The following is a 41,750-nucleotide window of genomic DNA, read 5'->3' as shown; positions in this document are numbered from 1 at the left end:
GGTGTCCGGACTGCGACCTCCACTTCGCTTCGCTCGTTCCGGGCGCCGCCACGTCCGGACACCCCCACCCCCGTTCCGGCCCCCTCCTCGCCGTTGCCGTGTGCGGGTCGTTCGTCGCTTCCGTGTCGAGGATGTCCGCCAGTACGTCCGCCTGGTCCAGGGCCGGGGTCGCCAGGCCGTAGACCTGGCCTCGGTGTTCCGCGCAGTCGCCTATGGCGTGGATGTACGGGTCCGAGGTGCGGAGTTCGTCGTCCACCACGATGCCCCGGTTCACCTCCAGGCCTGCCTCCCGGGCCAGGGTCACCCGCGGGCGGACTCCGCAGGCCAGGACGACGAGGTGGGTGTCCAGGATGTAGTTGTCGGCCAGCGCTACTGCCTTCACCGCGCCTTGGTGGCCGCGTAGGCCGGTCACCCTGCATTCGGTGTGCACTTCTATGCCGAGTGCGGAGAGGTGGTGAGTGAGCAATGGCGCCGATTCCCTGTCCAGGTGGCCTTCCATCAGGTACTCGCCCTGGTGGAGGAGGGTCACCTCCGCGCCCAGGGCTGCCAGGGCTCGGGATGCCGAGACGCCCAGGAGGCCGCCGCCTATCACTACGGCGCGGGTGCCCGGGCGGGCGTGGGTCTGGAGGGCCAGGCAGTCGTCCAGGGTGCGGAACGGGTGGACGCCCGCGAGGGGGGTGGTGTCGCGCAGGCCGCGGAGGGGTGGGAGGAGGGGGGCCGAGCCTGTTGCCAGGACCAGGCGGTCGTAGGGGGTGCGTGAGCCGTCGGCGCAGGTGACCGTGCGGGACTCGCGGTCGATGCGGAGGGCCTGGATGCCGAGGCGGGGTGGGGTCTGTGGGGTGGGGAGCGTGATCACTTCGGGGGCGTATCTGCCGGCCAGGACGTCTGCGAGGAGGACCCTGTTGTACGGGGCGTGCCGCTCCTCGGTCAGGAGTGTCACCGGCAGGCGCTGGGCCAGCCGGGTGCCCGCCGTTCCGGCGCCGATCACCACGATCCGTGTCCTCATGCCCGAAGCGTGCTCGGGGGGTGTTACCCGGTCGCATCCCCGCTGTTTCCCGTACGGAACGGTCGACTCACCGGTGAGTGCTGAGGGGTGGTGAGGCCGGGCTTGAGGGTGTGGTGAGCTGCGTAAGCTCTGGCTAAGCTCAACTCTTCTGGGATCGATGGATCACGCAGCCATCCCGGGCCTAGGCTCGCGGGCATGCCTGACATATCCCTGACCACCGTTGTCCTGCTCTGCCTCGCCGCGCTCGTGGCCGGGTGGATCGATGCCGTGGTCGGGGGCGGCGGGCTGCTCCTGCTGCCCGCGCTGCTGCTCGGGCTGCCGCATCTGCCCGCGGCCCAGATCCTCGGCACGAACAAGGCCGTCGCGATCGTCGGCACCTCGGGCGCTGCCGTCACCTATGTCCGCAAGACTCCTGTTCCGGTGGGCCGGGCGGTGCGGATCGGGCTCGCCGCGCTCGCCGGGTCGATGGGCGGGGCCTTCTTCGCTGCCGGGATCAGCAGCGAGGTGCTGCGCCCCGTGATCATGGTGGTCCTTGTCGGGGTGGCCGGCTTCGTGCTCTTCCGGCCCTCCTTCGGCACCCGCGCGGAGGGTGAGGAGCGGCCGCCGCTCACCCGGGCCCGGATCGTCACCGCGATCGTGGTGGTGGGGGGCGGGATCGGGTTCTACGACGGTCTCTTCGGGCCCGGTACGGGCACCTTCCTGGTGCTCGCCCTCACTGCCGTTCTCCATCTGGACCTGGTGACGGCCTCCGCCACCGCCAAGATCGTCAACGTCTGCACCAACGTGGGTGCGCTCGCGATGTTCGCCTACCACGGCAGCGTGCTGTGGCAGCTCGCGGCGGTCATGGCCGTCTTCAATCTGGCGGGTGGCATGGTGGGTGCGCGGATGGCGTTGAGCAAGGGGGCCGAGTTCGTTCGCGGGGTGCTGTTGGTGGTGGTGTTCTCGTTGGTCGCCAAGTTGGCCTTCGATCAGTGGGCGTGAGAGTCAGCGCACGCCGATGAGGTGGGCGAAGGCGACCACGTTGCCCTGGTAGCCGCCGGCTTTTTTCGAGAAGCCGCCGCCGCAGGTGATCACCCGGATCTCGGCCCGGTCCGCCTCCCCGTACACCTTGGCGTCGGGGAAGTGCTCCTTGTCGTAGACCTCGACCGCGTCGACCGTGAACACCGCCGTCCGGCCGTCCTGCCGGAGCACCTCGATCCGGTGGCCCTTCCGCAGGGCGCCCAGCGCGTAGAAGACCGCCGGGCCCCGCTCGTTGTCGACATGGCCCGCGACGATCGCGGTGCCCTTCGCGCCCGGCCGGGTGCCGTCCTCGTACCAGCCGGCCAGGTTGCGGTCGGCCGCCGGTGGCACCTCCAGGGCGCCCGAGGGGTCCAGGGACAGGGCGGTCAGGGGGGTGTCGACGTCGATCTCGGGGATGCGCAGCCGCAGCGGGGGCGAGGGCGGGAGCGGGTCGGCGGCGGCGTCCGTGTGGACGCTGGGGCCGGCCGCGAAGGCCTGGGCGGCGGAGGGGACGGGCGGGGTGATGTCGCCCGAGCCGTTCTGGATCATCCAGAGGCCGACGCACGCGGCGACCGCTATGCCCCAGCCCTTGCTGCTGTTGCTCACGGAGTCCTCCCGTGGCGGTGTGGCCCTGCCCCCGCCGGTCCGTCGGAGCGGCGGGGGCAGGACGGGTGGCGGTACGGTCAGTCGCCCTGCGCGCCGCTCGCCCGGCGGCGCAGGAGCCAGGTACCGCCTACGGCAGCCGCGGCCAGCACCGCCGCGCCTGCCGTGACCTGGGCCGTGTCGGGGCCCACGCTGCCGCCGACGCCGGTCTGCACATGGCCGCTGGGGCTCTTGTGCTTGACGATCAGGTCGCCCCGGGCGGTCCGCCCGTTGTCGCAGGCGACGCTGATGCCGTAGGTGCCCGACTGGGCGTGGTGCGGCACCGTGAACTGGCCGACCACGACCTCCTTGTGGGTGCTGGGGTTGAGCTGGAAGTCGCCCGCGCCGAGCGAGTTCGCGTCACCGACGCCGTGGCCGTGGGAGCCGCAGGCGAGGGTGTTCACGGTGACCGTGGTCCCCGGGTCGGCCGAGGAGGGGTAGATCTCCAGCGCCTCGGGGCGTCCGTCGTGGCCTTCGTGTCCGTCGTTGTTCGCGTACGCCAGGGGGGCGGCGAGGGCTCCGAGGGCGACGACGGCCAGCGCGGTACCGGTGAGCAGGGGGACAGGGGTGCGGCGCATGGGGGCCTCCGTGGCGCGCGGTCGTTCTTCCGGAAAGGGGCTTCCGTAGGACCGAGGTAAGTGCGTGGAGGCGTCGGGCGCCTGCTGATGTCCCATCAGAATTGCTCCGTCCGGTGCGGCGCGGCGGCTGGAGTCCGGGAGTCTTCGCAGGTCGGGGTGGGTTTCTTCGCGTCAGGTGACGGGGCGTGCCGAACGGGTGAGCGGGGTCCGGGGGCGTGCGCCCGGTCGGGTCACAGGGTCTCCCAGGGGGCCGCCGCGTACGCCGCGTACACCCGGTCCATCAGCTCCTCGTCCACCGTGAGCTCGATCCCGTCGATGCGGGAGACGGGGGCGATGCCCCGCGCGTTCGTCACGAAGGCCGAGCGGAAGGAGGGCAGGTCCGCCAGGGTCACCCGGCGGCTCGTGGACGGCAGCCGGGGGGCGAGCAGGGCCATGGTGATGCCGGTCAGGCAGGGCGCCGACGGCCAGATCACCGAAGTGCCGTCCCAGAAGGCGATGTTGGTGACCGCACCCTCCGCGATCTCGCCGTCGGGCGCGGTCAGCAGGGCCTCGTCGAAGCCCGCCCGGCGGGCCGCCTCGCCGTGGTACGTCTGGCCGAAGCCGCCCAGGTGCTTGATGTGCGCGGCCGGGCGCCAGTACGTGACCGAGCGCAGCGCCTGCGGGGTGCGGTCCGGCGGGAAGGGCGCCCGTACGGTCACGACGGTCCGGCCGCCGTCGTACCCGTAGACCCGCACGGACGCGTCCCGCCGCCCCGTCGCCTCCAGGGCGCCGCCGATCAGGGCGCGGACCCTGCCTCCGTCGACGCCCCGGTCGAAGAGCTCGCGGGTGGCCCGGTCCAGGCGGTCCAGGTGCAGTCCGAGGCCCTGCGCCCGGCCGTCGCGGACCTGCATGGCGGTGAAGTGGCCGTACCCGCTCATGAGGGTCGCGAGGAGTTCCGGGTCGGTGGCGGGGGAGCCGTCGACCTCGACGTGCAGGGCGGGTGCGGGGTGCGTGGTCATGGGGGTCACCGTATGCCCGGAGGGCCGGGCTTGACCTCAAGTTTGGTTGAGGTATCAGGATCCTCGGCATGGACATCACACCTCCGCTCCGCCTCGCCGTCATCGTCGCCAGCAACCGCGAGGGCCGCTTCGGTCCCGTCGTCGCCGACTGGTTCACCGCCCGCACCGCCGAACGCGACGACTTCGTCGTCGACGTCGTCGACCTCGCCGAGGTCGACCTGCCCACCGCCCTCTCCCACCGCCCCGGCCCCGCCGTCCGCGCCGAACTCGGCAAGGTCACCCCCGTCCTCGCCGCCGCCGACGCCTTCGTCGTCCTCACCCCCGAGTACAACCACTCCTTCCCCGCCTCCCTCAAGGCCCTGATCGACTGGCACTTCTCCGAGTGGCAGGCCAAGCCCGTCGGCTTCGTCTCCTACGGCGGCATGTCCGGCGGCCTGCGCGCCGTCGAGCAACTGCGCCAGGTCTACGCCGAGATGCACGCCGTCACCGTCCGCGACACCGTCTCCTTCCACGGCGCCCACGGCCGCTTCCACGAGGACGGCACCCCCAGGGACCCCGAAGGGGCCGAAGCCGCCGCCAAGTCCATGCTCGACCAGCTCGCCTGGTGGGCCCACGCCCTGCGGGACGCCAAGTCCGTCCGTCCGTACGCTGGTTGATCGGGGGATTCCGTCATGCTGCTCCGGCTCGTCGCCGCCCGGCTCGGCCCCCACCGGCCGCTGCTCGCCTTACTCGTCCTGCTCCAGCTCGTCCAGGTCCTGGCCTCCCTCGCCCTGCCCACCCTCAACGCCGGCGTCATCGACCAGGGCGTGCTGCGCGGCGACACCGCCCGCGTCCTGTCCGGCGGCGGCCTCATGCTCGCCGTCACCCTCCTCCAGGCCGCGGCGGCCGCGGCCGCCGGCTACGCCGGGGCCAGGATCGCCATGGGCATCGCCCGCGACCTGCGCTCCGATACCTTCCGCCGCGTCCAGAACTTCTCCGCCCGCGAGACCGGCCGCTTCGGCACCGCCTCGCTCATCACCCGCACCACCAACGACGTCCAGCAGATCCAGACCTTCGCCCTCCTCGTCCTCACCCTGCTGGTCCCCGCGCCCCTGCTGTGCGTCGGCGGCCTCGCCATGGCCCTCCGCCAGGACGTCCCGCTCGCCCTGGTCCTGCTGCTCTTCGTGCCCGTGATGGCCGGCGCGGTCGGCACGGTCGTGCTGCGCATGCGGCCCCTGTTCCGCGGCATGCAGCGGCGCGTCGACCACGTCAACCGGCTGCTGCGCGAGCAGATCACCGGCATCCGGGTCGTCCGCGCCTTCGTCCGCGACCGCCACGAACAGCGCCGCTTCGGCGCCGCCAACGACGAGCTGCGGGACGTCGGGCTGCGCGCCGGGCGCCTCCAGGCCGTCATGTTCCCGACCGTCCTGATCGTCTGGCAGCTCGCCACCGTCGGCATCGTCCTGGTCGGCGCCCACCGGATCGACTCCGGCGCCCTCCAGCCCGGCGGGCTCATCGCCTTCCTCGGCTATCTGCTCCAGATCTCCATGTCCGTGATGATGGTGCTCTTCCTGCTCATGCACATGCCCCGCGCCGAGGTCGGCGCCGAGCGCGTCCGCGAACTCCTCGACACCGTCCCCTCCGTCACCCCGCCCGCCGACCCCCGGACCCCGTCCGGCGACCCCGGCCGGCTCGACTTCGCGGGCGTCGGCTTCCGCTACCCCGGCGCCGAGGAAGCCGTTCTCCGCGATGTCGCCCTCAGCGCCCGGCCCGGCCGCACCACCGCGATCATCGGCTCCACCGGCAGCGGCAAGTCCACCCTCCTCGGTCTCGTCCCGCGCCTGTACGACACGACCGGCGGCCGGGTCACGCTCGGCGCCACCGACGTCCGCGACCTCGACCCCGCCCTGCTCGCCCGCACGGTCGGGCTCGTCCACCAGAAGCCGTACCTGTTCTCCGGGACCGTCGCGAGCAACCTGCGGTACGGGAAGCCGGACGCCACCGACGAGGAGCTGTGGCGCGCGTTGGAGGTCGCCCAGGCTGGGGGTTTCGTCGCGGCCCTGCCCGACGGGCTCGACGCGCCCGTCACCCAGGGCGGCGGCAACTTCTCCGGCGGGCAGCGGCAGCGTCTCGCCATCGCCCGGGTGCTGGTCGCCCGGCCCCGCATCTACCTCTTCGACGACTCCTTCTCCGCCCTCGACAACGCCACGGACGCCCGGCTGCGCGCCGCCCTCGCCGAGGAGACCGCCGACGCCACCGTCGTCATCGTCGCCCAGCGGGTCTCCACCATCCGCGACGCCGACCGGATCGTCGTCCTCGACCACGGCCGGGTCGTCGGCACCGGCGCCCACGCCGAACTGCTCGCGCACAACGCGACGTACCAGGAGATCGTCCGCTCCCAACTGGCGAACGGCGACGAGAGGGAGGCAGTGGCATGACCACTTCGGCACCTGTCCGCGAGCGGGCCGACCAGCACGAGCGGGTCCCCGCTTCTCCAGCCCCCGCCCGCGTCGGTCCGCCGGCCCAGGAGCGCGGGCCCGGCGGCGGGCCCGGGCTCGAACGGTCCCTGCGCTTCCGGGCGTCCGGGCTGCGTCTGCTGCGCACCCTCGCCCCCGACCGGCACCTGCTCCTCGGCGTCCTCGCCGCCGCGGCCCTCGCCGTCGGGCTCTCCGTCCTCTCGCCGAAGCTCCTCGGACACGCCACCGACCTCGTCATCGCCGGTGCGCGCACCCCCGCCGGGGTCGACTTCGGGGCCGTCGGCCGGGCGCTCGCCGCCTCCGCCGCGCTGGTCGCCGGGGCCTCTCTGCTCACCTGGCTCCAGCAGCGGCTCGCCGCGGCTGCCGTCCAGCGCGCCGGGCACCGGATGCGGGCCGAGGCGCAGGCCAAGCTGTCCCGGCTGCCCCTCGGCCACGTCGACCGGCAGTCGCGCGGCGAGCTCCTCTCCCGTACCACCAACGACATCGACAACGTCGTCCAGACCCTCCAGCAGGCCTTCAGCCAGATGGTCCGCGCCCTGCTCACCCTCGTCGGCGTGCTCGCGATGATGTTCTGGATCTCGCCGCTGCTCGCCCTGATCGTCCTCGGCACCGTGCCGGTGTCGGTCGGCGTCGCCGCCCTCGTCGGGCGCCGGGCCCAGCCCCAGTTCGTCCGCCAGTGGGCCGTCACCGGCCGCCTCAACGGACATGTCGAGGAGATGGTCACCGGCCATGCCGAGGTCGTCGCCTTCGGGCGGCGCGACGAGGCCGTCCGCCGCTTCGACGAGCTCGGCGACGAGCTGTACGGGGCCGCCTTCCGGGCCCAGTTCATCTCCGGCTTCATCCAGCCCGCCCTCACCCTGGTCGGCAACCTCACCTATGTCCTCATCGCCGTCGCCGGAGGCCTGCGGGTCGCGAGCGGCACCCTGACCGTCGGCGACGTCCAGGCCTTCGTCCAGTACTCGTACGAGTTCAACGGGCCCGTCACCCAGGTCGCCGCCATGGCCAACCTGCTCCAGTCCGGAGTGGCCTCCGCCGAGCGGGTCTTCGCCCTCCTCGACGCCGAGGAGGAGACCCCCGACCCCGCCGCGCCCGAGCGCCCGGAGCGGCTCACCGGCCGGGTCTCCTTCGAGCAGGTCTCCTTCCGCTACGAGCCGGACAAGCCGCTCATCGAGGACCTGTCGCTCGCGGTGGAGCCCGGCCGGACGGTCGCCATCGTCGGCCCGACCGGCGCCGGGAAGACGACCCTGGTCAACCTGCTGATGCGGTTCTACGAGGTGACCGGCGGGCGGATCACGCTCGACGGGGTCGACATCGCGAGGATGGCCCGCGAAGACCTGCGGGCCGGGATCGGCATGGTCCTCCAGGACACCTGGCTCTTCGGCGGCACCATCGCCGAGAACATCGCGTACGGGGTCCCCGGCGAGGTCTCCCGCGAGCGGATCGTCCGGGCCGCGCGGGCCGCGCACGCCGACCGCTTCATCCGCACCCTGCCCGACGGCTACGACACCGTCCTCGACGAGGAGGGCGGCGGGCTCAGCGCCGGTGAACGTCAACTCGTCACCCTCGCCCGCGCCTTCCTCGCCGAACCCGTCGTCCTCGTCCTCGACGAGGCCACCAGCTCCGTCGACACCCGCACCGAGGTCCTCGTCCAGCGGGCCATGGCCTCCCTGCGCGCCGGCCGGACCTCGTTCGTGATCGCGCACCGGCTCTCCACCATCCGCGACGCGGACGTCATCCTGGTGATGGAGAACGGCTCGATCGCCGAGCGGGGGACGCACGAGGAACTGCTGGCCGCGGGTGGCGCCTACGCCCGGCTGCACGCCGCCCAGTTCGCTCAAGGGGCGGTGGGGGAGGGGTAGTTGCCCTATCGTGGCCGGACCGGCGCGGAGCCGCCGCGACGAGGGGGGACCGCCGTGGCCGCCGTCCACGAGGAAGAGACCCTGGCCCGTTCGCTCGTCCGGGTCCGCACCCGCTCCGGCCAGGTGGCCGGGGCGGGCTTCCTCGTGGCCGAGGACACGGTGGCGACCTGCGCCCATGTCGTCGCCGGGGCGACGGGGGAGGAGTCCGGCGTCCCCGAGGAGCCGCCGGAGGGCCATGTCCCCGTCGACTTCCCCCTCATGGGCGGCCACCGGGCCCGGGCGACCGTCCTGACCTGGCGCGCGGACGCCGACATCGCCCTGCTCCGCCTCGACGCCCCCGTCCCCGGCAGCCGCCCGGTCCCGCCCGCCGACGGCGACGGCACGCGGCTGTGGCAGCACCCCTTCCGGGCCCTCGGCTTCCCCGCCCACTCCGACGGCGGCGTCTGGGCCACCGGCACCCTGCGCGGCCCGCAGGGCGAGGGCTGGGTCCAGATGGAGACCGACCCGTCCGGGCAGCGGATCGTCCCCGGCTTCAGCGGCACCCCCGTGTGGGACGAGACCCAGCGGGGCGTCGTCGGCATGACGGTCGCCGCCGACGGCGCCACCGGCTCGACCACCGCGTACCTCATCCCCCTCGGCGCCCTGCTCGACCCGGCCGTCCTCCCGCCGCGCAGCCCCTTCCGCGGCCTCGCCCCCTTCACCGAGGCGGACGCCGACGTCTTCCACGGGCGCGAGGACGAGACCCGGCACCTGCTGGCCGCCGTCGCCCGCCGCCCCCTGACCCTCGTCGTCGGCCCCTCCGGCTCCGGCAAGTCCTCCCTCGTCAGGGCCGGGCTGCTGCCCGCGCTCCGGGCCGCCGGGACCACCGTCCGCGAGCTCCGCGCCGTCCCCGGCACCCGCCCCGCCGCCGTCCTGGCCCGCGCCCTCGCGCCCGGCCTCGCACCGGGCCTCGGCGAGGTCGCCCGACTGCGCGAGACGGCCGAGCTCACCCGGCTCCTCGACACGGCGGACACCCTGCCGGCCGCGTTACGGGACCGGGTCCTCGCCCACGCGGGCGCGGCCGGACACGTCCTCTTCGTGGACCAGCTGGAGGAGTACGCGGCGGCCGACCCCGCCGCCGCCCGCGCGCTGACCCGGCTCCTCGTCGCCCTCGGCGCCGGACAGCCGGGCCGCCCCGCGTTACGGGTGGTGGCCACCGCCCGGGCCGAGACCCTGGGCGCCCTCGTCACCCCCGAGGCCGCCGACGTGCTCAGCGACGCCACCCGCCTGCTCGCCCCGCTCTCCGCCGAGGGCCTGCTGCGGGCCGTGACCGGACCGGTCGCCGCCCTGCCCGGACTGTGGTTCGAGCCGGGCCTGCCCGAACGGATCGTCGCCGACGCGGGCGAGGAGCCCGGCCGGATGCCGCTGGTCGAGTTCGCCCTCACCCGCCTGTGGGAGGCCCGCGAGGGCGGCCTGCTCACCCATGCCGCGTACGACGCCGTCGGCGGGGTCGCGGGCGCCCTCGTCGGCTACGCGGAGGAGGCCCTCGCGGAGCTGCTCGGGCCCGGCGAAGAGCCCCTGGCCCGCCGCCTGTTCGTCCAGCTCGCCCGCCCCGCGCCCGACGGCCACTTCGCCCGCCGCCCGGCCCGCACCGCCGAGCTCGACCCCGCTCTCGCGGCCCTCGCCCGGCGGCTCGCCCCGACGAAGCTGGTCGTCCTGGGGACGGCGGGCGACGAGGACGCGCCGGGCGGCGCCGCCGAGACCGTCGAGCTCGCCCACGAGTCCCTGACCACCCTCTGGCCCCGGCTCCGCGACTGGCTCACCGACACCCGCGACTTCCGCGCCTGGCAGGAGCAACTGCGCCGCGACCTCGCCCGCTGGCGGGCCCAGGACCACGAACCGGCCGCCCTCCTGCGCGGCTCCAGCCTCGCCACCGCCCTCGACCGGCTGGGCCGGCATCCGGAGGACGTCGGGGAGGCGGAGCGGGGGTACATCCTCCTCGGCGACCGGCAGGCCCGCCGTGGCACCCGCAGGCTGTACACGGCGATCGCCGTCTTCGCCGTGCTCGCCCTGATCGCCGGCGGCTTCGCGGGCTGGGCGCTGGACAACAACGCCCGGTACCAGGGCCAGTTGCGCGCGCAGGCCGCCCGTATCCTCGCCGACGTCTCCCTCCGGCAGGAGGCCACCGGGCAGGCGACGGCCCTCCAACTGGCCCTCGCCGCCCGCGCGACGGACCCCAGCCCCGAGACGTACGGCGCGCTGCTCCGCCAGTACGCGCGCGGCCAGTACCTGACCGGCAGCCGTCCGGGCCTGTGGCCCGGGGCCTTCCAGCGGCTGGACGTCACGCCGGACGGGCGGACCGCGGCGGTCCTCTCGCTCCTCGACGACGGCACCTACCGGGCGGTGTCCGTGCTCACCGGCCCGGCCGGGGACAGCCCCCGCTCCCGGCTCCTGGCGCACATCCCCGAGAAGGCCATGGAGGACATCGGCACGCACGGCTCCACCGAACTCGCCCCCGACGGACGGAGCTTCGCCGTCGCGCACGGGGACGGCACGGTGTGGCTGTGGGACCTGACCGGCGACGGACCCGGCCGCCCGCCCCGCGAACTGCGCTCCGCCGACGCGCGCGGCCGCAAGGTCGGCGGCGTCCAGATGGACTTCAGCTCCGACGGGCGCCGCCTGCTGCGGATGCTGTCCTTCTACGACGGGACCGGGGCCACCGGGCCGGGGGACCGCCACGCGGCACTCTCCGCCTGGGAGACCGCCTCGGGTCGGCCGCTGCCCGTCGCACCCGGACTGGTCCCGGGAGACCCGAGGTCCGTCGCCTTCACCTCGGATCCCGGACAGGTCGTGTTCCTGCCGGAGGCGGAGGGGGACACCACCACCGTGGTCCGCGAGCTCGCCACCGGCCGCGAGCTCCGGTCCTTCCCGGGCGCGGGCTTTCAGTCGGCCGCGCTCGCCTCGGACGGCGAACGGCTCGTCGTGGGCAGCCCCGCGCGGGTCCTGGCCACGAACGGCGCGCCGGGCCCGGCCCTGCGCCTCGACCCGGTGGTCGACGAGGTGAAGGAACTGGACCGCACGGGCGAGTACGTCGTGACCACGCCCGACGGAGGCAGCGCGGAAGGCCGCCAGGAGGCGCACCTGGTCCAGGTGGCCACGGGCCGCCGCTACCGGACCACGGTCCCGAGCACGGAGGACCTCGGGGGCCTGCTCGCGGTGGTCCCGGGCCCCGGGCGGAGCGTCACCGTGCTGCTCCCCGTCAAGGACGCGCTGCTCACCGCCCGCGCCGACCCGGTGGAGGCGCTGCCCGCACCCGGTGCCGCCCGCGAGCCGGTCGACGGCGCGCTCTCCCCGGACGGCACCCGGCTCGCCCGGGGCGGGGAGGACTTCCTGGAGATCGTGACCACCGCCACCGGCCGCGCCCGGCGCGTGCCGCAGCGGCGCAGCAGCGGCCACTCCATCCCGTTCTGGACCGCCGACTCCCGCTGGGTGGTGCTGGAACAGCGGGGCGGGCTCGCGGCCTTCGCGGCGGCGGACCCGCGCCGACGGGTCGACTTCCGCCTGGACGGCTGGGACCCGGACACCGACGTGGTGGAGGCCGTCGAACCGCTCGACGGCAGCGACGTGGCCGTCCTCACCTCCGCCGGGCGCCTCGCCCGCTACTCCGCCACCACCGGCCGCTCCTCGGGCGGGCGCGTCGATCTCGGGCCCAGGACGGCGGCCGAGGCGAGCGGGTTCCCCCGGGCGTACGGACAGCTCCGCGCCCGCCCGGGCCACCCCGGCCAGGTCGCCGTGGTGCGGGGCCCCGACACCGGGGACGGCCGCGTCCAGCTCTGGGACCTGAACACCGGCACCCGACTGCGGACCTTCTCCGTCGGCCCCCTCACGTACTCCTTCGACCTCACACTCCCGCCCTACCTGCTCTTCGGGCCCGACGGCCGCACTCTCGCCACCTCCCACCCGGACGGCTTCGTGCGCCAGTGGGACGCGGACACGGGCCACCCCGCCGCACGGCCCCTGGCGACCGGCGACACCTTCACCCGGCTCATCGGCACCGGCCCCGGCGGCCTGCTCGTCACATCGGGCACGACCGGCGACCCCCGCTTCTGGGACGCGGCGACCGGCCGCCTGCTCGCCGAACTCCCGCTGCCCGGACACCTTGGCCTCGACGTGCGCGGGACCCGGCTGCTCGCCGCCGGGGACGGCTGGTACCAGGCGCTCGACCTGCGCCCCGAGGAGATGGCGAAGGCCCTCTGCCGCAACGGCCTCGACCGGGACTTCACAGCCGACGAGCGCGCCCTCCTCCCGTCCGGGGCCCGCGCCACACCGCCCTGCCGTACGGTGGGCGGGTGATCCTCACCGTCCGCACCACCACCGACTCCCGCGCCGGGGCCGAGGCGCTGGCCCGTGGCGCCGTCGAGGCCCGGCTCGCCGCCTGCGCGCAGGTCTCCGGACCGGTCACCTCCGTGTACTGGTGGCAGGGCGCCGTGGAGAGCGCCGAGGAGTGGCAGGTGGAGTTCAAGACCACCGAGGGGCGGTACGCGGCCCTGGAGGAGCATCTGACCGCCGCGCACTCCTACGAGACACCCGAGATCCTCGCGGCCCCGGTGGCGCGGGCGAGCGCCGACTACGCGCGCTGGGTCGAGCGGGAGACCGCCGCGCCGTGACCCCCGGCGACCTGCCCTTCTTCGTCTACGGGACGCTGCGCCCGGGCGCGTACAACCACGACCGTTTCCTGCTCGGCCGCACCGGCGCCGAGGAGGACGCCGTGCTGCCCGGGGCGCTGCTGCACGACGGGCCCGGCTATCCGTTCGCGGTGCCGGGCGAGGGCCGGGTCGCGGGCGCGCTCCTGACGGCCGCGCCCGGGCGGTACGGCGAACTGCTCGGCGTACTCGACCGGTTGGAGGAGCCCGCCGGGTACGAGCGGGTCGTGCGGGAGGTGGTGCGGTCCGGGGACGGGGTGTGCGTGCCCGCCTGGGTGTACGTGGCGGCGCCCGGCGCGCCGCTGGGGCCGGTGATCGCGAGCGGGGACTGGTTCAGGCGCCCGTAGAGCCCGGGCCCGTAGCGCCCGTAGAGCCCGTGGCGTCGGTCGGCGCGCGCTCCAGGCGGACCGCGCAGACCTTGAACTCGGGCATCTTGGACACCGGGTCGAGCGCCGGGTTGGTCAGGGTGTTGGCGCGGCCCTCGCCCGCCCAGTGGAAGGGCATGAAGACGGTGTCGGGCCGGATCGCGGTGGTGATCCGGGCGGGGGCGACCGCCGTCCCGCGCCGTGAGCGCACCACGACCGGCTCGCCGTCCATGACGCCGACGCGGGCGGCGAGCCGGGGGTGCAGCTCCACGAAGGGGCCGGGCGCGGCGGCGTTCAGCTCGGGGACCCGCCGGGTCTGGGCGCCGGACTGGTACTGGGAGACGACCCGGCCGGTGGTGAGGACCACGGGGTAGTCGGCGTCGGTCTCCTCCGCCGCCGGGCGGTGCGTGACGGGGACGAAGCGGGCCCGTCCGTCGGGCGTCGCGAAGCGGTCGAGGAAGAGGCGGGGGGTGCCGGGGTGCGGCGGCTCGCCGGGGCCGGTGCCGGGGCAGGGCCAGAAGACGCCCCGCTCCTCCTCGACGCGGCGGTAGTCGATGCCCGCGTAGTCGGCGGTGCCGCCCGCCGAGGCGCGCCGCAGCTCGTCGAAGACCTCCTCCGGGTCGGTCGGGAAGCCCTTCTCCCGGCCGAGGAGCGCGGCGAGCCCGTGCAGCACCTCCAGGTCGGTGCGGACGCCCGGCGGCGGGGTGAGGGCGCGGCGGCGCAGCAGCACCCTGCCCTCCAGGCTGGTCGTGGTGCCGGTCTCCTCGGCCCACTGGGTCACCGGCAGGACGACGTCGGCGAGTTCGGCCGTCTCGGAGCGGACGACGTCGGCGACGGCCAGGAAGTCGAGGGACCGCAGCCGCTCCTCGACGTGCGCGGCGCGGGGCGCGGAGACGACCGGGTTGGAGCCCATCAGGAGCAGGGCCTTGATGTCGCCGCCGAGGGCGTCGAGGAGTTCGTACGCGCTGCGGCCGGGCCCCGGCAGGGACTCGGGCGCGACGCCCCAGACCCCGGCGACGTGGGCGCGGGCCGCCGGGTCGGTGATCGACCGGTAGCCGGGGAGCTGGTCGGCCTTCTGGCCGTGTTCGCGCCCGCCCTGGCCGTTGCCCTGGCCGGTGAGGCAGCCGTAGCCGCTGAGCGGGCGGCCGGCCCGGCCGGTGGCGAGGCAGAGGTTGATCCAGGCGCCGACGGTGTCGGTGCCCTTGGACTGCTGCTCGGGGCCGCGCGCGGTGAGCACCATGCCGCTGTCGGCTTCGCAGAACATCCGTACGGCTGCGCGGAGTTGGGGTACGGGGATGCCGGTGAGGCGTTCCACCCGCTCGGGCCAGTGGTCCATGGCCCCGGCGCGGGCGGCGGGCCAGCCGTCGGTGCGGGCGGCGACGAACTCCTCGTCGACCCGGCCCTCGGCGACGACGAGGTGGAGCAGGCCGAGGGCGAGCGCGAGGTCGGTGCCGGGGCGGGGCGCGAGGTGGAGGTCGGCCTGTTCGGCGGTGCGGGTGCGGCGCGGGTCGACGACGATCAGCCTGCCGCCGTTGGCCTTGAGTTCGGTGAGGTAGCGCAGGGCGGGGGGCATGGTCTCGGCGAGGTTGGAGCCGACGAGGATCACGCAGCCGGTCCTCGGGACGTCCTCCAGGGGGAAGGGCAGGCCCCGGTCGAGGCCGAAGGCGCGCTGGTGGGCGGCGGCCGCGGAGGACATGCAGAAGCGCCCGTTGTAGTCGATCTGCGAGGTGGCGAGGACGACCCGGGCGAACTTGCCGAGCGCGTACGCCTTCTCGTTGGTGAGCCCGCCGCCGCCGAAGACGCCCACGGCGTCGGGTCCGTGCCCGGCGCGGGCGCGGCGCAGCCCGTCGGCGACGGCGGCGAGCGCCTCTTCCCAGGTGGCGGGCGTCAGTAGCCCTGTGCGCGGGTCACGGACCAGTGGCTCGGTGAGCCTGACCCGGGAGGAGAGCACGGCGGGCGCGGTGCGGCCCTTGCCGCACAGCGCGCCCCGGTTGACAGGGAAGTCGGGGCGCTCGACCACCTCCACGGGGAGTTCCGCGCCCGGGGTGGGGCGCAGGTTCATGCCGCACTGGAGGGCGCAGTAGGGGCAGTGGGTGGGGACGGTGCCGGCTTCGGACATGGTCCGAGCGTGCGGGCGGGGTGTTACGGACGGACTCCCGCCGCATTACGGGCGGGGTGCCAGGCGCTCAGGTCAGGGGCGGGTGCGGGGTGAGGCGGCGAGGGCCTTGGTGACGCCGTCCTCGCGGGCGCCGAGGAAGTGCGGGTCGGGGCGCAGGGCCGCGTCGAGGGCGGCCTTCCCGGCGGCGGCGAGCTCGCGGGTGGTGCCGTAGTACCAGACGGAGTCGTGGGGTTCGGCGACCCCGACGCCGTACGACTCGACGCCGGCCGCGTCGCAGAGGGCGACGGCCCGCTTGATGTGGAAGTCCTGGGTGACGAGGACGGCCCGGTCCACGCCGAAGATCTTCTTGGCGCGGACGCAGGAGTCCCAGGTGTCGAAGCCGGCGTAGTCGCTGACGACCTTGTCGTCGGGGACGCCTCGGGCGGCGAGGTACGTGCGCATGGCGCTCGGTTCGTCGTACTCGGTGCGGCTGTTGTCGCCGGTGACGAGCAGCACCCGGACCTTGCCGGTGCGGTAGAGCTCGGCGGCGGCGTCGAGACGGTGCGCGAGGTACGGGGTGGGGCGCCCCTTCCACAGTCCGGCGCCGAAGACGACGCCGACGTCCTGCGCGGGCACGTCGGCGGTGGTCCGCAGCCGGTCCCCGGTGGTGGTGTGCATCCAGGTGGCGGGGGCGAGGGCGAGGACGGCGCCGAGCATGACGGCCTGGACGGTGCGGCGGCGGGCCCGGGTGGTCCGGGGGAGCGGCAGGCGTACGCCGCGCATGGGGGTCCTCCGTGGGTGGTGCGGGGTCGGTCACCTGTTCCGACGCGCGGGAACGGCGTTCGGTTCACCCGCCGCGCCGGTCCGGGCCTCGCGCGCCGTCCCGTAGAGCACGGCCGCGAGTCCCATCCCGAGCAGCATGCCGAGCAACTGGGCGGCGGCGAAGGCGGGGACGGAGCCGGGGGCGATGCCGGTGAGGGAGTCGGAGAAGGCGCGGCCGAGGGTGGCCGCCGGGTTGGCGAAGGAGCCGGAGGAGGTGAACCAGATCGCGGCGCCGATGTAGCCGGCGACGGCGACGGGGGCGAGGGAGGGGCGGCCGATGCGGCGCAGGCCCTGGACGACGAGGACGAGTCCGGCGGTGGCGACGGCCTCGCCGAGCAGGAGGTGGGGTTCGGCGCGCGGCTCGGTGGCGAGGGTGCCGGGGGCCCGCCCGAACATCGCCTCGGCGAGCAGGGCGCCCGCGACGGCGCCGGTGAGCTGGGCGCCGATGTATCCGAGGGCCTCGGCGCCGCCGTGCCCGCCGTCGTGGCGGCGCGACCACCATTCGGAGAGGGTGACGACGGGGTTGAAGTGGGCGCCGGAGAGCGGGCCGAGGAGGGCGATGAGCAGGCCGAGGCCGAGGGCGGAGGCGAGGGCGTTGGCGAGCAGTCGGACGCCGATGTCCTGACTGAGGGAGTCGGCGCGGATGCCGGAGCCGACGATGACGGCGACGAGGGCGGCGGTGCCGGTGAACTCGGCGGTGAGGCGCCGGGGGAGGGACGCGGGGGGCATTCTCATGCCGGAAAAGATATTCCGAGATCCGGAAGGAAAAAAGAGGAGAGGAGACGGACCCGACCTCCGTACGATCCGTCCGTGATCACCGACGCCACCACCCTCCTCGCGGCAGCCGTCCGCAACAACGCCGACTGGTGCGACACCCTGTGCCGCGCCCACGGCCTCCCCGGCTCCTTCGGCGCCCGCGCCTGGACCAACCCGCGCCGCACCCCGCCCTACTACCCGGACGCGGTCACCCTGAGCGAGGACGCGACGGCCGAGGACGTGCTCGACGGCGTCGACCTCGGCAGGCCCGGGGCGTCCGTGAAGGACAGCTACGGCCGCCTCGACCTCGGCCCGGGCTTCCGGCGGCTCTTCACCGCGCGCTGGATCCACCGCCCCGCCGACCGCCCCGGCCTCCCGATCACCGCGGGCCACCGCCGCGTCACCACCGAGGCCGAGCTGGCCGCCTGGGCACGCGCCTGGAGCGGCGACGACGCCGAGGACGCGGCCCTGATCCGGCCCGAACTCCTCGCCGACCCGTCGACCACGATCGTCGGCGCGTACGACGTCGGCGGCCGGGTCCTCGGCGGCGCCGTCCTCACCGAGTCGGCCGGCGTCACCGGCGTCTCCAACCTCTTCACGGCCGACGACATCCCCATCTCCCTGGCCTGGGCAGGCGCCCTCGCCGCCGCCACCCCCGGCCTCCCGGTCGTCGGCTACGAATCGGGCGACGACCTCGCGGCGGCGAAGGACGTGGGCTTCGAGGAACTCGGCCCGCTGACGGTGTGGATGGCGGTCCCGGCGGAGGCGCTCACGGCCTGCCCCCCCCGCGCACGCCCGTGACCCCGGTGAAACGGCCAGGCAATCTCCCCCCGGCAGGCTGGCCGCATGACGACGTACGAGCCGGATCTCGGCCTCGCCGGAAGTGTCGAGTTGCTCGGCCGGATCGGGAGTCGGCTCGGCGAGCGGCTGCGGCAGGTGCGGCCGGTGCCGCGCCCGCCCGCGCTGATAGCCGTCGGCCACGGCAGCCGGGACCCCCGTGCCGCCGCCACCCTGCGCCTCCTCGTCGACCGGGTCCGCGAACTGCGCCCGGGGCTCGACGTCCGGCTCGCGCACCTCGGGCTGAACGCCCCGCTGCTTGACGACGTGCTCGCCGAGGGGGCGGGAGAGGCCGTGCTCGTGCCGCTGCTCCTCGCCCGTGGCCACCACGTCGAGCACGACCTGCCCGCCGCCGCCGCGCTCGCGCCCGGCACCAGGGTCGCCGCCCCGCTCGGCCCGCACCCGCTGCTCGTCGAGGCGCTCGCGGAGCGGCTCGACGAGGCCGGGTGGACGTCGGGGGCCGACGGCGTGGTCCTGGCCGCGGCCGGGTCGCGGGCCCCGGCGTCCGGCGCCGACATCCGCGCGCTCGCCGTGCTGCTCGGCGAGCGCCTCGGCGGCGTGCCCGTCGTCCCCGCGTACGCCTCGGCCGCCACCCCCACCGTCCCCGAGGCCCTGCGCGCGCTGGCCGCCCGCGGCCGCCACCGGGTCGCCGTCGCCTCCTGCTTCACCGCCCCCGGCCTCTTCGCCACCCGCGCCGCCGCCCACGCCCCCTGGATCGCCTCGGCCCCACTGGGCCCCCACCCGGCCCTGGCCCGCCTGGTCCTGCACCGCTACGACCAGGCCCTGTCCCGCGCGCCCCAGCGGGAACTCGCCTCCGGTTAGAGCCGCACCGGACGCCCCGGCCCATCCGCCCCTGACCCGTCGGACAGGCCCTGACCCGCCCCCCCAACGGGAACTCACCGCCAGTTAGTCCCGGTTGTCCGTGCCGCCGGTTACCTTCGGTGCATGGAAGGCATCGGAGACATCAACGGCACCGACCACACCGACTACCCCGGCTCCACCGACCACCCCGGCTCCACCGACGGCACCCCGGGCTACGACACCGACGACACCGAGCGCTGGGCCGCCGAGCCCGACAAACGCCCCGGGCGGACCGCCTTCCAGCGTGACCGGGCCCGGGTCCTGCACTCCGCCGCGCTGCGCAGGCTCGCCGGCAAGACGCAGGTCGTCACGCCCGGGACGCTCAGCCACGCCTGGGACGCCAGCCCCCGGACCCGGCTCACCCACTCCCTGGAGTGCGCCCAGGTCGGGCGCGAGCTCGGCGCCGCGCTCGGCTGCGACCCCGACCTCGTCGAGGCCGCCTGCCTCGCCCACGACATGGGCCACCCGCCCTTCGGGCACAACGGCGAGCAGGCCCTCAACGACGTCGCCAAGGACTGCGGCGGCTTCGAGGGCAACGCCCAGTCGCTGCGCCTGCTCACCCGTATCGAGCCCAAGCGCTTCATCGCCGACCCCGACACCGGCCGGCCCCTCAGCGTCGGCCTCAACCTCACCCGCGCCACCCTCGACGCCGCCACCAAGTACCCCTGGGAGCGCGGCGGCCACCCCACCGACCCCGGCTCGCCCAAGTTCGGCGTGTACGAGGACGACCTGCCGGTCTTCGAGTGGATCCGGGCCGGCTCCCCGGCCCACCGCAAGTGCTTCGAGGCCCAGGTGATGGACTGGTCCGACGACGTGGCCTACTCGGTGCACGACTTCGAGGACGGCCTGCACGCCGGGCACATCGACCCCAACATGCTGCTCGCCGAGCCCGAGCGCGCCGACATCTGGGCCGTGGCCCTCGGCAGGTACGTACCCGAGGACACCGACCCGCAGGAGCTCGCCGACGCCCTCGACCGGCTCGTCGACCAGGACTGGTGGCCGCACGGCTACGACGGCTCGGCCGTCGCCCAGGCCCGCCTCAAGGACGCCACCAGCCAGCTCATCGGCCGCTTCTGCCTGGCCGCCGAGGGCGCCACCCGGCAGGCCTTCGGCTCCGGGCGCCTCACCCGGTACGGCGCCGAGCTCGTCGTCCCCCGCGAGACCCGCAACGAATGCGCCGTCCTCAAGGCCGTCGCCGACCGGTACGTGATGCAGCGCGCCGAACAGGAGGCGCTCCGCGCCGACCAGCGGATCGTCCTCGCCGAGCTCGCCGAGGCGCTCGCCGCCCGCGCCCCCGAGGGGCTCGACCCGCAGTTCCGCGCCCTGTTCGTCAGCGCGGCGGACGACCGTTCCCGCAAGCGGGTGATCGTCGACCAGATCGCCTCCCTCACCGACGCCTCCGCCCGCAGCCTCCACGCCCGCTTCAGGACCCCCCGCGCGTAGCGGCCCGCCCGGGGGACCAGGGGCCGTTCGCCCTCTTTCCCCGCCCCGGGCTCGTGCGGGACCCTCGCTTGCACGCCCCGAGGTGGCAGGGCCCGGGCCGGGCAGGGGGGCGTAGCGTAGTGAACCGGTCGCAACGAGGAGGAATGAACGTGGTCGACGCAGATCAGACCTTCGTCATCATCGGCGGAGGACTCGCCGGAGCCAAGGCGGCGGAGACACTCCGCACCGAGGGGTTCACCGGCCGGGTGATCCTCATCGGCGACGAACGCGACCACCCCTACGAGCGCCCACCCCTCTCCAAGGGCTACCTCCTCGGCAAGGAGGACCGCGACTCCGTCTTCGTGCACGAGCCCGCCTGGTACGCGCAGGCGGACGTCGAGCTCCACCTCGGCCAGACCGTCGTGAGCATCGACCGCGAGGCCCGCACCGTCCGCCTCGGCGACGGCACCGTGATCGGCTACGACAAGCTGCTCCTCGCCACCGGCGCCGAGCCCCGCCGCCTCGACGTCCCCGGCACCGGCCTCGCCGGCGTCCACCACCTGCGCCGCCTCGCCCACGCCGAGCGGCTGCGCCACGTCCTCAAGGCCCTCGGCCGCGACAACGGGCACCTGGTGATCGCGGGCGCCGGCTGGATCGGTCTGGAGGTCGCCGCGGCGGCCCGCGAGTACGGCGCCGAGGTCACCGTCATCGAGCCCGCGCCCACCCCGCTGCACCACGTCCTCGGCCCCGAGCTCGGCCAGCTCTTCGCCGACCTGCACGCCGAGCACGGCGTCCGCTTCCGCTTCGGCGTCAAGCTCACCGAGATCGTCGGCTCCGACGGCATGGTCCTCGCCGTCCGCACCGACGACGGCGAGGAGCACCCCGCCCACGACGTGCTCGCCGCCGTCGGCGCCGCCCCGCGCACCACCCTTGCCGAGAACGCCGGGCTCGCCCTCGTCGACCGCGCCGACGGCGGCGGCGTCGCCGTCGACGAGTCGCTGCGCACCTCCGACCCCGACATCTTCGCCGCGGGCGACGTCGCCGCCGCCCACCACCCGACGCTGCACACCCGGCTCCGCGTCGAGCACTGGGCCAACGCCCTCAACGGCGGCCCCGCCGCCGCCCGCGCCATGCTCGGACAGCACGTCTCCTACGACCGGGTCCCGTACTTCTTCTCCGACCAGTACGACGTCGGCCTGGAGTACTCGGGCTGGGCGCCCCCCGGCTCGTACGACCAGGTCGTGCTGCGCGGGGACGTCGGGAAGCGGGAGTTCATCGCCTTCTGGCTCAAGGACCGCCGGGTGCTCGCCGGCATGAACGTGAATGTGTGGGACGTCACAGATCAGATCCAGAGCCTGATCCGCTCCCGTGCCGCCGTGGACACCGACGCCCTCGCCGACCCCTCCGTACCCCTGGAGAGTCTGAGTTCCTGACGCGTCCCCGTAGAATTCATGCGTGGCAGGCAGGATCAACGATGACGACGTGAAGGCGGTACGGGACGCGGTCCCGATCGACGCCGTCGTGTCCGAGTACCTCCAGCTGCGCAGCGCGGGCGGCGGGAATCTGAAGGGGCTCTGCCCCTTCCACGACGAGAAGTCGCCCTCCTTCCAGGTCAGCCCGAGCAAGGGACTCTTCCACTGCTTCGGCTGCCAGGAGGGCGGCGACACCATCGCCTTCGTGATGAAGATCGACCACCTCTCCTTCTCGGAGACGGTCGAGCGCCTCGCCGCGAAGGCGGGCATCACCCTGCGCTACGAGGAGGGCGGCTACAACCCCGGCCACCAGCGCGGCGAACGCACCCGGCTGGTCGAGGCCCACCAGGCCGCCGCCAAGTACTACGCCGAGCAACTCGGCTCCGCCGAGGCCGAGATCGGCCGCGCGTTCCTCGCCGAGCGCGGCTTCGACCAGGCCGCCGCCGAGCACTTCGGCGTCGGCTACTCCCCGGCCGGCTGGGACCACCTCACCCGCTTCCTGCGCGGCAAGGGCTTCACCGACCGCGAGCTGATCGTCTCCGGCCTCTCCCAGGACGGCCGCCGCGGCCCCATCGACCGCTTCCGCGGCCGGCTCATGTGGCCGATCAAGGACGTCGGCGGCGACGTCGTCGGCTTCGGCGCCCGCAAGCTGCGCGAGGACGACAACGGGCCCAAGTACCTCAACACGCCCGAGACGCCGATCTACAAGAAGTCCCAGGTGCTCTACGGCATCGACCTGGCCAAGAAGGACATCGCCAAGGTCAGCCGCGCCGTCGTCGTCGAGGGCTACACCGACGTCATGGCCTGCCATCTGGCCGGCGTCACCACCGCCATCGCCACCTGCGGCACCGCCTTCGGCGGCGACCACATCAAGATCCTGCGCCGCCTCCTCATGGACAACGGCTCGGCCCGCGTCATCTTCACCTTCGACGGCGACGCCGCCGGCCAGAAGGCCGCCCTGCGCGCCTTCGAGGACGACCAGAAGTTCGCCGCCGAGACGTACATCGCCATCGCCCCCGACGGCATGGACCCCTGCGACCTGCGCCTCGCCAAGGGCGACGCGGCCGTCGCCGACCTCGCCGAGCCGCGCACCCCGCTCTTCGAGTTCGCCCTGCGCCAGATCGTGAACCGCTACGACCTGGAGATCCCGTCCGGGCGGGCCGCCGCGCTCGACGAGGCCGCCCCCATCGTCGCCCGGATCAAGAACGTCGCCTCGCAGCACGAGGTCGCCGTCCAGCTCGCCGGCATGCTCGGCATCCTCGACACCCAGTTCGTGGTCCGCCGGGTCGCCCAGATCGCCCGCTGGCAGCGCGGCGGCGGCAAGGACCAGGGCGCCGCGCGCGACGGCGCCCGCCAGCAGCGCACCTACGGCGAGGTCCAGGCCCCCGTCGCCCCCGCGGGCCCCGCGCTCAACCTGCGCAGCCCCGCCCACCGCACCGAGCGCGAGCTGCTCAAGCTGGCGCTCCAGCGCCCGGAGCTGGTCTCCCCGGCCTTCGACGCGTACGGGATCGACGAGTTCACCGCCCCGCCCTACGCGGCCGTCCGCCAGTGCGTCCAGGACGCGGGCGGCGCTACCGACGCCCCCTCCGACTACCTCGACGCGGTCCGCGAGGCGGCGCCCGACGACACCGTCCGCGCGCTCGTCACCGAGCTCGCCGTCGAGGTCGTCTTCGCCAGGAACGTCGACGAGGCGTACGCGGGCGACCAGCTCGTCACCGTCCGGCTGCGCGCCGTCGAGCGGCGCATCCGCGACGTCCAGGGCACCCTGGCCCGCCTCGGCAGCAACGGGGACCCGGGACAGCTGGCGGCCGTGCAGAACGAGCTGTGGGTCCTCACCCAGTACGGGCAGTCGCTGCGCAACCACGGCGCCGCGGCCCTCTGACGCACGTTCGGTCACGCACCGGACTCAAAAAGTCACCGCACGCCCCTCGTGGCGGCGATGTGTCGTACCCCACACTGGGTGACGGTGCAGTCCCGTTGCCGTCACGCCCCCGAATCGGCAGCGATCACCCACCCTGGAGGTCGCCCCCCGTGCAGACCCAGACCGTCACCGCGTCCCAGGACCCCTCTCCGGCCGAACTCGGCGCCGTCGAGCAGGAACCGGAAGTGCCGCCCCAGCGCCGCCGTGCCGACCCGGGCGGCAGCGGTCCCTCCTCCGACCTCTTCCGGCAGTATCTGCGCGAGATAGGCCGCGTCCCCCTGCTCACCGCCGTGGAGGAGGTCGAGCTCGCCCGCCGGGTCGAGGCCGGGCTCTTCGCCGAGGAGAAGCTGGCCACCACCCCCGACCTGGACACCCGGCTCGCGCTCGACCTGGACCGGCTCGTGGTGCTCGGCCGGATCGCCAAACGCCGCCTCATCGAGGCCAATCTGCGGCTCGTCGTCTCCGTCGCCAAGCGGTACGTGGGCCGCGGCCTGACCATGCTCGACCTGGTCCAGGAGGGCAACCTCGGCCTGATCAGGGCCGTCGAGAAGTTCGACTACGCGCGCGGCTACAAGTTCTCCACGTACGCGACCTGGTGGATCCGCCAGGCGATGTCCCGGGCCCTCGCCGACCAGGCCCGGACCATCCGCGTCCCCGTCCATGTCGTCGAGCTCATCAACCGGGTCGTCCGCGTCCAGCGCCGGATGCTCCAGGAACACGGCAGCGAACCCACCGCCGAGCAGGTCGCCGCCCAGCTCGACCTCGCCCCCGAACGGGTCGGCGAGGTGCTGCGGCTCGCCCAGGAGCCGGTCTCGCTGCACGCCCCCGTCGGCGAGGAGGAGGACGTCGCCCTCGGCGACCTCATCGAGGACGGCGACGCCGCCTCCCCCGTGGAGTCCGCCGCCTTCCTGCTGCTGCGCGAACACCTGGAGGCCGTGCTCTCCACCCTCGGCGAACGCGAACGCAAGGTCGTCCAGCTGCGCTACGGCCTGGACGACGGCAGGCCCCGCACCCTGGAGGAGATCGGACAGCTCTTCGGCGTGACACGCGAACGCATCCGCCAGATCGAGTCCAAGACCCTCAACAAGCTGCGGGACCACGCCTACGCGGACCAGCTGCGCGGCTATCTCGACTAGCCGGCCCGGGCCGCGGCTCAGTCCACCTCGGCGACCGCCTGCGCGAACTGCGCCGCGTACAGGCGCGCGTAGGCGCCGCCCGAGGACAACAGCTCCTCGTGCGTGCCCTGTTCGACGATCGAGCCGTTCTCCATCACCAGGATCACGTCCGCGTCCCGGATGGTGGAGAGGCGGTGCGCGATCACGAACGAGGTCCGGCCGTGCGCGAGCCGGGCCATCGCCTTCTGGATCAGCACCTCGGTACGGGTGTCGACCGAGCTGGTCGCCTCGTCGAGGACCAGGATCACCGGGTCGGACAGGAACGCCCGCGCGATGGTGATCAGCTGCTTCTCGCCGGCGCTGACGCCCGCGCCCTCGTCGTCGATGACCGTGTCGTAGCCCTCGGGCAGGGTGCGGATGAAGCGGTCGGCGTGCGCGGCCCGCGCCGCCGCCTCGATCTCCGCCCGGCTCACCTCGCGCGTCGTGCCGTACGCGATGTTCTCGGCGATGGTGCCGCCGAAGAGCCAGGTGTCCTGGAGGACCATGCCGATCCCGGCCCGCAGGTCCTCGCGGGCCATCCTCGCGATGTCGACCCCGTCGAGGGTGATGCGCCCGCCGGTCACTTCGTAGAACCGCATCAGCAGGTTGACGAGCGTCGTCTTGCCCGCGCCCGTCGGGCCGACGATGGCGACCGTCTGGCCCGGCTCCACCGCGAGCGACAGGTCCTCGATGAGCGGCTTGTCCGCCTCGTAGCGGAAGGACACGCCCTCCAGCGCGACCTTGCCCTTGAGGTCCGCCGGGCGCTCGCTCGTGGGCGAGTCCGGCGCCTGCTCCTCCGCGTCGAGCAGCTCGAAGATCCGCTCGGCGGAGGCGACGCCCGACTGCACCAGGTTCGCCATCGAGGCGACCTGCGTCAGCGGCATCGAGAACTGCCGGGAGTACTGGATGAAGGCCTGCACGTCACCGATGGACAGGCTGCCGCTCGCCACCCGCAGACCGCCGACCACGGCCACCAGGACGTAGTTCAGGTTCGACACGAACATCATCACCGGCTGCATCACGCCGCTGTTGAACTGCGCCTTGAACCCGGCCTCGTACAGCGCCTCGTTCTGCTCGTGGAAGTCCTGCCCGGACTCCTCCTGGCGCCCGAAGACCTTCACCAGCGTGTGGCCGGAGTACATCTCCTCCACATGGGCGTTCAGCTTGCCCGTGGACTTCCACTGCTGCACGAAGTGCGGCTGCGACCGCTTGCCGATCTTCGTGGCCACCACCACCGACACCGGCACCGTCACCAGCGCCACCAGGGCGAGCAGCGGCGAGATCCAGAACATCATCACGAGCACGCCGACGATGGTCAGCAGTGAGTTGATCAGCTGGCCCATCGACTGCTGGAGAGTCTGCGAGATGTTGTCGATGTCGTTGGTCGCCCGGGACAGCACCTCACCGCGCTTGGCCTTGTCGAAGTACGACAGCGGCAGCCGCGCCAGCTTCGTCTGGACGTCCTCGCGCATCCGGTACACGGTCCGGTTGATCACCTTGATCGACATACGCGTGGAGACCAGCATCAGCAGGCCCGCCAGCACGTACACGGCGAGCACCAGGACGAGGACCTCGCCGACCGCCGTGAAGTCGATGCCCTTGCCGGGGGTGAAGTCCACCCCGGAGAGCATGTCCGCCATCCCGGAGTCGCCCTTGGCGCGCAGCGCCGCCAGCGCCTGCTCCTTCGTGGCGCCCTCGGGCATCTGCCGCCCGACGACGCCCGCGAAGATCAGGTCGGTCGCCCGGCCGAGGATCTTCGGGCCGACCACCGAGGCCGCCACGGACAGCACACCGGCGACGAGCATCACCCACAGCGAGCTCCGCTCCGGCGCCAGCTGCTTGAGCAGCCGCTTGCCGGAGCCCTTGAAGTCCATGGACTTCGAGTCCGGGCCGCCCCCGGCCATGGGCATACGTGGACCGGCCATCAGGCTGCCTCCGCCTCGGTCAGCTGGGAGAGCACGATCTCCCGGTACGTCTCGTTCTCCGCCATCAGCTCGTGGTGCCGTCCGGTGCCCACGACCCGGCCCTCGTCGAGGACCACGATCCGGTCGGCGTCCCTGATGGTCGACACGCGCTGCGCGACGATGACCACCGTCGCGTCGGAGGTCTCCGCCGAGAGCGCCGCCCGCAGCAGGGCGTCGGTCTCGTAGTCGAGCGCCGAGAACGAGTCGTCGAAGAGGTAGATCTCGGGCCGCTGCACCAGCGTGCGGGCGATGGCGAGCCGCTGCCGCTGACCGCCCGACACGTTCGTGCCGCCCTGCGCGATCGGCGCGTTCAGCCCGGCCTCCAGCTTCTTCACGAAGTCGGCGGCCTGGGCCACCTCCAGGGCGTGCCACAGCTCCTCGTCGGTGGCGTCCGGCTTCCCGTACCGCAGGTTGGTCGCGACCGTCCCGGAGAACAGATACGGCTTCTGCGGGACGAGCCCGACCGTCCGGGCCATCAGCGCGGGATCCAGCTTCCGCACGTCCACGCCGTCGACGAGGACCTCGCCGCCGGTCACGTCGAAGAGCCGCGGCACCAGACCGAGGAGCGTCGACTTGCCGCTGCCGGTCGAGCCGATGATCGCGGTGGTCTCGCCGGGCCGGGCGACCAGCTCGATGTCCTTGAGGACCGACTCCTCCGCGCCCGGGTACCGGAAGTCCGCGCTCCTGACCTCCAGCTGCCCGCGCCGCGTCAGCTCGGTCACCGGCTCGGCCGGCGGGACCACGCTGGACTCGGTCGCCAGGACCTCCTCGATGCGCTCGGCGCACACCTCGGCCCGCGGCACCATCATGAACATGAAGGTGGCCATCATGACCGCCATCACGATCTGCATCAGATAGGCGAGGAAGGCGGTCAGCGCGCCGATCTCCATCCCGCCGCTGTCGATGCGGTGCGCGCCGAACCAGACGACGGCGATCGACGACACGTTCACGACCGTCATCACGGTCGGGAACATGAGCGCCATCAGCCGCCCGGTCGACATCGACACCTCGGTCAGCTCGGCGTTCGACCCCTCGAACCGCTCGCGCTCGTAGTCGTCCTTCACGAAGGCCCGGATGACCCGGTTGCCGGTGATCTGCTCGCGCAGCACCCGGTTCACGGTGTCGAGGCGGGTCTGCATGGTGCGGAACAGCGGCCGCATCTTCCGGACGATCAGCGAGACGGCGATACCGAGCACCGGCACCACGGCGAGCAGCACGGCCGACAGCGGCACGTCCTGGCCGAGCGCCATGACGATGCCGCCGACGCACATGATGGGCGCGGAGACCATCAGGGTGAACGCCATCAGGACCAGCATCTGGACCTGCTGCACGTCGTTGGTGGTCCGGGTGATCAGCGACGGCGCGCCGAAGTGCCCGACCTCGCGGGCCGAGAAGGACTGCACCCGGTCGAAGACCGCGGCCCGCACGTCCCGCCCGAGGGCGGAGGCGGTGCGCGCCCCGAAGAAGACGGCCCCGATGTTGCAGACGACCTGGACCACGGACACGCCGATCATCAGCGCGCCGAACTTCAGGATGTAGCCGGTGTCCCCGTTGACGACACCGTTGTCGATGATGTCGGCGTTCAGGGTCGGCAGGTAGAGCGTGGCGCTGGTCTGCAGCAGTTGGAGCACCACGAGCAGGGCGATCGGTTTTCGGTACGGCCGGAGGTGGGTTCGGAGAAGTCTTATGAGCACGGGTTCTACTATCGCCCGCACCCCCGTGGCGTTACGACTCGCTTTTGGAGCCGCGCCGCAGGCCTGGTGAAGTCTTTACGAAACGAACGCCCCGGGATGGATCTGCTCGCGGGTCGCCACGTACTGCTGGCGTACGGCCTGGCCCACGGCCAGCTCCTCGCCGGGCTCGAACACCTGGGCGGCGGCGCCCTGCCAGGCCGGGGGAGCGGAGGGGGCGAGGGTGCCCCGGGAGACCCCGAGCGCCCAGGCGGCCTGCCGGGCCGCGCCGAGCGCCGCGTAGTCGGCCGGCTGGGGGACGACGACCTGGGCGCCGAAGAGCGAGGGCGCGATGGCCTGGACGGCGGGCAGGCCCGCCGCCGCGCCGAGCAGGAAGACCCGGCGTACCTCGACGCCCCGGCCGCGGAGCACGTCCATGGCGTCGGCGAGGGAGCAGAGCATCCCCTCGAAGGCGGCCCGGGCCAGGTGCTCGGGCTTCATGGACTCGCGGCGCAGCCCGGAGAGGGTGCCGGCGGTGTGCGGCAGGCTCGGGGTGCGCTCGCCCTCCAGGTACGGGAGGAGTACGAGCCCGGACGAGCCGGGGGTGGAGGTGAGCGCGAGGGCGGAGAGCTCGTCGAGCGACTCGACGCCGATCATCTCGGCGGTCCCGCGCAGCGCCCGTACGGCGTTCGAGGTGTGCACGACGGGCAGGTGCATGCCGGTGGCGTCGGCGAAGGAGGTGATCGCGCCGTCCGGGTCGGCGAGGGCCTCGTGGTGGACGGCCATGACGGAGCCGGAGGCGCCGAGGGAGACCACGGCGTCGCCGGGGCCGAGCCCGAGCCCGAGGGCGGCGGCCATCGTCTCTCCGGTACCGGCGGAGATGAGGAGCCCCTCGGGGGTGGTCCCGGCGGCCTCGGCGGGGCCGAGCACCTCCGGCAGCACGGCCTGGTGCCCGAGGGCCAGCTCGACGAGGTCGGGGCGGTAGGTCGCGCCGCGGGCGGACCAGTAGCCGGTGGCGGAGGCGGCGCCGCGGTCGGTGGTGCGGCGCGCGGGGCGGCCGAGGAGCTGCCAGACCAGCCAGTCGTGCGGCTGGAGGATCATCGCGACGCGCTGGGCGTGCTCGGGCTCGGTGCGGGCCAGCCAGCGCAGCTTGGCGAGGGGGAGCCCGGAGTGCGGGACGAGCCCGACGGCCTCGGACCAGGCGGAACGGCCGCCCAGTCCCTCCACGAGGTCGGCGGCGGCGACCTGGGCCCGCTTGTCGTTGCCGACGAGCGCGGGCCGCACCAGGGCGCCCTGCGGGTCGAGCGGGACGAGGCCGTGCTGCTGGGCGGCGACCCCGATGGCCTCGACGCCTTCGAGGAGACCGCCGGTCGCGGCCTCGCCGAGGGAGAGCAGCCAGGCCTGCGGATCGACGTCGGCGGCCTTGGGTTCGAGAGGGTGCGCGGCATGGCCCTGCCGCAGCACGGCGCCCGTGTCCGCGTCGCACACGACGATGCGCGTGGAGTCCGAAGAGCTGTCGATTCCGGCGACTATCCCCATGGCACGTGATTCTAGGTGTTGCTGGTGCCCCACTCGTCCGCCTCGGTCTCGGCGAACAGCCCGTTGTGGTCGCGCCGCGACCGGATCCTCTGGGCCTGGTCGCCGACCGCGTGCATCGCCTTCCCGGCCACTTCGCGCCCGGTCTGGGCGGCGGACTCGGCCGCGTTGCGCACGGCCGGGCTCTGGGCGAAGGACTGCGCGGACTTCTTCATCCGCTCGTACTGCTCGCGCCCGGCGCGGGTCCCGAGCACGAACCCGACGGCCAGTCCCGCGACGAAGATCAGCTTGTACCGCACGCCTGTGACCCTTCCTGGAGCGCCCTGGGGATACCGATTGGCGGAGCACCCCCCTGCTTGCGCTAATCTATGTCTCGCAGCGAGCGACCGCCCCCCGGTTAGGCCGGAGGTGGATCCGTTCGTCGCAACGCAGCAATCCCCTGTAGCTCAATTGGCAGAGCAGCCGGCTGTTAACCGGCAGGTTACTGGTTCGAGTCCAGTCGGGGGAGCGCGATCCCCTGTAGCTCAATTGGCAGAGCATTCGGCTGTTAACCGGAGGGTTACTGGTTCGAGTCCAGTCGGGGGAGCAGAGCGGAAGAGGACCCTTCGGGGTCCTTTTTCGTTTCCCCGGGAACCGCCGCCGCGCCCCTGATGTCCTCTAGATCGAGCATGGCCGACCATCCGGAGCAGGAGATCGTATGAGCGGCTATGCTGCGGCAGACGGCGCGCACACTTGTACGCGCCGTGGTGTTCGGGGCGGTAGCTCAGCCGGTTAGAGCAGCGGACTCATAATCCGTCGGCCGTGGGTTCGAGTCCCACCCGCCCCACCGCTGCCGTGGACGCAGGAAGGTTTTGCCTTCGGCCCTGCGTCCACGGACTACGGTGCACCCCGGTGATACGCGTCACAAGAGCGACACGCCGAGGATCCCCCGAATGTACGTACGGATCCGAGCCTCAGCCGCTGACGGCGTCCAGGTGATAGGTCGTGTCGACCCAGAAGCCCTCCGTCGTCGACGCCTTGATCTCAAGCACGTACTGCCCCGGCACCAGCGGCGCGAGCCCCGTCCAGAGCCCCCAGGCGAGATGCATCCGCAGCCCCACCCGGAACGGCGGCGCGATGAACTCCTCCAGCGGGAGCGGGACGCCGTTGAGGTGCGCCGTCGCCTGGGACACGTCGAGGGTCAGGGGCTTCCGTGAGAACAGCTTGGTGTGCTGCACGTTGAGGACGGGGAAGAACACCCGCCGCCCGGCCGGCAGCTCGCACCGCCGCACGACCTTCCCCCCGTAGGTCCCCGCGAGGAACCAGACGTCCTCCGGCTGCCGCCACCCCGCGTGCTCCCCGGTCTCGTCGGCGACCGGGCTGACCTCGTCGGGCGCCGACAACGCCCACTGCCACCAGCGCGCGGCGAGCACGCCACCCGCCTCGTCGGATATCTGCCATTCGCTCACGGCGACACACCCTACGGGGTCGGGGTCGCGGCCGAGGGACGTCCCGGCTCCCGCCCATGGGGGGAGCCGGGACGAAGGGCTCAGTACGTCAGGATGCCCGGGTCCGAGACGCCCGTCGTGCCCGTTTCCACGTGGCCGGCCAGGCGGCGGAGGTAGTCCGTGGTGGACGTGGTTGTGATCGTCACGTCGTACCAGCGGGAGGATGACGTCAGGTCGACGGTGCGGGTGACCGTCGCGTTCTTCGGGACCGTCACCGTCTGCGGAGTGCCCGCGTAGGCGTTGGTGATTGTGAGGGTCGTGTCCGTCGGCGTCGGGTTCGTCAGGGTCAGGTCCAGGTTGCCCGTCGTGGGGTTGTGGCGGGCCGTGACCTCCGTGACTGCCGTCTTGCCGGGGGAGCGGAAGCGGCGGAGGAAGCCGTTCGGGCCGTGGACCGTGAGGTCGGTGAGGGTCTTGGAGTACTTCGTGTTCCACGTGTCCGAGAGGGACTTGGCCGCTTCCGTCGTGTACGTCCAGGGGGCGTCCGTGCGGTTCGCCGACGTCACGTAGAACTGGGCGCCCGCCGTCGGGCCGCCGCTGAAGGTCAGGCGGTACGTGCCGGCCGACACGTCCGCCGTGCCGTCCACGTACGGGGCGTACTTGAGGGGGCGGGTGGGCTTGCCGCCCGGTTCCTGGCGGGGCATCGTGCCGACGGCCGGGGCGGTGGCCAGGAAGTCGGAGTGGCGGTTCTTGTCCGGCGGGTAGTAGCCGGCGGTGGACGGGAGCGTGACCGGGGCGGTCTGGGTGCGGGTGAAGTCGAAGGCCGCCGTCAGGTCGCCGCAGACCGCGCGGCGCCACGGGGTGATGTGGGGTTCCTGGACGCCGAAGCGGGACTCCATGAAGCGGATGATCGACGTGTGGTCGAAGGTCTCCGAGCAGGTGTAGCCGCCCGTGGACCAGGGGGAGACGACCAGCATCGGGACGCGCGGGCCCAGGCCGTAGGGGCCGGCCACGTAGCCCGTCTTGCCGCCGAAGTAGTCCAGGGTGGTCGTGGTCGTCGAGAGGCCTTGCGACGCCGAGCCCGGGGCGTACGGCGGGACCACGTGGTCGAAGAAGCCGTCGTTCTCGTCGTACGTGATGAACAGGGCCGTCTTCGCCCACACGTCCGGGTTCGAGGTTAGCGCGTCCAGGACCTGCGAGATGTACCAGGCGCCGTAGTTCGAGGGCCAGTTGGCGTGCTCGGAGAAGGCCTCGGGGGCGGCGATCCAGGAGATCTGCGGGAGGCTGCCGGACTGGACGTCGGCGCGCAGTCTGTCGAAGTAGCCCTCGCCCGCCTTCGCGTCCGTGCCGGTGCGGGCCTTGTCGAAGAGCGGGTTGCCCGGCTGCGCGTTGCGGTAGGTGTTGAAGTAGAGGAGGGAGTTGTCGCCGTAGTTGCCGCGGAAGGCGTCGTTGATCCAGCCCCACGAGCCGGCCGCGTTCAGGCCGTCGCCGATGTCCTGGTAGATCTTCCACGAGATGCCCGCCGCCTCCAGGCGCTCGGGGTAGGTCGTCCAGCCGTAGCCCGCCTCGGCGTTGTTGAGGACGGGGCCGCCGCCCGTGCCGTCGTTGCCGACGTAGCCCGTCCACATGTAGTAGCGGTTGGGGTCCGTCGCGCCGATGAACGAACAGTGGTACGCGTCGCAGATCGTGAAGGCGTCCGCGAGCGCGTAGTGGAACGGGATGTCCTCGCGGGTGAGGTGGGCCATCGTGGCCTTGGTCTTGGCCGGGATCCAGTTGTCGTACTTGCCCTTGTTGAAGGCGCTCTGGCCGCCCTGCCAGTCGTGGTTGAGGCCCTGGAGGTACTCCATGCCCAGCTTGTCGCTGGTCGGCCGGAACGGGAGCGTCACCTTGCTGCCGTCCGACTGGTTCCAGACGGACTTCCCGCTGGGCAGTGTCACCGGGCGCGGGTCGCCGAAGCCCCGTACGCCCTTCATCGCACCGAAATAGTGGTCGAAGGAACGATTCTCCTGCATCAGGACGACGATGTGCTCGATGTCCTGGATGGTGCCGGTCGAGCCCTGCGCCGGTATGGAGGCGGCGCGGGCGATGCTGTCGGACAGCATGGTGAACGCGGCGGTGCCGCCCGCCAGTTGCAGGAAGCGGCGGCGATTCAGGTCGGTCATGGGGGAGTGGTCCTCCGAGGGCGAGGGTGGGTGGGGGTGGAGGTGCCGGCCGGCGGGCCGGTGGCGGAGCGCCCCAAGGAGAGCGCCTCCGGACCACCGCCCGGCGGCCGTCCCATGACTGCCCGCCGTACGGCAGGCGAATCCCCCGTGTCCCAACAGGAACCCTCACGCACGAACGCCCCCGGTGCGCGAAAAGCGCACAGGGGGCGTTCAGTTGCGAACAGGGCCGGGTGGGCCTCGGTGCTCCGTCCTACTCGACGACCAGCTCGACCGTGATGTTTCCGCGCGTCGCCTTCGAGTACGGGCAGAAGGCGTGGGTCTTCTCCAGGAGGGCCGCGCCCGCCTCTCCCTGCAGGTGGTCCGGGAACTCCGCGCGCATCACGACCGCCAGGCCGAAGCCGCCGTCGGACGCGTCCTTGCCGATGGAGACCTCCGCCGTGATGGAGGCGTCCGCGATGTCGATCTTCTCCTGGCGGGCCACCACGCCCATCGCGCTCGCGAAGCAGGCCGCGTAGCCGGCGGCGAAGAGTTGCTCCGGGTTGGTGCCCTGGCCGTTGCCGCCGAGCGCCGTCGGGTGGGCGAGGGGGAGGTCCAGGTGGCCGTCGGAGCTGACGGCGCGGCCCTCGCGGCCGTTGGCGGTGGCGACGGCGGTGTAGATCGCGTCCATGGGGGGTCCTCTTCCGGTTCCGGTTGCGGTCGGTTCGCCCGCCAGGTGCCGGGCTCCTTAGATATTTGTAGCGCGCTATTCAGTTGTGCACAACTTAATGGTGTGTGACGCGGGTCTCCCGTACCCTTGGCCCCATGGACGGACGCACCACCGACGCAGCCGCCGACGAGGAATTCCTCCGGCTCGACAACCAGATCTGCTTCTCTCTGCACGCCGCCACCCGCGCCTTCAACGGCGTCTACCGGGGCGCGCTCAAGGAGCTCGGGCTCACCTACCCCCAGTACCTGGTGATGCTCGTCCTCTGGGAGCACGGCGAGCTGCCCGTCAAGGGCATCGGCGAGCGGCTCCGGCTCGACTCCGGGACCCTGTCCCCGCTGCTCAAGCGGCTGGAGGCGGCCGGTTACGTCGAGCGGCGGCGCAGCCCGGAGGACGAGCGCTCCGTCACCGTGCGGGTCACCGGCGACGGGGCCGCGCTGCGCGGGCGGGCGCTCGGGGTGCCGCGCCGGATCGCCGCCGCGACCGGGCTGGACCTGGCCGAGTTCGTCGAGCTGCGCGACCGTCTGAACGCGTTGACCGCCCGGCTCGACGGCGTCGACCCGGACGGCCTCGCCGCCTGTGGGTGAGCGGCACCCGCTACCGGCCCTTCACGAGAATGTAAGGAGCCAACTTCAAAGTCGGTCCTATACTCGCCGCATGGTCACCCTCAGACGCGCCACAGCCGACGACGCCAAGCGCCTCACCCGGATCGTCCGTAGGTCAGGCGCCTACCGGGGCGACTACGCCGCCATGGTCGACGGCTACCAGGTGGGCGGCTCGTACATCGAGCACCACCCTGTCTACGTCGCCGTCGAGGGCGGGGGTGACGGCGACGGCGACGTAGACGGCAAGGTGCTCGGCTTCTACGCGCTGATCCTCGACGACGCCGAGCTCGACCTGGCCTTCGTCGCCGACGAGGCACAGGGCCTCGGCATCGGGCGGCTGCTCGTCGAGCACATGATCCAGGAGGCGCGGACCGCCGGGCTCACGTCCGTCAAGGTCGTCTCGCATCCGCCCTCCGAGGACTTCTACCTGCGCACCGGTGCCCGCCGCACCGGCACCGTCCCGCCCAGCGGGCGCATCCACTGGGCGCGCCCCGAGCTCCGGTACGACATCGCGGCCGACGCCGCGTGACCGCCACTCAGGAGACGGGCGCCGAGAAGCGCAGGGTCTTCGCCGATCTGACCCCGCTGCGCACCTCCGTCCACTACCGCCGGCTCTGGTTCGGCAACGCCGTCACCTGGGTCGGCCAGGGCATGACGACCCTGGCCATCTCGCTCCAGGTCTACGACATCACCCGCTCGCCGTTCTCGGTCGGCCTCGTCGGGCTCTTCTCGCTCGTCCCGCTCGTGATCTTCGGCCTTTACGGCGGGGCCGTCGCCGACACCGTCGACCGGCGCAAGCTGGGCCTGGCCAGCGCCGGCGGCTCGGCGGTCCTGTCCGCCGCGCTCGCCGCGGCCGCCTTCGCCGGGTTCGAGCAGGTCTGGTTCCTGTACGGGATCGTCTCCCTCCAGGCCGTCTGCGCCGCGCTCAACTCGCCCGCCCGCAGCTCGATGATCCCGCGACTGCTGCCCCCCGAGCAGCTGCGCGCCGCCAACGCGCTCAACGCGATGACCACCACCTTCGGGACGCTCGTCGGGCCCAGCCTCGGCGGCCTCATCGTCGGCCTGTACGGCTACCAGGCCGCGTACACCATCGACGTCCTCGCCTTCTCGGCCTCGCTCTACGCGATGGGGCGGCTGCCGTCGATGCTGCCCGAGCGGACCGGTGCCAAGAGGGCCTCCGTCCTCGACGGGCTGCGCTTCCTCGCCACCCGGCCCAATCTGCGGATGACGTTCTTCTCCGACTTCTGCGCGATGATCCTCGCCCATCCGCGCGCGCTCTTCCCGGCCGTCGCCGTCCTCTGGTTCGGCGGGGACGCGAAGACCACCGGACTCCTGGTCGCCGCACCGGCGTTCGGCGCGCTGCTCGGCGGGGTGCTGTCCGGCTGGCAGGGCCGGATCCGCCACCACGGGCAGGCGATCCTGCTCTCCGTGGCCGCCTGGGGCACCGCCATCGCCGCCTTCGGGCTCACCCGGAACCTCTGGCTCGGGCTGGCCCTGCTCGCCGTCGCCGGGTACTCCGACACCGTCTCGATGATCTTCCGCAACACGATGCTCCAGGTCGCGGCCCCGGACGAGATGCGGGGACGGCTGCAAGGCGTGTTCATCGTGGTCGTCGCGGGCGGGCCCCGGCTCGGTGACTTCCTCGCGGGATCCGTCGCCGATCTCACCTCCCCGGCCGTGGCCATCACCGGCGGCGGCCTCGCCTGTGTCCTCGCGATCGGGATCCTCGCCCTGTACGCGAAGGGCTTCCGGCGGTACGACGCGGAGCACCCGGCCCCGTGACCGTACCGTCAACACCGCTGCCCGTACTGGCGGTTGACCGCCACGGCACATAGCCGCCAGCCGCCACACGGATCAACTCCCGCCCCACGGAACAGACTCCTCGCGACGCCCGGAACCACCCCTTCCCCCGGGCGCCGAGGAGTGTGTCGTGATCAGACCTTCCGCACGAGGAAGGGCAGCCGGCCTGCTCGCCGCCGGGCTCTCCCTGGTGCTGCTCACGGTCGGCCAGGCGCCCGCGGGAGCGGCGGAATCCGCCGTGCCGGACACCTTCAGGAGCGCGGGGGCGGCCTCCGCCTCCACCACCGTCACCCTCGTCACCGGCGACCGCGTCACCCTCACCGGACTCGGCGAAGGGCGCGGCACCGTCACCGTCGAGCGGGCGAAGGGCGCCACCGGAGCCGTCCGCACCGAGACCGCGAACGGCAGGGTCACCGTCATACCCGACGAGGCCCGGCCCTACCTGGACGCCGGGGTCCTCGACCGGCGCCTCTTCGACGTCACCGGCCTCGTCGAGCAGGGCATCACCGGCGAGCTGCCGCTGATCGTCACGTACGGAGGCGCCCGCGGCGCCCGGGCCGCCGCCGTCGCCCCGCGCGGCACCGAGACCGTCCGCGCCCTGCCCAGCATCGGCGGAGCTGCCGTCACCGTCACCGAACCGGGCGCGTTCTGGCGCGAGTTCACCGCGCCCGCCGCCCGCCGGTCCGCCGCTCCCGCCAAGATCTGGCTGGACGCCCGGGTGACCGCCGCCATGGCCGACTCCAACGCCCAGATCGGCAGCCCCAAGGCGTGGGAGGCCGGGCTCACCGGCAAGGGCGTCAAGGTCGCCGTCCTCGACACCGGCGTCGACGCCGGCCACCCCGACCTCGCCGGACGCGTGACCGAGACCCGGTCCTTCATCGAGGGCCAGGAGGTCGCCGACCGCAACGGGCACGGCACCCACGTCGCCTCCACCGTCGGCGGCAGCGGCGCGGGCTCCGCCGGCAAGGAGCAGGGCGTCGCTCCCGGCGCCACCCTCGCCGTCGGCAAGGTCCTCAGCGACCAGGGCTCCGGCACCGAGTCGCAGATCATCGCCGGCATGGAGTGGGCCGCCCGGGACATCGACGCGAAGATCGTGTCGATGAGCCTGGGGTCCAGCGAGCCGAGTGACGGCACCGACCCCATGGCGCAGGCCGTGAACTCGCTGTCCGCCGAGACCGGCGCGCTCTTCGTCGTCGCCGCGGGCAACTCCGGCGCCCCCGGCTCCATCGGCTCGCCCGGCGCGGCCGACTCCGCGCTCACCGTCGGCGCCGTCGACTCCCGCGACGAGGCCGCCTACTTCACCAGCAAGGGGCCCCGCTACGGCGACCAGGGCCTCAAGCCCGACCTCTCCGCCCCCGGCGTCGGCATCCTCGCCGCCCGCTCCCAACTCGTCGCGGGCAGCGGCCTCTACACCTCCATGAGCGGTACGTCGATGGCGACCCCGCACGTCGCGGGCGTCGCCGCGCTGCTCGCCGAGCGGCATCCCGACTGGAGCGGCGCCCAGCTCAAGAACGCCCTCATGTCCAGCTCCCGGACGCTCGCCGACTCCGCCTACGACCTCGGCGCGGGGCGCGTCGACGTCGGCGCCGCGATCTCCGCGAACGTCACCGCGACCGGTTCCGCCGATCTGGGTTTCTCCTCCTGGCCGTACGAGGAGAACAAGCCCGTGACGAAGACCGTCACGTACGCCAATTCCGGTGATGCGCCGGTCCGGTTGGACCTGGCCGTCGAGGGGATGCCCGAGGGCGCCGCCGTTCTCGCCGACACCGCGCTCACCGTCCCCGCCCATGGCACCGCCGCCACCACTGTCACCGGTGACGGCGCCAAGGCTCCCGTCGGTGTCAGCTCCGGCCGGATCCTCGCGAGCGCGGACGGCGCCGCCGTCGCCCACACCGCGCTCGGCCTCGTCAAGGAAGAGGAGCGCTACACCCTCACCGTCCACGTCAAGGACCGCGACGGCGCCCCCGTCCCCGCCCGCCTCGGCGTGCAGCGGCTCGCCGCCGGCACCGATCCGTTCCCGGCGGCCGTCGGTGAGTCCGGCACGCTCCAACTGCGCCTGAAGCCGGGGACGTACACCGTTGACACCTTCCTCGACGTGCGCGGCGCCCATGGGAAGGACTCGCTCGGCCTCGGGTTCCTCACCGAGCCCGAGATCGTGCTCGACCGCGACCGTGAGGTCACCCTCGACGGGCGGCGGCTGCGTGAGATCCGCGCCGAGGTCGACCGGCGTACCGAGACCCGGCAGCTTCTGATGGAGTTCGATCGGCAGGCCAACGGGGCCTCCTATGGTGGCGCCGTCCTCGTCCCCGTGATGTACGACTCGGTCTTCGCTGCGCCCACCGTCAAGCCCGCCACCGGCAGCTTCGAGTACCGGACGGTCTGGCGGCTCGGCAAGCCGCTGCTGGAGGCGAAGGCTGCCGGCGGTCGGCTCTCCGAGGTCGTCGCGCAGCCCGGCGCCACCCTCCTGGAGGGGCGGCACCGGCTCGCCGTGGTCGACGCGGGCACCGGCACCGCCGGCGAGTACGCGGGCAAGGACGTCACCGGTAAGGCCGTTCTGGTCCGGCGCACCGAGGGGGCCGACGCCGTCGCGCTCGCCCAGACCGCGCAGGACGCTGGTGCGAAGGTGCTGTTCGTCACCGACGATCGGCCGGGGCGTCTGATGGCCTGGTTCGGCACCGCCGACTATGAGGACCGGGCGCTCTCCGTCGCCACCGTGAACGCGGCCGACGCCGGGCGGCTTGCTACCGCTGCCGCGCGCGGCACTGTGGTCGATCTGACGGGGACCCGGTTCACGCCGTATGTCTATGACCTTTCCGAGGGGCACCCTGGCGCCATCGACGGTGACCTCGTGTTCCGGCCCGGACGTGGGGAACTTGCCACCGTTCGGTCGACCTTCCACATGCCGACCGCCAAGAAAGAGCTCGGTGGTGAGTTCCGTTACTCCGTCACCGATACCTTCCGGATCGGTTTCGGCTTCAAGGAGTGGATCGCCTTCCCGGCCGAGCGCACCGAGTACGTCTCCACCGGGCCCGGCCAGCGCTGGCACGAGTCCGTCGACCTCGGCGACTCCCTGGAGCAGCGCGGCGGGCTCTCCGTCTACCGGGGTGGCAGCTCGAACGAGCTGGAATGGTTCAAGCCGGTCTGGCACCCGTGGCTCGGCACCGGGCTCGGCTGGGGTCAGGAGCGCAGTGGGAACGACCTGCGGTTCAACACGCCCGGCTGGGGGGACTCGGGGCCCGACCACACCGGCTTCGGCAACGTGTGGAGCGACGACTCCATGACGCAGTACACCGAGGTGTACGTCAACGGGGTCCGCGTCGACCGGCGGAAGAGCTCCGGCGCCTACGCCTGGGACTCCCCGGCCGAGGAGGCCACGTACAAGGTCGTCACCGACACCGCCCTCGATCCGGCGCGCTGGCGGCTCGGCACCAAGGGGCACGCCGAGTGGACCTTCCGGTCGGCCGAGACCCCGTCCGACCGGATCACCCGCCTGCCGCTGATCAACCTCGGCTTCGACCTCGACACCGACCTCGTCGGCGATGTCCGGGCCGGGGCGCGGGTTCCCGTGCGGATCTCCGCCCAGTACGTGGCGGGTGCGGCCGGGACCGGGCGGATCGGTGGCGGCTCGCTCGAAGTCTCGTACGACGAGGGGGTGAGCTGGGGCACGGTCGTGCTCGATCGGTCGTCCCGTGGTGAGCTGCGTGTTCCGGTCGGGGCCAAGTCTGTTTCGCTGCGTGCCGGTGCCAGTGATGACCGGGGCGGGTCGGTGCGGCAGGAGATCATCCGGGCGGTGGGCGTGAAGTAGCGAATGCGCCGCCCGAACGGGTCATTCCGCGCGGCGATCAGGGCGCGGCGCTTGCCGTGGGCCTATGCCCTGGAGAGGCTCCGGTCGAGCAACTCCGCTCCTCAGGAGGTTTTCATGCGCAAGTTCATCGCCACGGCCGCCCTGGCCGCCGCCGTCGTCCTCTCGGGTTCGGGCACGGCCTTCGCCCACGGGTACGGCGACGAGGACGAGGGCGACACCACCGTGGTGACCGTGGTGGACACCACCGTGGTGGACCACACCGTGGTCGTCTGTGGTGACTTCAGCCTCTGCACGGGCGACAACGGCTGATCCGTCCCCCGCAACGGCTTGGAGCCCCCTCCTACGCGGAGGGGGCTTCTTGCTGGTCGGGGCGGCTAGGTCGTCTCGATGATTCCGCGCACTATGCCGAGGTCCACCAGGTCCTGGGGGCGCAGCCGTAGTTGGTCCGCCGTCTCGGGGACGCGGTCCTGCGGGCGCTTGAGGATCTGCGCGGCCAGTTCGGGGGCGATCACCGAGAAGTAGCTGCCGGGCGCCGCCCAGGTGTTCCCGGGGGCCGCCAGCGCCAGGGCGCCGCCCGATCCGCCCTCGCCGACGAGGAGCGACGTGATGGGTGTGCGGGCCTCCGCCAGGGCCGTGAACGCCTCCGCGATGGCCGGGCCCGCGCCCGCCCGTTCGGCCTCGGCGTCGTTGGCGGCGCCGGGGGTGTCGATCAGGGTGAGGACGGGGATGTTCAGTCTTCCTGCGAGGCGCACCAGGCGCGCCGCCGTCCGGAAGCCGGCCGGGCGGGTCGGTGTGCCGTTCTGGGCCGCGTACGCCACTGTCTGGCCCTCGTGGATTCCGAAGCCGCACTCGATGCCCGGGTCCACGCCTCCGGCGCGGTCCCCGCTGATCTGCGCCCGCACCTCGAAGTAGTGGTCCAGGTATGCCCCGGACCGGGGGCGGTCCCTCTCGCGGGCCCTTCGTACGGCGTCCCAGCCGGTGGTCGGGAGGTCCTGGGGGGTCTGGGCGTGGGGTGGGTCCGGCTGCGGGGGTGGTGCGGGGGCCGGCGCGGGGGTGGGGGTGTCCGGACTGCGACCTCCACTTCGCTTCGCTCGTTCCGGGCGCCGCCACGTCCGGACACCAGATCGGAAGAGCACACGACAGTAATACAGAA

33 protein-coding genes and 3 tRNA genes are annotated in these 41,750 nt (G+C 73.2%); 21 read left to right on the top strand and 15 right to left on the bottom strand.

Features of this window, described 5'->3' with window-relative positions; genetic code table 11:
* Positions 1–1,006: NAD(P)/FAD-dependent oxidoreductase (locus ABTZ54_RS34170; RefSeq protein ID WP_351671329.1), on the bottom strand; the 1,006-nt coding region annotated here is incomplete at its 3' end.
* A gap of 195 nt (positions 1,007–1,201) precedes the next feature.
* Here ABTZ54_RS34170 and ABTZ54_RS34165 point away from each other — a divergent pair.
* Positions 1,202–1,987: a sulfite exporter TauE/SafE family protein gene (locus ABTZ54_RS34165; RefSeq protein WP_351671326.1), complete on the top strand. Its 786-nt coding sequence runs from the start codon at positions 1,202–1,204 to the stop codon at positions 1,985–1,987.
* 3 nt (positions 1,988–1,990) lie between these two features.
* Here the strand turns inward: ABTZ54_RS34165 and ABTZ54_RS34160 are convergent, their stop codons facing one another.
* From ABTZ54_RS34160 to ABTZ54_RS34150, 3 genes are all read right to left on the bottom strand, one after another.
* Complete coding sequence (locus ABTZ54_RS34160; protein WP_351671323.1) at positions 1,991–2,611, bottom strand: class F sortase; 621 nt, start codon at positions 2,609–2,611, stop codon at positions 1,991–1,993.
* A 77-nt stretch (positions 2,612–2,688) separates the two neighbouring features.
* Positions 2,689–3,225, bottom strand: a complete 537-nt coding sequence (locus tag ABTZ54_RS34155) for a GVDTG sorting domain-containing protein (RefSeq protein ID WP_351671320.1) — start codon at positions 3,223–3,225, stop codon at positions 2,689–2,691.
* Between the two features lie 230 nt (positions 3,226–3,455).
* Positions 3,456–4,223 carry an aminotransferase class IV gene (locus ABTZ54_RS34150; protein WP_351671317.1) on the bottom strand — a complete coding sequence of 256 codons (768 nt, stop codon included), beginning with the start codon at positions 4,221–4,223 and terminating at the stop codon, positions 3,456–3,458.
* A 68-nt stretch (positions 4,224–4,291) separates the two neighbouring features.
* On the opposite strand from ABTZ54_RS34150, the gene ABTZ54_RS34145 reads away from it, so the two are divergent.
* The 6 genes from ABTZ54_RS34145 to ABTZ54_RS34120 are packed head-to-tail and all read left to right on the top strand — an operon-like array spanning position 4,292 to position 13,567.
* The gene (locus ABTZ54_RS34145) at positions 4,292–4,879 is read left to right on the top strand and encodes an NADPH-dependent FMN reductase (protein WP_351671314.1); all 588 of its coding nucleotides are present in this window, start codon (positions 4,292–4,294) and stop codon (positions 4,877–4,879) included.
* 15 nt (positions 4,880–4,894) lie between these two features.
* Positions 4,895–6,640, top strand: a complete 1,746-nt coding sequence (locus tag ABTZ54_RS34140) for an ABC transporter ATP-binding protein (RefSeq protein ID WP_351671311.1) — start codon at positions 4,895–4,897, stop codon at positions 6,638–6,640.
* On the top strand, positions 6,637–8,538 hold the full coding sequence (locus ABTZ54_RS34135) for an ABC transporter ATP-binding protein (RefSeq protein WP_351671308.1): 1,902 nt from the start codon (positions 6,637–6,639) through the stop codon (positions 8,536–8,538). The genes ABTZ54_RS34140 and ABTZ54_RS34135 overlap by 4 nt, the downstream gene beginning before the upstream one ends.
* Before the next feature lie 54 nt (positions 8,539–8,592).
* Positions 8,593–12,870 (top strand): nSTAND1 domain-containing NTPase, encoded by a 4,278-nt coding sequence (locus ABTZ54_RS34130; RefSeq protein WP_351671305.1) that lies wholly within the window; start codon positions 8,593–8,595, stop codon positions 12,868–12,870.
* A complete protein-coding gene (gene cutA / locus ABTZ54_RS34125) occupies positions 12,867–13,184 on the top strand; it encodes a divalent-cation tolerance protein CutA (RefSeq protein ID WP_351671302.1) in 318 nt (105 codons plus the stop codon). Before ABTZ54_RS34130 ends, cutA begins: the two co-directional genes overlap by 4 nt.
* Complete coding sequence (locus tag ABTZ54_RS34120) at positions 13,181–13,567, top strand: gamma-glutamylcyclotransferase family protein (protein ID WP_351671299.1); 387 nt, start codon at positions 13,181–13,183, stop codon at positions 13,565–13,567. Before cutA ends, ABTZ54_RS34120 begins: the two co-directional genes overlap by 4 nt.
* Here the strand turns inward: ABTZ54_RS34120 and ABTZ54_RS34115 are convergent.
* The 3 genes from ABTZ54_RS34115 to ABTZ54_RS34105 all read right to left on the bottom strand — a co-directional run bounded on the left by ABTZ54_RS34115 (position 13,554) and on the right by ABTZ54_RS34105 (position 17,240).
* Positions 13,554–15,704: a molybdopterin oxidoreductase family protein gene (locus ABTZ54_RS34115; RefSeq protein ID WP_351671296.1), complete on the bottom strand. Its 2,151-nt coding sequence runs from the start codon at positions 15,702–15,704 to the stop codon at positions 13,554–13,556. The two genes, ABTZ54_RS34120 and ABTZ54_RS34115, sit on opposite strands and share 14 nt — an antisense overlap.
* A gap of 72 nt (positions 15,705–15,776) precedes the next feature.
* A complete protein-coding gene (locus ABTZ54_RS34110; RefSeq protein ID WP_351671293.1) occupies positions 15,777–16,466 on the bottom strand; it encodes a SanA/YdcF family protein in 690 nt (229 codons plus the stop codon).
* A gap of 30 nt (positions 16,467–16,496) precedes the next feature.
* Entirely contained in the window at positions 16,497–17,240 is a 744-nt protein-coding gene (locus ABTZ54_RS34105) for an aquaporin (protein ID WP_351671290.1), read from the bottom strand.
* 75 nt (positions 17,241–17,315) lie between these two features.
* Between ABTZ54_RS34105 and ABTZ54_RS34100 the strand changes: the two genes are divergently transcribed.
* The 6 genes from ABTZ54_RS34100 (at position 17,316) to ABTZ54_RS34075 (ending at position 24,910) form a co-directional block, all read left to right on the top strand.
* Entirely contained in the window at positions 17,316–18,062 is a 747-nt protein-coding gene (locus ABTZ54_RS34100; RefSeq protein WP_351671287.1) for a hypothetical protein, read from the top strand.
* A 45-nt stretch (positions 18,063–18,107) separates the two neighbouring features.
* On the top strand, positions 18,108–18,920 hold the full coding sequence (locus ABTZ54_RS34095) for a sirohydrochlorin chelatase (protein ID WP_351671284.1): 813 nt from the start codon (positions 18,108–18,110) through the stop codon (positions 18,918–18,920).
* A 123-nt stretch (positions 18,921–19,043) separates the two neighbouring features.
* Positions 19,044–20,402: a deoxyguanosinetriphosphate triphosphohydrolase gene (locus ABTZ54_RS34090; protein ID WP_351671281.1), complete on the top strand. Its 1,359-nt coding sequence runs from the start codon at positions 19,044–19,046 to the stop codon at positions 20,400–20,402.
* 149 nt (positions 20,403–20,551) lie between these two features.
* Positions 20,552–21,814, top strand: coding sequence for an NAD(P)/FAD-dependent oxidoreductase (locus ABTZ54_RS34085; RefSeq protein WP_351671278.1), 1,263 nt, complete (start codon positions 20,552–20,554; stop codon positions 21,812–21,814).
* A gap of 22 nt (positions 21,815–21,836) precedes the next feature.
* Positions 21,837–23,735, top strand: coding sequence for a DNA primase (gene dnaG / locus ABTZ54_RS34080; RefSeq protein WP_351671275.1), 1,899 nt, complete (start codon positions 21,837–21,839; stop codon positions 23,733–23,735).
* 95 nt (positions 23,736–23,830) lie between these two features.
* A complete protein-coding gene (locus ABTZ54_RS34075; protein ID WP_502997365.1) occupies positions 23,831–24,910 on the top strand; it encodes an RNA polymerase sigma factor in 1,080 nt (359 codons plus the stop codon).
* 17 nt (positions 24,911–24,927) lie between these two features.
* Here ABTZ54_RS34075 and ABTZ54_RS34070 read toward each other — a convergent pair whose 3' ends face one another.
* From ABTZ54_RS34070 to ABTZ54_RS34055, 4 genes are all read right to left on the bottom strand, one after another.
* Positions 24,928–26,853 (bottom strand): ABC transporter ATP-binding protein, encoded by a 1,926-nt coding sequence (locus ABTZ54_RS34070; RefSeq protein ID WP_351671269.1) that lies wholly within the window; start codon positions 26,851–26,853, stop codon positions 24,928–24,930.
* Positions 26,853–28,586, bottom strand: a complete 1,734-nt coding sequence (locus ABTZ54_RS34065) for an ABC transporter ATP-binding protein (protein WP_351671266.1) — start codon at positions 28,584–28,586, stop codon at positions 26,853–26,855. The genes ABTZ54_RS34070 and ABTZ54_RS34065 overlap by 1 nt, the downstream gene beginning before the upstream one ends.
* A gap of 75 nt (positions 28,587–28,661) precedes the next feature.
* On the bottom strand, positions 28,662–30,101 hold the full coding sequence (locus ABTZ54_RS34060; protein ID WP_351671263.1) for an FGGY family carbohydrate kinase: 1,440 nt from the start codon (positions 30,099–30,101) through the stop codon (positions 28,662–28,664).
* Positions 30,102–30,112: 11 nt separating this feature from the next.
* On the bottom strand, positions 30,113–30,397 hold the full coding sequence (locus ABTZ54_RS34055; RefSeq protein WP_351671260.1) for a YtxH domain-containing protein: 285 nt from the start codon (positions 30,395–30,397) through the stop codon (positions 30,113–30,115).
* Positions 30,398–30,533: 136 nt separating this feature from the next.
* On the opposite strand from ABTZ54_RS34055, the gene ABTZ54_RS34050 reads away from it, so the two are divergent.
* The 3 genes from ABTZ54_RS34050 (at position 30,534) to ABTZ54_RS34040 (ending at position 30,924) form a co-directional block, all read left to right on the top strand.
* Positions 30,534–30,606 (top strand) — tRNA-Asn (locus ABTZ54_RS34050).
* Positions 30,607–30,611: 5 nt separating this feature from the next.
* Positions 30,612–30,684, top strand: a tRNA-Asn gene (locus ABTZ54_RS34045).
* Positions 30,685–30,850: 166 nt separating this feature from the next.
* Positions 30,851–30,924: transfer RNA gene (locus ABTZ54_RS34040), tRNA-Ile, on the top strand.
* A gap of 127 nt (positions 30,925–31,051) precedes the next feature.
* On the opposite strand, the gene ABTZ54_RS34035 is transcribed toward ABTZ54_RS34040, so the two are convergent.
* From ABTZ54_RS34035 to ABTZ54_RS34025, 3 genes are all read right to left on the bottom strand, one after another.
* On the bottom strand, positions 31,052–31,546 hold the full coding sequence (locus ABTZ54_RS34035; RefSeq protein ID WP_351671257.1) for a hypothetical protein: 495 nt from the start codon (positions 31,544–31,546) through the stop codon (positions 31,052–31,054).
* Between the two features lie 80 nt (positions 31,547–31,626).
* Entirely contained in the window at positions 31,627–33,684 is a 2,058-nt protein-coding gene (locus ABTZ54_RS34030) for a phosphocholine-specific phospholipase C (RefSeq protein WP_351671254.1), read from the bottom strand.
* A 250-nt stretch (positions 33,685–33,934) separates the two neighbouring features.
* Positions 33,935–34,351 (bottom strand): organic hydroperoxide resistance protein, encoded by a 417-nt coding sequence (locus ABTZ54_RS34025; RefSeq protein WP_351671251.1) that lies wholly within the window; start codon positions 34,349–34,351, stop codon positions 33,935–33,937.
* Positions 34,352–34,485: 134 nt separating this feature from the next.
* Here ABTZ54_RS34025 and ABTZ54_RS34020 point away from each other — a divergent pair, with 134 nt between their 5' ends.
* The 5 genes from ABTZ54_RS34020 to ABTZ54_RS34000 all read left to right on the top strand — a co-directional run bounded on the left by ABTZ54_RS34020 (position 34,486) and on the right by ABTZ54_RS34000 (position 40,906).
* Positions 34,486–34,974, top strand: coding sequence for a MarR family winged helix-turn-helix transcriptional regulator (locus tag ABTZ54_RS34020; protein WP_351671248.1), 489 nt, complete (start codon positions 34,486–34,488; stop codon positions 34,972–34,974).
* A 70-nt stretch (positions 34,975–35,044) separates the two neighbouring features.
* Entirely contained in the window at positions 35,045–35,521 is a 477-nt protein-coding gene (locus ABTZ54_RS34015) for a GNAT family N-acetyltransferase (RefSeq protein WP_351671245.1), read from the top strand.
* Entirely contained in the window at positions 35,518–36,774 is a 1,257-nt protein-coding gene (locus ABTZ54_RS34010; RefSeq protein ID WP_351671242.1) for an MFS transporter, read from the top strand. Before ABTZ54_RS34015 ends, ABTZ54_RS34010 begins: the two co-directional genes overlap by 4 nt.
* A gap of 148 nt (positions 36,775–36,922) precedes the next feature.
* Positions 36,923–40,597 (top strand): S8 family serine peptidase, encoded by a 3,675-nt coding sequence (locus tag ABTZ54_RS34005; protein WP_351671239.1) that lies wholly within the window; start codon positions 36,923–36,925, stop codon positions 40,595–40,597.
* A gap of 114 nt (positions 40,598–40,711) precedes the next feature.
* Positions 40,712–40,906, top strand: coding sequence for a hypothetical protein (locus tag ABTZ54_RS34000; protein WP_351671236.1), 195 nt, complete (start codon positions 40,712–40,714; stop codon positions 40,904–40,906).
* Between the two features lie 65 nt (positions 40,907–40,971).
* Here ABTZ54_RS34000 and ABTZ54_RS33995 read toward each other — a convergent pair.
* Positions 40,972–41,750: carboxyl transferase domain-containing protein (locus ABTZ54_RS33995; RefSeq protein WP_502997364.1), on the bottom strand; the 779-nt coding region annotated here is incomplete at its 5' end.

Source organism: Streptomyces sp. NPDC094032 (assembly GCF_040303965.1).
GTDB lineage: Bacteria > Actinomycetota > Actinomycetes > Streptomycetales > Streptomycetaceae > Streptomyces.
This window is presented reverse-complemented; position numbering and strand designations above follow the sequence as displayed.

Bases quoted from the DNA above. Each gene is read 5' to 3' on its own strand.
- ABTZ54_RS34155 (WP_351671320.1), bottom strand. From the start codon at position 3,225: ATGCGCCGCACCCCTGTCCCCCTGCTCACCGGTACCGCGCTGGCCGTC.
- ABTZ54_RS34140 (WP_351671311.1), top strand. From the start codon at position 4,895: ATGCTGCTCCGGCTCGTCGCCGCCCGGCTCGGCCCCCACCGGCCGCTG.
- ABTZ54_RS34095 (WP_351671284.1), top strand. From the start codon at position 18,108: ATGACGACGTACGAGCCGGATCTCGGCCTCGCCGGAAGTGTCGAGTTG.
- ABTZ54_RS34020 (WP_351671248.1), top strand. From the start codon at position 34,486: ATGGACGGACGCACCACCGACGCAGCCGCCGACGAGGAATTCCTCCGG.
- ABTZ54_RS34090 (WP_351671281.1), top strand. From the start codon at position 19,044: ATGGAAGGCATCGGAGACATCAACGGCACCGACCACACCGACTACCCC.
- ABTZ54_RS34110 (WP_351671293.1), bottom strand. From the start codon at position 16,466: ATGCGCGGCGTACGCCTGCCGCTCCCCCGGACCACCCGGGCCCGCCGC.
- ABTZ54_RS34060 (WP_351671263.1), bottom strand. From the start codon at position 30,101: ATGGGGATAGTCGCCGGAATCGACAGCTCTTCGGACTCCACGCGCATC.
- ABTZ54_RS34030 (WP_351671254.1), bottom strand. From the start codon at position 33,684: ATGACCGACCTGAATCGCCGCCGCTTCCTGCAACTGGCGGGCGGCACC.
- ABTZ54_RS34150 (WP_351671317.1), bottom strand. From the start codon at position 4,223: ATGACCACGCACCCCGCACCCGCCCTGCACGTCGAGGTCGACGGCTCC.
- ABTZ54_RS34165 (WP_351671326.1), top strand. From the start codon at position 1,202: ATGCCTGACATATCCCTGACCACCGTTGTCCTGCTCTGCCTCGCCGCG.
- ABTZ54_RS34145 (WP_351671314.1), top strand. From the start codon at position 4,292: ATGGACATCACACCTCCGCTCCGCCTCGCCGTCATCGTCGCCAGCAAC.
- ABTZ54_RS34135 (WP_351671308.1), top strand. From the start codon at position 6,637: ATGACCACTTCGGCACCTGTCCGCGAGCGGGCCGACCAGCACGAGCGG.
- ABTZ54_RS34000 (WP_351671236.1), top strand. From the start codon at position 40,712: ATGCGCAAGTTCATCGCCACGGCCGCCCTGGCCGCCGCCGTCGTCCTC.
- ABTZ54_RS34015 (WP_351671245.1), top strand. From the start codon at position 35,045: ATGGTCACCCTCAGACGCGCCACAGCCGACGACGCCAAGCGCCTCACC.
- ABTZ54_RS34115 (WP_351671296.1), bottom strand. From the start codon at position 15,704: ATGTCCGAAGCCGGCACCGTCCCCACCCACTGCCCCTACTGCGCCCTC.
- ABTZ54_RS34070 (WP_351671269.1), bottom strand. From the start codon at position 26,853: ATGGCCGGTCCACGTATGCCCATGGCCGGGGGCGGCCCGGACTCGAAG.
- ABTZ54_RS34025 (WP_351671251.1), bottom strand. From the start codon at position 34,351: ATGGACGCGATCTACACCGCCGTCGCCACCGCCAACGGCCGCGAGGGC.
- ABTZ54_RS34105 (WP_351671290.1), bottom strand. From the start codon at position 17,240: ATGAGAATGCCCCCCGCGTCCCTCCCCCGGCGCCTCACCGCCGAGTTC.